53 protein-coding genes, 1 tRNA gene and 2 pseudogenes (2 of these 56 only partly in view) are annotated in these 57671 nt (G+C 59.9%); 36 read left to right on the top strand and 20 right to left on the bottom strand.

Annotated elements, in window-relative coordinates:
- Positions 1-752: the 3' portion of an AsmA family protein gene (locus BN32_RS11720; RefSeq protein WP_051488457.1), read on the top strand. 2953 nt of this gene lie to the left of the window's left edge; only the last 752 of its 3705 coding nucleotides appear in the window; the start codon falls outside the window, past its left edge; its stop codon occupies positions 750-752.
- Here BN32_RS11720 and BN32_RS11715 read toward each other — a convergent pair.
- The 5 genes from BN32_RS11715 to BN32_RS11695 all read right to left on the bottom strand — a co-directional run bounded on the left by BN32_RS11715 (position 709) and on the right by BN32_RS11695 (position 4052).
- Complete coding sequence (locus BN32_RS11715) at positions 709-1044, bottom strand: ribbon-helix-helix domain-containing protein (RefSeq protein ID WP_040426342.1); 336 nt, start codon at positions 1042-1044, stop codon at positions 709-711. The genes BN32_RS11720 and BN32_RS11715 overlap by 44 nt on opposite strands.
- 232 nt (positions 1045-1276) lie before the next feature.
- Entirely contained in the window at positions 1277-1549 is a 273-nt protein-coding gene (locus BN32_RS11710; protein WP_019198385.1) for a ribbon-helix-helix domain-containing protein, read from the bottom strand.
- Positions 1546-1734: a DUF4169 family protein gene (locus BN32_RS11705; RefSeq protein WP_019198384.1), complete on the bottom strand. Its 189-nt coding sequence runs from the start codon at positions 1732-1734 to the stop codon at positions 1546-1548. Before BN32_RS11705 ends, BN32_RS11710 begins: the two co-directional genes overlap by 4 nt.
- Before the next feature lie 275 nt (positions 1735-2009).
- A complete protein-coding gene (gene fumC, locus BN32_RS11700; RefSeq protein ID WP_019198383.1) occupies positions 2010-3413 on the bottom strand; it encodes a class II fumarate hydratase in 1404 nt (467 codons plus the stop codon).
- Positions 3414-3551: 138 nt separating this feature from the next.
- A complete protein-coding gene (locus BN32_RS11695; protein WP_040426340.1) occupies positions 3552-4052 on the bottom strand; it encodes an SspB family protein in 501 nt (166 codons plus the stop codon).
- A 534-nt stretch (positions 4053-4586) separates the two neighbouring features.
- On the opposite strand from BN32_RS11695, the pseudogene BN32_RS11690 reads away from it, so the two are divergent.
- The 10 genes and pseudogenes from BN32_RS11690 to BN32_RS11645 all read left to right on the top strand — a co-directional run.
- Positions 4587-4986, top strand: a pseudogene (locus BN32_RS11690) (chromate transporter); the annotation flags it as partial.
- 92 nt (positions 4987-5078) lie between these two features.
- Positions 5079-5573 (top strand): tripartite tricarboxylate transporter TctB family protein, encoded by a 495-nt coding sequence (locus BN32_RS11685; RefSeq protein WP_040426338.1) that lies wholly within the window; start codon positions 5079-5081, stop codon positions 5571-5573.
- A gap of 7 nt (positions 5574-5580) precedes the next feature.
- Entirely contained in the window at positions 5581-7095 is a 1515-nt protein-coding gene (locus tag BN32_RS11680; protein WP_019198379.1) for a tripartite tricarboxylate transporter permease, read from the top strand.
- Between the two features lie 141 nt (positions 7096-7236).
- Positions 7237-8223: a tripartite tricarboxylate transporter substrate binding protein BugD gene (locus BN32_RS11675; protein ID WP_019198378.1), complete on the top strand. Its 987-nt coding sequence runs from the start codon at positions 7237-7239 to the stop codon at positions 8221-8223.
- 142 nt (positions 8224-8365) lie between these two features.
- The gene (locus BN32_RS11670) at positions 8366-9160 is read left to right on the top strand and encodes a thymidylate synthase (RefSeq protein ID WP_019198377.1); all 795 of its coding nucleotides are present in this window, start codon (positions 8366-8368) and stop codon (positions 9158-9160) included.
- Positions 9157-9693 (top strand): dihydrofolate reductase, encoded by a 537-nt coding sequence (locus BN32_RS11665; protein WP_019198376.1) that lies wholly within the window; start codon positions 9157-9159, stop codon positions 9691-9693. The genes BN32_RS11670 and BN32_RS11665 overlap by 4 nt, the downstream gene beginning before the upstream one ends.
- A gap of 182 nt (positions 9694-9875) precedes the next feature.
- Positions 9876-11012, top strand: a complete 1137-nt coding sequence (hflK, locus tag BN32_RS11660) for an FtsH protease activity modulator HflK (RefSeq protein WP_040425661.1) — start codon at positions 9876-9878, stop codon at positions 11010-11012.
- Entirely contained in the window at positions 11009-11905 is an 897-nt protein-coding gene (gene hflC / locus BN32_RS11655; protein ID WP_019198374.1) for a protease modulator HflC, read from the top strand. The genes hflK and hflC overlap by 4 nt, the downstream gene beginning before the upstream one ends.
- A 42-nt stretch (positions 11906-11947) precedes the next feature.
- Positions 11948-12148: a DUF2065 domain-containing protein gene (locus BN32_RS11650; protein WP_019198373.1), complete on the top strand. Its 201-nt coding sequence runs from the start codon at positions 11948-11950 to the stop codon at positions 12146-12148.
- Between the two features lie 157 nt (positions 12149-12305).
- The gene (locus BN32_RS11645) at positions 12306-13826 is read left to right on the top strand and encodes a DegQ family serine endoprotease (protein WP_040425660.1); all 1521 of its coding nucleotides are present in this window, start codon (positions 12306-12308) and stop codon (positions 13824-13826) included.
- A 124-nt stretch (positions 13827-13950) separates the two neighbouring features.
- On the opposite strand, the gene serB is transcribed toward BN32_RS11645, so the two are convergent.
- Complete coding sequence (gene serB, locus BN32_RS11640; RefSeq protein ID WP_019198371.1) at positions 13951-14844, bottom strand: phosphoserine phosphatase SerB; 894 nt, start codon at positions 14842-14844, stop codon at positions 13951-13953.
- Positions 14845-14853: 9 nt separating this feature from the next.
- Here serB and miaA point away from each other — a divergent pair, with 9 nt between their 5' ends.
- From miaA to BN32_RS11600, 8 genes are all read left to right on the top strand, one after another.
- Complete coding sequence (miaA, locus tag BN32_RS11635; protein WP_019198370.1) at positions 14854-15843, top strand: tRNA (adenosine(37)-N6)-dimethylallyltransferase MiaA; 990 nt, start codon at positions 14854-14856, stop codon at positions 15841-15843.
- A 275-nt stretch (positions 15844-16118) separates the two neighbouring features.
- Positions 16119-17897, top strand: coding sequence for an acetolactate synthase 3 large subunit (locus BN32_RS11630; RefSeq protein ID WP_019198369.1), 1779 nt, complete (start codon positions 16119-16121; stop codon positions 17895-17897).
- Positions 17898-17914: 17 nt separating this feature from the next.
- A complete protein-coding gene (ilvN, locus tag BN32_RS11625) occupies positions 17915-18457 on the top strand; it encodes an acetolactate synthase small subunit (RefSeq protein ID WP_040426335.1) in 543 nt (180 codons plus the stop codon).
- Between the two features lie 18 nt (positions 18458-18475).
- Positions 18476-19348, top strand: coding sequence for an EamA family transporter (locus BN32_RS11620; protein ID WP_019198367.1), 873 nt, complete (start codon positions 18476-18478; stop codon positions 19346-19348).
- A 4-nt stretch (positions 19349-19352) separates the two neighbouring features.
- Complete coding sequence (locus BN32_RS11615; protein WP_019198366.1) at positions 19353-19958, top strand: LysE family translocator; 606 nt, start codon at positions 19353-19355, stop codon at positions 19956-19958.
- Between the two features lie 141 nt (positions 19959-20099).
- Positions 20100-21119: a ketol-acid reductoisomerase gene (gene ilvC, locus BN32_RS11610; protein ID WP_019198365.1), complete on the top strand. Its 1020-nt coding sequence runs from the start codon at positions 20100-20102 to the stop codon at positions 21117-21119.
- 295 nt (positions 21120-21414) lie between these two features.
- A complete protein-coding gene (locus BN32_RS11605; protein ID WP_040425659.1) occupies positions 21415-23136 on the top strand; it encodes a sulfatase-like hydrolase/transferase in 1722 nt (573 codons plus the stop codon).
- Between the two features lie 18 nt (positions 23137-23154).
- Entirely contained in the window at positions 23155-24891 is a 1737-nt protein-coding gene (locus BN32_RS11600) for an LTA synthase family protein (RefSeq protein ID WP_019198363.1), read from the top strand.
- On the opposite strand, the gene BN32_RS11595 is transcribed toward BN32_RS11600, so the two are convergent.
- Both BN32_RS11595 and BN32_RS11590 read right to left on the bottom strand, forming a co-directional pair.
- Positions 24888-26450, bottom strand: coding sequence for an ABC transporter permease/substrate-binding protein (locus BN32_RS11595; protein ID WP_019198362.1), 1563 nt, complete (start codon positions 26448-26450; stop codon positions 24888-24890). The two genes, BN32_RS11600 and BN32_RS11595, sit on opposite strands and share 4 nt — an antisense overlap.
- Complete coding sequence (locus BN32_RS11590) at positions 26447-27232, bottom strand: ATP-binding cassette domain-containing protein (protein WP_040426333.1); 786 nt, start codon at positions 27230-27232, stop codon at positions 26447-26449. Before BN32_RS11590 ends, BN32_RS11595 begins: the two co-directional genes overlap by 4 nt.
- Positions 27233-27336: 104 nt before the next feature.
- Here BN32_RS11590 and BN32_RS11585 point away from each other — a divergent pair, with 104 nt between their 5' ends.
- The 8 genes and pseudogenes from BN32_RS11585 (at position 27337) to BN32_RS11550 (ending at position 35131) form a co-directional block, all read left to right on the top strand.
- A complete protein-coding gene (locus BN32_RS11585; protein WP_040425658.1) occupies positions 27337-28290 on the top strand; it encodes a polyphosphate kinase 2 family protein in 954 nt (317 codons plus the stop codon).
- A gap of 123 nt (positions 28291-28413) precedes the next feature.
- The gene (locus BN32_RS11580; protein ID WP_040426331.1) at positions 28414-29022 is read left to right on the top strand and encodes a hypothetical protein; all 609 of its coding nucleotides are present in this window, start codon (positions 28414-28416) and stop codon (positions 29020-29022) included.
- 382 nt (positions 29023-29404) lie between these two features.
- The gene (locus BN32_RS11575) at positions 29405-30970 is read left to right on the top strand and encodes a 2-isopropylmalate synthase (RefSeq protein WP_019198358.1); all 1566 of its coding nucleotides are present in this window, start codon (positions 29405-29407) and stop codon (positions 30968-30970) included.
- A 188-nt stretch (positions 30971-31158) separates the two neighbouring features.
- Entirely contained in the window at positions 31159-32160 is a 1002-nt protein-coding gene (locus BN32_RS11570) for a TRAP transporter substrate-binding protein (RefSeq protein ID WP_019198357.1), read from the top strand.
- Positions 32161-32289: 129 nt separating this feature from the next.
- A complete protein-coding gene (locus tag BN32_RS11565; protein WP_019198356.1) occupies positions 32290-32880 on the top strand; it encodes a TRAP transporter small permease in 591 nt (196 codons plus the stop codon).
- The gene (locus BN32_RS11560) at positions 32877-34205 is read left to right on the top strand and encodes a TRAP transporter large permease (RefSeq protein WP_019198355.1); all 1329 of its coding nucleotides are present in this window, start codon (positions 32877-32879) and stop codon (positions 34203-34205) included. The genes BN32_RS11565 and BN32_RS11560 overlap by 4 nt, the downstream gene beginning before the upstream one ends.
- Before the next feature lie 104 nt (positions 34206-34309).
- Positions 34310-34878: pseudogene (locus BN32_RS11555) on the top strand (Spy/CpxP family protein refolding chaperone).
- Positions 34879-35055: 177 nt separating this feature from the next.
- Positions 35056-35131 (top strand) — tRNA-Lys (locus BN32_RS11550).
- A gap of 61 nt (positions 35132-35192) precedes the next feature.
- On the opposite strand, the gene BN32_RS11545 is transcribed toward BN32_RS11550, so the two are convergent.
- Entirely contained in the window at positions 35193-35396 is a 204-nt protein-coding gene (locus tag BN32_RS11545) for a hypothetical protein (protein ID WP_019198354.1), read from the bottom strand.
- Between the two features lie 357 nt (positions 35397-35753).
- The gene (locus tag BN32_RS11540) at positions 35754-36794 is read right to left on the bottom strand and encodes a LacI family DNA-binding transcriptional regulator (protein WP_019198352.1); all 1041 of its coding nucleotides are present in this window, start codon (positions 36792-36794) and stop codon (positions 35754-35756) included.
- 103 nt (positions 36795-36897) lie between these two features.
- Here BN32_RS11540 and hisD point away from each other — a divergent pair, with 103 nt between their 5' ends.
- The 7 genes from hisD (at position 36898) to BN32_RS11505 (ending at position 44327) form a co-directional block, all read left to right on the top strand.
- Positions 36898-38193 carry a histidinol dehydrogenase gene (hisD, locus tag BN32_RS11535; protein WP_019198351.1) on the top strand — a complete coding sequence of 432 codons (1296 nt, stop codon included), beginning with the start codon at positions 36898-36900 and terminating at the stop codon, positions 38191-38193.
- A 53-nt stretch (positions 38194-38246) separates the two neighbouring features.
- On the top strand, positions 38247-39512 hold the full coding sequence (locus BN32_RS11530) for an NAD(P)-dependent malic enzyme (protein WP_202962519.1): 1266 nt from the start codon (positions 38247-38249) through the stop codon (positions 39510-39512).
- A 169-nt stretch (positions 39513-39681) separates the two neighbouring features.
- The gene (locus BN32_RS11525; RefSeq protein ID WP_162161309.1) at positions 39682-40932 is read left to right on the top strand and encodes an ABC transporter substrate-binding protein; all 1251 of its coding nucleotides are present in this window, start codon (positions 39682-39684) and stop codon (positions 40930-40932) included.
- Positions 40933-40986: 54 nt separating this feature from the next.
- The gene (locus BN32_RS11520) at positions 40987-41889 is read left to right on the top strand and encodes a carbohydrate ABC transporter permease (RefSeq protein WP_019198348.1); all 903 of its coding nucleotides are present in this window, start codon (positions 40987-40989) and stop codon (positions 41887-41889) included.
- Positions 41886-42785 carry a carbohydrate ABC transporter permease gene (locus BN32_RS11515; protein ID WP_019198347.1) on the top strand — a complete coding sequence of 300 codons (900 nt, stop codon included), beginning with the start codon at positions 41886-41888 and terminating at the stop codon, positions 42783-42785. The genes BN32_RS11520 and BN32_RS11515 overlap by 4 nt, the downstream gene beginning before the upstream one ends.
- A 21-nt stretch (positions 42786-42806) precedes the next feature.
- Positions 42807-43892, top strand: a complete 1086-nt coding sequence (locus BN32_RS11510; protein ID WP_019198346.1) for an ABC transporter ATP-binding protein — start codon at positions 42807-42809, stop codon at positions 43890-43892.
- Positions 43893-44036: 144 nt separating this feature from the next.
- Positions 44037-44327 (top strand): hypothetical protein, encoded by a 291-nt coding sequence (locus BN32_RS11505; protein WP_061979724.1) that lies wholly within the window; start codon positions 44037-44039, stop codon positions 44325-44327.
- Here BN32_RS11505 and BN32_RS11500 read toward each other — a convergent pair.
- The 4 genes from BN32_RS11500 to BN32_RS11485 form a co-directional block, all read right to left on the bottom strand.
- A complete protein-coding gene (locus tag BN32_RS11500) occupies positions 44306-45565 on the bottom strand; it encodes an MFS transporter (RefSeq protein WP_019198344.1) in 1260 nt (419 codons plus the stop codon). The two genes, BN32_RS11505 and BN32_RS11500, sit on opposite strands and share 22 nt — an antisense overlap.
- A 179-nt stretch (positions 45566-45744) precedes the next feature.
- Positions 45745-47400 carry a gamma-glutamyltransferase gene (gene ggt, locus BN32_RS11495; RefSeq protein WP_040425657.1) on the bottom strand — a complete coding sequence of 552 codons (1656 nt, stop codon included), beginning with the start codon at positions 47398-47400 and terminating at the stop codon, positions 45745-45747.
- Positions 47401-47419: 19 nt separating this feature from the next.
- The gene (locus BN32_RS11490) at positions 47420-47647 is read right to left on the bottom strand and encodes a hypothetical protein (protein WP_019198342.1); all 228 of its coding nucleotides are present in this window, start codon (positions 47645-47647) and stop codon (positions 47420-47422) included.
- 12 nt (positions 47648-47659) lie between these two features.
- Positions 47660-49291, bottom strand: coding sequence for an L-lactate permease (locus BN32_RS11485; protein WP_019198341.1), 1632 nt, complete (start codon positions 49289-49291; stop codon positions 47660-47662).
- 253 nt (positions 49292-49544) lie between these two features.
- On the opposite strand from BN32_RS11485, the gene BN32_RS25600 reads away from it, so the two are divergent.
- Entirely contained in the window at positions 49545-50312 is a 768-nt protein-coding gene (locus tag BN32_RS25600) for a TetR/AcrR family transcriptional regulator (protein ID WP_162161308.1), read from the top strand.
- A 95-nt stretch (positions 50313-50407) separates the two neighbouring features.
- Here the strand turns inward: BN32_RS25600 and BN32_RS11475 are convergent, their stop codons facing one another.
- The 4 genes from BN32_RS11475 to BN32_RS11460 are packed head-to-tail and all read right to left on the bottom strand — an operon-like array spanning position 50408 to position 54140.
- Positions 50408-50806, bottom strand: a complete 399-nt coding sequence (locus BN32_RS11475; protein WP_244438133.1) for a hypothetical protein — start codon at positions 50804-50806, stop codon at positions 50408-50410.
- Positions 50807-50820: 14 nt separating this feature from the next.
- A complete protein-coding gene (locus BN32_RS11470; protein ID WP_019198338.1) occupies positions 50821-52059 on the bottom strand; it encodes a glycosyltransferase family 4 protein in 1239 nt (412 codons plus the stop codon).
- Positions 52060-52071: 12 nt separating this feature from the next.
- The gene (locus tag BN32_RS11465; protein WP_019198337.1) at positions 52072-53349 is read right to left on the bottom strand and encodes a glycosyltransferase family 4 protein; all 1278 of its coding nucleotides are present in this window, start codon (positions 53347-53349) and stop codon (positions 52072-52074) included.
- Positions 53346-54140 (bottom strand): WecB/TagA/CpsF family glycosyltransferase, encoded by a 795-nt coding sequence (locus BN32_RS11460; protein ID WP_019198336.1) that lies wholly within the window; start codon positions 54138-54140, stop codon positions 53346-53348. Before BN32_RS11460 ends, BN32_RS11465 begins: the two co-directional genes overlap by 4 nt.
- A gap of 82 nt (positions 54141-54222) precedes the next feature.
- Here BN32_RS11460 and BN32_RS11455 point away from each other — a divergent pair, with 82 nt between their 5' ends.
- Positions 54223-55446, top strand: a complete 1224-nt coding sequence (locus BN32_RS11455; protein WP_019198335.1) for an endo-1,4-beta-xylanase — start codon at positions 54223-54225, stop codon at positions 55444-55446.
- 14 nt (positions 55447-55460) lie between these two features.
- On the opposite strand, the gene BN32_RS11450 is transcribed toward BN32_RS11455, so the two are convergent.
- A complete protein-coding gene (locus tag BN32_RS11450; protein ID WP_040425656.1) occupies positions 55461-56900 on the bottom strand; it encodes a lipopolysaccharide biosynthesis protein in 1440 nt (479 codons plus the stop codon).
- A 2-nt stretch (positions 56901-56902) separates the two neighbouring features.
- A protein-coding gene (locus BN32_RS11445) for an acyltransferase family protein (protein WP_347334726.1) crosses the window boundary here: on the bottom strand, positions 56903-57671 show its 3' portion. The gene runs 278 nt beyond the window's last position; the window shows 769 of its 1047 coding nt (coding positions 279-1047); the start codon falls outside the window, past its right edge; its stop codon occupies positions 56903-56905.

Here is a 57671-nt window from a genome sequence, read left to right as displayed (position 1 = left end):
GGGCCAGCGACGGTGGGCAGGCGACCGACGATATCAAGCTGCGGGAGATCGTTGAGCCTGTTCTGGCCAGCGGCGCGCTGACCGTGCCGTCGGCGCGAGTTCCGTTCAGCATCAAGGACGGACGGTTGCGGGTAGAGGCAGCGACACTCGACGCCAAGCGCGCGCGCGTTGCGATTGCGGGTGGTTATGACCTGCTGGCAGATCAGGCCGATCTGCGGGCCATCATGTCGCCGGTGACCACCAGGCCGATCAACGGACGTCCCGAGATTCGTATCGACCTGAATGGATCACCCGACGGGATGTCGCGGGCGGTCGATGTTGCGGCGTTGTCGTCGTGGCTCGGAATGCGCGCCATCGATCGTGAGACGCGGCGGCTCGATCAGCTTGAGCGTGGGGTGGCGCCGGGTCCGGAGACGGACGAACTGTGGGACGAAGAACTTCCGGCGGCCGAACCCATTCCGCCGGCTGAAGTGAAGCTTCCGAGCCGCGATCCACGGCGGAAAAATCCGGCAGCGAAGACGGCGGCGCCAAGCGCACCTGCCGTGCCGCGTCCGCCTGCAGCGGTGAGCCCGCCGCCAAATCCGCCTGCGCCAAGTCCGCCGAGCGGTGGCGCGCTGGTGCAGCCGTTGCCGCCGCCCATCGACATCAGACCGGCCCGGGGGCCATGCGGGTACCGAAGTCGCGACCCGCCGCGCCGGCTGGAACCTTCTAGACGGGTACTGCGCTGGGCGAGGGCTGCCGTTCACCGATGAACACCGACGTGATGGCGCGGGTGCGAAAGTAATCCAGCACGAACAGCCTGATCGCGGACGACAGGTTCGCGGTCTTTCGCGCGCGATCGATGGCATCGATTTGGGTCGAGAGCGGCAGGCCACGTCGCGTGGCAATGTCCTTCAGGCTGGTCCAGAAGGCGTCTTCGAGGCTGACGCTGGTCTTGTGGCCGCCGACGACGACGGAGCGCTTGACCACTGCGAATCCCCTCACGTTGCGCGTGAGGCCGCCGTCGGTCCGGTCCATGTTCTGTATGATGGTGTCGTTCTGCATCAAAGGATCCCCCGTTTGGTCGAGCGCGGCGAGACGCGATCTCGCCAATGAGGATTGGCCCATTGGCGCGATGTCTGATCAGGCCGCATGGATCAGGATACAGCCACCCCGCAGCCGGTCTCGAAACGATGAGTTTCGAGACGCGGGTACATAGTAACTGAAACCAGCTAGCGCCGGTATTCGTGCGAAAACCTACAGTGGAGTCAGGATCGTAACTGTCCGATGCGGAGAATTACGGATGCGGACTTTCTGCCTGCAGACGGCTGCTGCCGTTTCCAGCCTGATGTGTCGAGCGTGAACGGAAATAGTCCAGTACAAACAGGCGGATAGCCGAGGACAAATTGCCCTGCTGGCGGCCGCCATCAATCTCGCCCACCAGTTCGGACAAGGTGAGGCTTCTCACCGATGCGATTTCCTTCATGCCATTCCAGAAGGCTTCCTCGAGGCTGACGCTGGTCTTGTGTCCGGCGACGACGATCGATCGCTTAACGACAGGCGATTTCATGCTGGCGTCCGATCGTCGATGTGGTGCTGATCGAGTGTGTCGCTGGCGCGCTTCGCCTGGAGCTGATCACGGTTTCGTTCGCTTTTGGTGCGGCCGAAGCGGGCGCGATTGGTCTCGGACTGCTTCGCCGCTTCGTCGCGCGCGATGCGCTTCCTGACCTGCTTCAGGTTGACCAGATCGCCCATGACCCCTCCTCATTGATAGGACAAATTGTAACGAGTGATGCGGCACATGATTAACGCCGGCTTCGTTTCGTCCTGTTGGGGACTCGTCAGAGCGAGTTGCTCATGCAAGTCCGTTTCAAAATGTCAGTCGTTCTCGATGCGCTGATGCGGCGCGGCAGATGTGAAAAGCTAGCATGCGTTGCGGCGTGGAGGGTAGCCAATAGGCCCATGACTTTGGGCGGTGCGACGACATGTCCGAAACGTTACAACGAGTTAATGTGTGCGAATGGCTCGCACTAACCGGGATGCGTCATTTTCTCCGGCTTCACGAGCCGATCGAATTCGGTGGCAGAGACGAGGCCGAGACGGACTGCCTCTTCCTTCAATGTCGTGCCGCGCGCGTGAGCGGTTTTTGCGACCTTCGCGGCATTGTCGTAACCAATCTTGGGCGCCAGCGCCGTTACGAGCATCAGCGAGCGCCGCATTAACTCATCGATCCGCTTTTCGTCGGCGCGGATACCGACGATGCAGTGTTCGGTAAGCGAACGCGTCGCGTCGGCCATCAGCTGGATCGATTGCAGCATGCAGTGCGCCAACACCGGCTTGTAAACGTTGAGCTCGAAATGCCCCTGGCTGCCGGCGATGGTGATTGCGGTGTGATTGCCGAAAATCTGGCAGCACACCATGGTCATGGCTTCGCACTGGGTCGGATTGACCTTGCCGGGCATGATCGACGAGCCCGGCTCGTTTTCCGGCAGAATCAGTTCGCCGAGACCGGAGCGGGGACCCGAGCCGAGCAGGCGGATATCGTTGGCGATCTTGAACAGGCCGGTTGCAACGGAGTTGATCGCGCCGTGCACGAAGACATAGGCGTCGTTCGACGCCAGCGCCTCGAACTTGTTCGGCGCGCTGGTGAACGGCAGCTTGGTGAGTGCGGCGACCTGTTTGGCGAACAGCCTGGCAAATCGCGGCTTGGAGTTGAGGCCGGTGCCGACCGCCGTGCCGCCCTGCGCCAGCGGATAGAGGTCCTTCGCCGCGGTGCGCACCCGTACGATCCCGCTCTCGACCTGCGCAGCGTAACCGGAGAATTCCTGGCCGAGCGTGAGCGGCGTCGCGTCCTGCGTATGGGTGCGGCCGATCTTGACGATTTTGGCGAAGGCCTTCTCCTTTTGCCGCAACGCTTTCAACAGGCCGGTCAGCGCGGGCAGCAGGTCGTGGGCGATGTGCTCGGCAGCAGCGATATGCATCGCGGTTGGAAACGAGTCGTTGGACGACTGGCTCATATTGACGTGATCGTTTGGATGTACCGGTTTCTTGGTGCCGGGCTCGCCGCCGAGCAGTTCGCTGGCGCGGTTGGCGATCACTTCGTTGAGGTTCATGTTGGACTGTGTGCCCGAGCCGGTCTGCCAGACCACCAGCGGGAAGTTGTCGTCGAGCTTGCCGTCGATGACTTCGCGGGCCGCACGCACGATCGCGCGGGTACGGCGCTGATCGAGCAGGCCGAGTTCAAGGTTGGTTTGTGCTGCGGCGAGCTTGACGATGGCGAGCGCGCGGACGATCGGCATCGGCATCCGCTCGTTACCGATCTTGAAGTTATGTATCGAGCGTTCGGTTTGCGCGCCCCAGTAGCGATCCCCCGGCACTTCGATCGGTCCGAACGTGTCGGTTTCGGTGCGCGTTGTTTTCTTCTGAGCGGCCATAGTGCTTTCCGATGCTTCGCGGGGACACTGAAGTTTATGACTTCACAGCCGATGCACGCAACCGCCGCGCGCTCTCGCATCGGCGGAAACGCGTGTCAGAACTTAGAAAAGCTTCAAGATGAGGGAGCGAAAGGCTGATTACTTTTTGCGAAAGCGATCAAGCCGCACGACTTCGGCGCCTTCGCCCTGCTTGACCGGCTCGTCGCCGGCTTCGGCTGGAGTTTCCGGTGCAGCCGTAACCGGCAGTGTTTCAACCGGCGCTTCGGCTTCGGCGGTTGGTTCGTCGACCGGCTCGAACTGCAGCCCGAACTGCACCGACGGATCGAAGAAGCTCTTGATCGCGCTGAAGGGAATCACGAGACGCTCGGGAATCCCGTTGAACGACAGTCCGACCTCGAAGCGGTCATCCGTGACGACCAGATCCCAGAACTGGTGCTGGAGAATGACGGTCATTTCCTGCGGATACTGCGACAGCAGGCGCGGGGAGATCTTCACGCCTTCGGCCTTGGACAGGAACGTGATGTAGAAATGATGCTCGCCGGGAAGTCCGTGCTCGGCGGCATCCGCGAGCACATGCTTCAGCACGCCGCGCAGCGCGTCGCGCGCGAGGACATCGTAACGAATGTGATCGGTCGCCATCATGTGGTCCTGTAAAAGGTGGCCAGTCGAATTCGAACTGGAGTGACCAGACTCGAACGTACCGACTCGCAGTTTGATCCATGCTATCCGGTCATGACCCGCAGGTCAGCATCCGCACGGCGCAGATCGCAGATATTCTCACGGGCCGCAACGCATGCGACTGACAAATTCAATGCAGTCCAATGAGAGTGAAGTGGAGGCTGCTGTTGCCAGGTGCCTCCGAACCCTGCCTAGAGGGGCCATAGCAGGCGAACCGCCACCCTCCATATATGGTGCGAAACCTGATGGCAAAAGGCTGTGTTCCGCCTTGTGGAGAGAGTCCCGTGCCGCCTTTTCGGTTTGGTGGGGAACGTCCCGATTTGCGTCCAGCGCATGCGCGCCGCATCGGAATATCGGTTGGCCATTTCCGGGGGGCCATTCTAAATCGGGCCATTCGTCCTGACAGCGCTTCAGCGATCCCCCAGTCCTCTGATGCAGCAGCGCCCGTACGGCCGGGGCTGATTGAACTGTTTGTGGCGTTCGCCAAGATGTCGCTCGGATGCGCAGTTCGCGGATATGTTCGCGATTGCACAATTGTCGCCGGGACCAAATGTATTGATCGTGACGCTAATCGGATCATGTGGCCGGCATCGCGGGTGCGCTGGTTGCGACATTCGCCATGTGCGGTCCGTCCGCGGTCCTTGCCTATTTCGTTAGCAACATGCTGACGCGATCAAGCCAATCTATCTGGCCAGCGATCCTTCAGGCCGCGCTGGTTCCAGTTTCGATCGGGCTGATGTGCGCCAGCGGTTTCATCCTCGCATTAACGACCGGTGGCACATGGGCCGCAGTGGTCCCTATTGTCGGCGTAGCCGCGCTTGCATTGGCGACCCGGCTCAACCCGCTGTGGATGCTCATTGTGGGCGGCATCCTCGGTTTTGCTGGCGTCGTCTGACGAAAATAGATAAGCAAAGGGTGTAGGGGTGGAACCCTGCGCCACAAGAATAGACCGGGCTAAAGCTCGTGACTTGAGGGGGGATGATGACGATGAGTGAAGCGCCAGACAGCGCTGCGGGAAAACCCGCGCGCGGGTTTATCAAGGGACCGCAGGACTTTTACGGCGGCCTGGCCCTGATGGGGATCGCGCTGTTCGCTCTGTGGGCGTCCAGCGATCTTCAAGGCATGCGAGGGTTCTCGTTCGGTCCGGGCACTGCGCCGCGGATGTTCGCCTATCTTCTTCTGGCGCTCGGTGCCGGCGTTGTCCTCACAGGTGTTCTTGCCGAGGGGCCGCCGCTGCAGCGTTACGGCATTCGCGGTCCTGTCTTTGTAACGCTGTCGATCCTGGCCTTCGCGGTTGCGATCCGTCCTCTCGGTCTGGTCGTTTCGGCATTCGTGAGCTTCATGATTGCCGCGATGGGAAGCGATGAGACGAAATGGAAAGAAGCCGTCATCGTCGGGATCTGCCTGACGATCGGATGTGCGCTCCTGTTCCCGTATGCGCTCGGGCTGCCGCTCGATCTTTTCCCACGCGTTTTGCGCTGAGGGCATCATGGATATTTTTGCAAATCTTGCCCTCGGCTTCGGCGTCGCGTTTTCGCCCGTCAATCTTGGTCTCTGTCTGATCGGCGCGCTGGTCGGCACGCTGGTCGGCGTGCTGCCCGGCATCGGCACCATCGCGACCGTCGCCATGTTGCTGCCGATCACATTCGGATTGCCGCCGGTCGGCGCGCTCATCATGCTCGCCGGTATCTATTATGGTGCGCAGTACGGCGGCTCGACCACCTCGATTCTGGTCAACATTCCGGGTGAAGCGGGCTCGGTGGTCACCGCACTCGACGGCTTCCAGATGGCCAAGCAGGGCCGCGCCGGACCTGCGCTGGCCATCGCTGCGATTGGCTCGTTCTTTGCGGGCTGCGTCGCCACCGTCCTGATTGCGCTGCTGGGCGCGCCACTGACCAAACTCGCGCTGGCGTTCGGCCCCGCCGAATATTTTTCTCTGATGGTGCTTGGCCTGATCTTCGCCGTCGTTCTGGCGAAAGGCTCGGTGCTCAAGGCGATCGCGATGATTGCCTTTGGCGTGCTGCTGTCGATGGTCGGGTCCGACATTGAAACCGGCGCGTCGCGCATGTCGTTCAACGTTCCGGAACTCGCCGACGGTCTCGGCTTCGCGACCGTGGCGATGGGGTTGTTCGGTTTCGCCGAAATTATTCGCAATCTGGACCATGGCGCAGCAATGGAGCGCACGCTGGTTCAGCAGAAGATCTCCGGATTGATGCCGACGAAGAAGGATCTGAAAGATTCGGCTCCAGCGGTTTTGCGCGGCACGGTGCTTGGTTCGATTCTCGGCATTCTGCCCGGCGGCGGCGCGGTGATCGCGTCGTTTGCAGCCTACACCTTCGAGAAGAAAATCTCGAAGCATCCGGAACGCTTCGGCCGAGGCGCCATCGAAGGCGTTGCTGCTCCCGAAAGCGCCAACAACGCCGCGGCGCAGACCTCGTTCATTCCGCTGCTCACGCTCGGCATTCCGCCCAACGCGGTGATGGCGCTGATGGTCGGCGCAATGACCATTCACGGCATCGTGCCGGGACCGCAGGTGATGCAGAAGCAGCCCGAACTGGTCTGGGGCATGATCGCCTCAATGTGGATCGGCAACCTGATGCTGCTGGTCATCAACCTGCCACTGGTCGGCATCTGGGTGCGGCTGCTGCGGGTGCCGTACCGGCTGCTGTTCCCGTGCATCGTCGTGTTCTGTGCCATCGGCATCTATTCGGTGAACAACGCGCCGATGGACGTGGTCCTGACCGCGGCCTTCGGTCTCGTCGGCTACTGGCTGGTGAAGCATGATTTCGAGCCGGCCCCGATGCTGCTCGGCATGGTGCTTGGTCCGCTGATGGAAGAAAATCTCCGCCGCGCGCTGCTGATCTCGCGTGGCGACTGGACGGTGTTCCTGACCCGGCCGCTGTCCGCGACCTTGATGGCGATTGCAGCATTTTTGCTGATCCTGGCGCTGCTGCCATCGCTTCGCAAAAAGCGCGACGAGGTCTTCGTCGAGTCCGAAAACTAGGAGAGGTGGTGCGGCGTTGCGCCGCGCCGCGCAGTCCGGGTCTATCCGCAAGTCGGATGGACTCGGCTGACCCGGTCATGCTGACACTGCCGGACGGAATAGCCCGTTCGTAATTAGAAGAGTTTATCTGGGAGAAACCTCATGAATTTGCTCAAGCGCATGCTGGCGTCCTGCGGGATTGCTGCACTTGCTGCTACCGGCGCGGTCACCGGGCCGGCTCAGGCGCAGGATTATCCGACGCGCAACATCACGATGATCGTGCCGTTCGCGGCCGGCGGCCCGACCGACGTCATCGCGCGCATCGTGACGGGTCACATGCAGCAGACTCTCGGCCAGACGATCATCATCGAAAACGTGGTCGGCGCCGGTGGCACCACGGCATCGACGCGCGCCTCGAAGGCCGCACCCGATGGCTATACGCTCATCACCGGCCACATGGGCACGCACGCGGCATCCGTTCCGCTCTATCCGAAACTCGCCTATCATCCCTCCAAGGATTTCGAGGCCGTCGGTCTGATCGCCGGCACGCCGATCCTGATCCTCGCGCGCAAGGATTTCCCGCCGAAGGATCTCAAGGAGTTCATCACATACGTGAAGGCTAACACCGATAAGCTCAATGCGGCTCACGCGGGCGTCGGCTCGGTATCCTATTCATCGTGTGAGCTGTTGAATTCGGTGCTCAAGATCAACCCGACTGGCGTTCCGTTCAACGGTACCGGCCCTGCGATGAATGCGCTGGTCGGCGGCCAGGTCGATTACATGTGCGACCAGATCGTCAACGCCGTTCCGCAGGTTAAGGGCGGCACCATCAAGGCCTATGCGGTGGCAACGCCGGAACGCAACCCGTCGCTGCCGGACGTGCCGACCACGGCTGAAGCCGGCTTGCCAGAATATCAGGCGCAGGCCTGGAACGCGATTTTTGCGCCGAAGGGCACACCTGCGCCAATCGTCGCCAAGCTCAACGCCGCGCTGGTCAAGGCGCTGGACGACGAAGGCGTCCGCAAGCGGCTGCTCGATCTCGGCAGCGTGATTCCGAAGCCTGCCGAGCGTACACCGGAATCGCTGAAGAAGCTGGTCGACAGCGAGATCACCAAATGGTCGGCGGTGCTGAAGCCGCTCTCAAACTGAGATTCTGCTGACACAACCTGAGTTTGCCGGGGGCGGGACGCGAGTTCCGCCCCTTGCTGTTGGGCGATCCGATCCTCATTTTTCGGGGTATAGTTGCCTGAACTAAATCGAGTCGCGGCGTGCGGCAGGCTAAACAGGCCCCATGAACCAGTATCACGATCTGCTTGAACGAATTCTCGGCGACGGCGCGGAAAAGACCGACCGCACCGGGACCGGAACGCTGTCCGTGTTCGGCCATCAGATGCGGTTTAATCTGGCGTCGGGTTTCCCGATGCTGACCACCAAGAAGCTTCATCTGAAATCGATCGTCCATGAACTGCTGTGGTTTCTGGCGGGCGACACCAATATCAAGTACTTGAACGACAACGGCGTCCGCATCTGGGATGAGTGGGCGGACGAAAACGGCAATCTCGGCCCCGTTTACGGATCGCAGTGGCGCTCATGGCCCGCTCAGGACGGCGGCACAATCGATCAGATTTCCAACCTGATCGAGATGATCCGCAAAAATCCGGACTCGCGACGCCTGATTGTGAGCGCCTGGAATCCGGCCGAAGTCGACAAGATGGCGCTGCCGCCCTGCCATTGCTTGTTTCAGTTTTATGTCGCCAAGGGCAAGCTGTCCTGCCAGCTCTACCAGCGTTCAGCGGATGTCTTCCTCGGCGTGCCGTTCAACATCGCGTCCTATGCGCTGCTGACAATGATGGTGGCGCAGGTCACCGGCCTGAAGCCCGGCGATTTCGTGCATTCGCTTGGCGATGCGCATCTTTATTCAAACCACCTCGACCAGGCGCGGCTGCAACTCACGCGACCCACGCGTCCGTTGCCGACCATGAAGATCAATCCCGACGTGAAGGATATCTTCTCGTTCCGCTACGAAGACTTCACGCTCGAGAACTACGACCCGCATCCGCACATCAAGGCTGAGGTCGCAGTGTGACCGCGTCGGTGCTGACGGTTTCAAATCCGCAAATCGTTTTTGTCGTGGCTGTCGCTGAAAACGGCGTCATCGGCCGCGACAACGCGATGCCGTGGCATCTCAAATCCGATCTCAAGCGCTTCAAGGCGATCACGCTGAACCGGCCGGTCATCATGGGCCGCAAGACGTTCGCCTCAATTGGCCGTCCGCTGCCGGGCCGCACCAACATCGTCGTGACGCGTGACAAGGCTTTTCAGGTGCCGGGAATTGTCGTCGCAACGTCGCTCGATGCTGCGCACGACATCGCACGGGGCGATGCGCTGCGGCGTTTCGTCACTGAGATCATGGTGATCGGCGGCGCCGAGATTTTTGCGCAATGGTTGAAAAAGGCTGACCGGCTGGAGATCACCGAAGTTCACGCCAGGCCTGAAGGCGACACGTTTCTGCAGCCGGTTGATGCGGTGGAATGGGAACAAGTGGGGCGTACAGCTCATGCCAAATCCGATGGCGATACGGCCGATTTTTCCTACGTGACATATAAGCGTCATGGCTAATACCCGTGTCTCATAGTGCCGCAGATCGCGCCATTAACCGCGATCGTGATGTTTGCATTGACAAATTTGCCGCGCACCATAGCTCTCCAGAGCTGGCGTCCTGCGTTGTAAGGACTGGGCGCGTCCCCTATAAGGCCTGCTGAGTTTGCGGAGCGCGAGCTTTCGCGCGGAGGAGACTAACGATGCCGTGGAAGAATCAAGGCGGAGGCCCCTGGGGCTCTGGTCCGAAAGGTCCCTGGGGCTCCGGACCGCAATCGCCGGGACCGAGACCGCCAGATCTTGAGGATCTTCTGCGCCGTGGGCAGGACAAGCTGCAGACCATGCTGCCGGGAGGAAACTTCAGCGGGATGGGCATCGCGCTCGTTCTGGTCGCCGCATTGGCGATCTGGGGGCTGTCGGGCTTCTTCCGCGTGCAGTCCGAAGAACTCGGTGTCGTGCTGCGTTTCGGCAAGCATGTCCGCACAGTTCAGCCGGGCCTGAACTACCATCTGCCTTACCCGATCGAAACCGTGCTGCTGCCCAAGGCGCTGCGTGTTTCGACGCTGAGCATCGGCATGCGGGTGGTTGACGATTCGCGCCGTGGCGGTGGCACCACCATTCGCGACGTTCCCGAAGAAAGCCTGATGCTGACCGGCGACGAGAATATCGTCGATGTGGATTTCACCGTGCTGTGGCGCATCAAGCCTGACGGCGTCGGCAACTTCCTGTTCAACATCCAGAATCCGGAAGGTACCGTGAAGGCGGTTGCCGAAAGCGCGATGCGCGATCTGATCGGCCGCTCCACCATTCAGCCGATCCTCACCGGCGCGCGTACCACGATCGAGGCGGCTGTGCTCGAACTGATGCAGAAGACGCTCGACAGCTACGGCTCCGGTATCCTGATTCAGCAGGTGCAAATGCAGAAGGTCGATCCGCCGTCGCAGGTGATCGATTCGTTCCGCGACGTGCAGGCAGCCCGCGCCGACCTCGAGCGCTTGCAGAACGAAGCTCAGACCTACGCCAACCGCGTTGTTCCCGACGCGCGCGGTCGCGCGGCGCAGATTCTCCAGGTTGCGGAAGGCTACCGCGAGCAGGTCGTCGCCGAAGCCAAGGGCCAAAGCTCGCGCTTTCTCAGCGTCTATGAAGCCTACAAGAAGGCGCCTAACGTGACACGCGAGCGCATCTATCTTGAAACGATGGAAAAGATCCTCGGCGGAGCCGACAAGCTCGTGCTCGATCAGGGCGCAAACGGATCGGGTGTGGTTCCCTATCTGCCATTAAGTGAAATCGGACGCCGCACTCCGCCAGCTGCGCCACAACAGGGCGGGAGCACCCGATGAAAAACGGCATCGCAGGTATCGTTGCTCTTTTCGTTGTGCTGGTCGCCATCGTTGTCGGCTACAGCTCACTGTTCACTGTGAGCGAGACACAGCAGGTTCTGCTTGTGCGTCTCGGCGAGCCGGTGCGCGTGGTCACTGCGCCAGGTCTGAACTTCAAGGTGCCGTTCATCGATTCCGTTATCAGCATCGACAAGCGGATCCTCGACCTTGAGAACCCCTCACAGGAAGTCATCGCGTCGGACCAGAAGCGTCTCGTGGTCGATGCGTTCGCGCGCTATCGGATCAAGGACCCGCTCCGGTTCTACCAAACCCTTGGCTCGATCCAGGCGGCCAACATTCAGCTCACCACGCTGCTCAATTCGGCGTTGCGGCGTGTGCTGGGCGAGGTGCCGTTTATCCAGGTTGTCCGGGATGAGCGCGATGTCCTGATGGCAAGAATTCGCGACCAGCTCGATCGTGAGGCCACAAGCTACGGCATCGCGGTGGTCGATGTGCGAATCCGCCGTGCCGATCTGCCGGAGCAGAACAGCCAGGCCGTCTATCAACGCATGCAGACCGAGCGTCAGCGAGAGGCAGCGGAGTTCCGCGCACGGGGCGGCCAGCGGGCACAGGAAATCCGCTCCAAGGCCGACCGTGAAGCAACGGTCATCGTCGCCGAGGCCAATTCGGAATCCGAGAAAATTCGGGGCGAGGGCGACGGCGAACGCAACCGACTGTTTGCCGAGGCTTACGGCCAGGACGCGGATTTCTTTACGTTCTACCGTTCGATGTCGGCCTATGAAAACAGTTTGAAGCACAACGACACCCGCTTCCTGCTGCGGCCGGACTCGGAATTCTTCCGCTATTTTGCTAATCCGACAGGCAAGCTCCCTGCTACGGGTTCCGCGCGTTAAGATGCGGCGTGAGGAACACGATCAGGCAGGAGTCGTCGCCGGATGAGGTCGATTGGATACGGTGATCTCCTGGTCGGGGTCGGGATCATGCTGGTTCTGGAGGGCTTGCTGTTTACGGCGCTCCCGAGCTGGATGCGTTCGGCGATGAAAAGCGCGCTGTCCTCGCCGGACAATATCCTGCGCGCCGTCGGGCTCGTCTCGGCGGTTGTGGGCCTGATCCTGATCTGGCTGGTGCGGCAGTAGGGCATCCAAGCCCGCGTTGTGAGCGCAAAGCCGGCTTTTCGCCGCAATCCGCCGGTTGATCGCTGGAATCCCACCGAATGGTGGTGCTTGCGCACCCATCGTGTTCAGGCGCAATCTGATACAAATGATCCGGCCCTTTTCAGGAGACTTTTCGACCATGTCCGATGCGTTTCAAGCATTGAGCCGCCGCGTATTGCCGCTTGCCGCGGCTGTCGGTTTCGCCATCGTTGCGACGCCTGCGCTGGCCCGCGGACCGGACGGCATCGCCGACGTCGCGGAGAAGGTGATCGACGCGGTCGTCAACATTTCGACGTCGCAGACTGTCGACGCCAAAAACAACGATGGCGACAAGGGCAGCGACGAGCGCGGCAACAACAGGCGGGGCGCCAATCCGCAACTTCCGCCGGATTCGCCGTTCAGCGAATTCTTCGATGAGTTCTTCAAGAACCGCCGCGGCGGTCCGGACTCCAAGGGCGGTTCGCCGCGCAAGGTGAATTCACTGGGTTCCGGCTTCATCATCGACACCGATGGCACCGTGGTGACCAACAACCACGTCATCGCCGACGCCGACGAGATCAATGTCATTCTTAACGACGGCACCAAGATCAAGGCAGAGTTGATCGGCAAGGACAAGAAGAGCGATCTGGCGGTCCTGAAATTCACGCCGCCGGAGAAGAAGATCACCGCGGTGAAGTTCGGAAATTCCGACACCCTGCGCCTCGGCGAGTGGGTGATCGCGATCGGCAATCCGTTCAGCCTCGGTGGCACGGTCACCGCCGGCATCGTCTCGGCACGCAACCGTGACATCAATTCTGGTCCCTATGACAACTACATTCAGACCGACGCGGCGATCAACCGCGGCAACTCCGGCGGCCCGCTGTTCAACCTCGACGGCGAAGTCATCGGCGTGAACACCGCGATCATCTCGCCGTCGGGCGGCTCGATCGGCATCGGCTTCGCCGTGCCGTCGAAGACCGTGGTGGCGGTGGTGGACCAACTGCGCCAGTTCAAGGAAGTGCGCCGCGGCTGGCTGGGCGTCCGCATTCAGCAGGTGACCGATGAAATCGCCGAGAGCCTCAGCATCAAGCCGGCGCGCGGCGCGCTGATCGCCGGCGTCGACGATAAGGGCCCGGCTAAGCCCGCCGGCATCGAGCCGGGCGACGTCGTCATCAAGTTCGACGGCAAGGACATCAAGGAAATGAAGGATCTTCCGCGCGCCGTGGCCGACTCGCCGGTCGGTAAGGCCGTGGACGTCGTCATCATCCGCAAGGGCAAGGAAGAAACCCGGAAGGTCACGCTCGGCCGTCTCGACGATGGCGAGAAGCCGGTCGAAGCCTCCGCCAAGACCACCAGCCCGGTCGAAGCCGAAAAGCCCGTTACGCAGAAGGCGCTCGGCCTCGATCTCGCCGGTCTCAGCAAGGATCTGCGCACGAAGTACAAGATCAAAGACAGCGTCAAGGGCGTGATCGTGACCGGCGTCGACAGCGGGTCCGATGCGGCCGAGAAGCGCCTCAGCGCCGGCGACGTGATCGTCGAAGTTGCGCAGGAAGCCGTGACCAATGCCGTAGATGTGAAAAAGCGTATCGACCAGCTGAAGAAGGACGGCAAGAAGTCCGTGCTGCTTCTGGTATCGAACGGCTCCGGCGAGCTGCGCTTCGTCGCGCTGGCGGTGAAGTAAGACGGCATTCCGGGCGTGCTTTGGGCGCGCCGGAGTTCGAAAGAAAACTCGTCATGCCCGGCCTTGTGCCGGGCATTGCGTTTTTGTCTGCCAAAATTCGGGGAGCCAGGCGCGCCGACGCCGGTTAGCCTGTCACGAACTCGTTGCGCTTGTAGCCCTGCATGTAGAGCAGCGCGGTGAGATCGCCGTGATCAATCCGCGCCCCGGCCGCCGCCCCAACTGCGGGCTTGGCGTGGTAGGCGACGCCGACCCCAGCCCGTTCAATCATGGCGAGATCGTTGGCGCCGTCGCCGACCACCATCGTGTCCAGGTCGTCGAGATCGAAGGACTCGAGCAGGTCCATCAGCGTCGCGAGCTTTGCTTCGCGTCCCAAAATCGGCTCGGCGACCAGTCCGGTCAGTTTGCCGTTCTCGGTCAACAGCTCGTTGGCGCGGTTTTCCTGAAATCCGATCAGTTCGGCGACACGTTTGGTGAACAGCGTGAAGCCGCCCGAGACGAGGCAGGTATAGGCGCCGTGCGCGCGCATGGTGCGGACCAGTTCGACCGCGCCCGGCGTCAGCGTGATGCGGCTCTTGAGCACTTCATCGACCACCGTGACCGGAAGATCCTTCAGCAGCGCCACGCGCTCGCGGAGCGCCGGCTCGAATTCGATTTCGCCGCGCATGGCGCGCTCGGTGATGGCGGCGACGTGCGTCTTGAGACCGGCGAAGTCGGCGAGTTCGTCGATACACTCCTGGCCGATCATGGTTGAATCCATGTCCGCCAGCAGGAGCTTCTTTCGCCGGTCGAGCTGCGGCTGCACCACGACATCGGCGCGGATGCCATTCAGGGCCTCGCGCAAGCGGCCTGAAATTGTGCGAATGTCGTCGGTGCTGCTAAAGCGGATGTCGGCGGCGACGCCCTCGAACAGCCAGTCGCCACGTTCGGGCGAGGGCAGCGCGGAGCGCGCGGCATCAATCGCGGTCGAGTCGAGCTCGGGCTCGGCGGGATTGCAGATCAGCGTGACGACGAGAGACATGACGGCTCGATGTTGACAGATGGCGTAGAGGGGAAGGGCGGCACCAAGGCCGTGCTTATCGCAGGGCCGACGGCCAGCGGCAAGTCGGCGCTGGCGCTTGCTCTTGCCGAAGCGACGGGCGGCATCGTCATCAACACCGATTCCATGCAGGTTTATCGGGACTTGCGGATCATCACGGCGCGGCCGACGCCGGAAGAAGAGGCGCGTGTTCCGCACCGGCTGTATGGCTATTGCGATGCTGCGGTGAACTGCTCGGCGGGGTCATGGGTGACCGATGCTGCAGCGGTGCTGGCTGAGGCGCGGGCCGACAATCGCCTCCCGATCTTCATCGGGGGTACCGGATTGTATTTCAAGGCGCTGACACGAGGACTGTCTGCCGTGCCGCCGATCCCGCAGGAGGTGCGCGACAGCGTGCGCGCACGCATGGAACGGGACGGCGTCGAGACGCTGCATGCGGAACTGGCGCGGCGTGATCCGGTTTCGGGCGACAAGCTCAAGCCGCGCGACAGCGCACGCATCGCGCGCGCGCTGGAAGTGATCGAAGCCACCGGCCGCGCGCTGCCAGACTGGCATAGCGAGGGACTGCCGCCCTTGTTGCCGACTGAGGGGACCGTGGCTGTTTTTCTCGCGCCGGATCGCAACGAACTCTACGCGCGTATCGATCGTCGTTTCACGATGATGTTCGATGGCGGCGCGCTGGACGAGGTTGCGGCGCTGGCTGAGCGCAAGCTCGATCCGATCCTGCCGGCGATGAAGGCGCACGGCGTGCCGGCCATGATCCGGTATCTCGCGGGGGATCTTACGCGCGAGAAGGCCATCGAGATTGGTCAGACAGACACCCGACACTACGCCAAGCGGCAGTTCACATGGTTCAGGCACCAATTGCCGGAATTTGGATGGGTCGCCCCCGATGCGGCCCGCGAATGGCTCACCCGTGCACTTTCGCTATCGCGGAATGCTCTGGAACCGGCTAGTCTTTCCAAGCCGGTGCGGGCTTGACTTTCGCCATTTGGATCGTATAACCCGCGCAACCTTTGGAAACTCGAAGACGATAATGCGCAATAAAGTTACCAGTCTCCTTATTATCGTCGTACCCTGGCGCACCGCTGGGGGTAGCTGACGGCTACCCACGACAAGGCGGTGTGTGAAGGGTCCTCTCGGGCCCTTTTTTATTTCGGGCATGACCCTGAAAAGTGTGAAGCGGTTTTCAGATCAGGTCATGCGTTAAGGAAAGCCTCGACCAAATCTGCGCGACAAGCGCCCCGGAGCGAACCATGAGTGACAGCAAGGCACACGATCCCAACCAGATGACCGGCGCGGCGATGATCGTTCGCGCGCTCAAGGATCACGGGGTCAAGCACATCTTCGGCTACCCCGGTGGCGCGGTGCTTCCGATCTACGACGAGATCTTCCAGCAGAGCGATGTCGAGCACATTCTGGTGCGGCACGAGCAGGGCGCAGGCCATGCAGCGGAGGGCTACGCCCGTTCCACGGGTTTGCCGGGCGTTGCACTGGTGACATCTGGTCCGGGCGCGACCAACATGGTGACGCCGCTGACCGACGCGCTGATGGACTCGATTCCGCTGGTCTGCATCACCGGACAGGTTCCCACGCATCTGATTGGCAACGACGCGTTCCAGGAATGCGACACCGTCGGCATCACGCGGCCCTGTACCAAGCACAACTGGCTGGTGCGCCGGATCGAGGATTTGCCGCAGGTGCTGCATGAAGCGTTCTACGTCGCGACCACGGGCCGTCCCGGCCCGGTGGTGGTGGACGTGCCGAAAGACGTGCAGTTCGCGACCGGCACCTATCATCCGCCGCGCAAATCGGACGTGCATATTTCCTACAATCCGCGCGTGAAGGGCGATGCCGCGCAGATCCGCAAGGCCGTCGCGCTGCTCGCTTCGGCACGGCGTCCGGTGATCTATTCCGGCGGCGGCGTTATCAATTCCGGCCGGGAAGCCTCCAAGCTGTTGCGCGAACTGGTCGAGGTCACCGGCTTTCCGATCACCTCGACGTTGATGGGCCTCGGCGCGTACCCGGCGTCGGGCAAGAACTGGCTCGGCATGCTGGGCATGCACGGCACCTACGAAGCCAACATGGCGATGCACGATTGCGATGTGATGTTGTGCGTGGGTGCGCGTTTCGATGACCGCATCACCGGTCGCACTGACGCGTTCTCGCCGAACTCGAAGAAGATCCATATCGACATCGATCCATCGTCGATCAACAAGAACATCCGCGTTGATGTGCCGATCATCGGTGATGTGGCCAATGTGCTGGGCGACATCCTGACGGTGTTCAAGGCCGAAGCACAAAGGCCGAAGATCGACCCTTGGTGGTTCGAGATTGGACGCTGGCGCGCGCGCAATTCGCTGGCCTACAAGAAAAACGACGACATCATCCTGCCGCAGTATGCGATCCAGCGGCTGTTTGAGCTGACCAAAAATCACGACACCTACATCACGACGGAAGTCGGTCAGCATCAGATGTGGGCAGCGCAGTTCTTCGGTTTTGAGGAGCCGCACCGCTGGATGACCTCCGGCGGTCTCGGCACCATGGGCTACGGTCTGCCGGCGGCGCTGGGCGTGCAGGTGGCGCATCCCGACAGCCTTGTGATCGACATCGCGGGCGATGCCTCGGTGCAGATGACGATGCAGGAGATGTCGAGCGCGGTTCAGTACGAACTGCCGATCAAGATCTTCATCCTCAACAACCAGTACATGGGCATGGTGCGCCAGTGGCAGCAACTGCTGCATGGCAACCGGCTGTCGCATTCCTACTCGGAAGCGTTGCCGGACTTCGTCAAGCTGGCCGATGCCTTCGGTTGTGTCGGGCTTCAGGTGATCAAGCCCGGTGATCTCGACGGCGCGATCAACGAGATGATCAAGGTCAAGAAGCCGGTGCTGTTCGACTGCCGCGTCGCGGCGCTCGAAAACTGCTTCCCGATGATTCCGTCGGGCAAGGCCCATAACGAGATGTTGCTTCCCGCGGAAGCAAACGAGGAAGCAACCGCGGCGGCGTTCGCCGGCGGCAAGGCGCTGGTGTGATCATGAAAGCAGAGACAATGGAACAGCCCGCATCCGCCTACTTCATGGAGGATCGGCACGATCCGAACGAGACGCATACGCTGTCGGTGCTCGTGCAGAATGAGCCGGGCGTGCTTGCGCGCGTGATCGGTCTGTTTTCCGGCCGCGGCTACAACATCGACAGTCTCACGGTGTCCGAAACCGAGCACGCCAAACACATGTCGCTCATCACCATCGTCACCACCGGCACGCCGATGGTGATCCAGCAGATCAAGCACCAGCTCGATCGCATGATCCCGGTCTACCGTGTGGTCGATATGACGCTCACCGGCCGCGCCATTGAACGCGAACTGGCGATGGTGAAGGTCAAGGGCACCGGCGATCTGCGAATGGAGGCGCTCCGGCTGTCGGAGGCGTTCCGCGCGCGCGTGATCGATGCGACGACCGAGAGCTTCGTGTTTGAGATCACCGGCGGGACCGCCAAGATCGATCAGTTCATCAACCTGATGATCCCGCTCGGTCTGGTCGAGGTGTCGCGTACCGGCGTTGCCGCCATCGCCCGTGGACCGGACGCAACGTAGTCACACCCGTCCTGTCCCATGAAACCGATCGATATCGCATTGGCCATCGCCGTGGCCGTGATTTGGGGAGTTGGCTTCGTGCTGACCCGGATTGCGGTCGATGAGATGTCGGCGACGCTGCTGACGGCGCTGCGCTTCGGCATCACGGCGCTGCCGTGCCTATTTCTGCCGCCTCCCAAATTGTCATGGGGGCTGATCGTTGCGATCAGCTGGCTGCTGGTCGCGCAGTTCCTCGCACAGACCTATGGTCTGGCCCATGGCGTGCCGGCCGGATTGACGGCTGTCATCGTGCAGAGTCAGGCGCTGTTCACGGTGGCTTTCGCGGCCATCTTCCTGCGCGAGCTGCCGACGCGGCTTCAGGTGCTTGGGATCGCGATCGCGATGTGCGGATTGCTGCTGATCTGCTTCACCGTTGGCTACGATTTTAGTGTCTGGGCGTTTTCGATGGCGATGACCGCGCCGGTCAGCTTTGCAATTTCCAACCTGCTGCTGCGCCGCGCGCAGGGCGTGTCGATGCTCAATCTGTTTGCGTGGATAGGCTTGCTGGCGATGCTGCCGTTGCTTGTGATCCTGCTGACTATCGAGGGGCCCGCCGTCACCTGGCACGCGTTGACGCATATGTCGCTTCTGGCGGCGTCGTGTGTGCTGGCGCTGGCGCTGCTCGGGACGACGCTGGGCTACTGGATCTGGGGCCGGCTGCTGGGCAGATACTCCGCCGCGCAGGTGGTGCCATTCGCGCTCCTAGTGCCCTTCTTCGGTGCAGGTACATCCAGTATCGTGTTCGGCGAGACGTTCGGTCCCTTGCGCCTGACCGGCATGATCGTCGTGGTGCTGGGTATCGCCGTCATGTTGCTTTCGCGCCGTCCGCCGCCCCTCGTTGAAGTGGCCTGATGTCATGATCTCGCAGCAGCTCGTCATTGCGTTTATCGCTTTCGCCGCAGCAGCCCTGTTCACGCCAGGGCCGAACAACATCATGCTGATGGCGTCCGGTTTGAACTATGGATTTCGCCGCACGCTGCCGCATGTCGCGGGCGTCACCATCGGCTTCTCGTTTCTGGTCGCCGTCATCGGGCTCGGCCTCGGCGCGGTGTTCGCGGCCTATCCGGTGCTGCATACCGTCCTGAAATATGCAGGCGCGGCTTACCTGACTTACCTCGCCATCGCGATTGCGCTGTCCGGTCCTGCGGATACCGGCGGAGCCGGGGAGGGCAAGCCGATGACGTTCCTCGGCGCTGCGATGTTCCAGTGGGTTAACGTCAAGGGCTGGGTGATCGCGGTGGGCGCGATTACCGCCTACGCCGCCATCGCGGCCTATCCGCTGAACATCGCCGCGCTCTCGATCCTGCTGTTCCTGATCGGGCTGGGCTCGTCTCTGACCTGGGTGCTTCTCGGTACCTCGCTGCAGGCACTGGTGAAGTCCCCCCGTGCGGTCCGTATTTTCAACGTCGTTATGGCCTTGCTTCTGCTGGCCTCGCTCTACCCCGTTCTGAAGGAGCCTTGATTTAGTTGCACTGCAGAAATGGGGCCCGCGGGCTTGTCTCGCGGCACCAGCCGCCCTACACAACGGCGGCAATTCATCCGGGCCTCAAGGGCCCGACCCATCCGAAAATCGCGTGATTTGGCCAATCGAAGGAAAACGAAGATGCGTGTTTATTACGATCGCGACGCCGACCTGAACCTGATCAAGGGCAAGAAAGTGGTCATCGTCGGCTACGGCAGCCAGGGCCATGCCCACGCGCTGAACCTGAAGGACTCCGGCGTCAAGGACGTGGCCATTGCGCTGCGCAAGGGCTCCGCCACCGCAAAAAAGGCAGAGGCTGCCGGCTTCAAGGTGATGGAAGTTGCCGAGGCTGCGAAGTGGGCTGACGTCATGATGATGCTGACGCCGGACGAACTGCAGGGCGACATCTACCGCGATCACCTGCACGACAACATGAAGCAGGGCGCAGCGCTGCTGTTCGCGCACGGCCTCAACGTCCACTTCAACCTGATCGATCCGCGCGCCGACCTCGACGTTCTGATGGTGGCACCGAAGGGCCCGGGCCACACCGTGCGCTCCGAGTATCAGCGCGGCGGCGGCGTGCCCTGCCTGATCGCGATCAGCAAGGACTCCTCGGGCAATGCCCACGACCTCGGATTGTCGTACGCGTCCGCGATCGGCGGCGGTCGTGCTGGCATCATCGAAACCACCTTCAAGGAAGAGTGCGAGACCGATCTGTTCGGCGAGCAGGCCGTTCTTTGCGGCGGCACGGTCGAACTGATCCGCGCCGGCTACGAGACGCTGGTGGAAGCCGGCTACGCGCCGGAAATGGCGTACTTCGAGTGCCTGCACGAATTGAAGCTGATCGTCGACCTGATCTATGAAGGCGGCATCGCCAACATGAACTACTCGATCTCCAACACCGCGGAATACGGCGAATACGTCACCGGTCCTCGCATCATCACCGCCGAGACCAAGGCCGAGATGAAGCGCGTGCTGGCCGACATTCAGTCCGGCAAGTTCACCCGCGATTGGATGCTGGAGAACAAGGTCAACCAGGCCTCGTTCAAGGCGACCCGCGCCCGCGCCAACGAGCACGACATCGAAGCGGTCGGCGCCAAGCTCCGCGACATGATGCCGTGGATCAAGAAGGGCGCGCTGGTCGACAAGACCAAGAACTGATCGTCCGCTTCCCCCCCCCCAAACGGGAACGCAAGCACTCGTCAATGGGGCCGCCTTCGCGGCCCCATTTTCGTTGTGCAGTGCCGGGGCAAATCCCAGCTCCAGTACGTCTCCGGGGGCTGAACAGGTGCTGAACAGCGCCGGTAAACCCCTGCGGCTAAAGATCAAGTTGCGCGTCTATGACGGTTCTACTACGATTTTGTGACACGTCGCGGTTACCGGCCGCACGGTTTGCCTCCTGGCCGCCGCCAGTAAAGGCGTCAGGACAGTGCCGGGTGTAGTTCGCGTCAAAGGCATGTTGCCCCCGCCGACCTCAGTACCGCCTACGCTGCCTCCCGCAAGCGCGGTCACGGGCGCTCTTGCACCTGTCGGGTATTGGCGGCTTCTCGCGGTGGCGATGCCGCATCTCGCGGCCCTTGGCATTTTGCTGCAAACCGAAACGGATTTCGGCTCGCGTCTCGTCTTCCTGCTGTGCTGGGGAGCGTTGAATTTTTCGTGGATCGCGTTGCTGCGGCGGCCTGCGCTGTCAGGCGCGCTGTCGCTGACGATGATTGTTGTGCTGGTGCTGCTGTCGCGCCTCAAGCACGACATCGTGCAGATGACCGTCAACTTCGTCGATCTCATGATGATCGACCGCGATAGCATCGCGTTCCTGTTCACGATCTTCCCGAACCTGCGCTGGTCCGCGGTGATTTCAGCGTTGCTGATCGTTCCCTTGATGATTGCCCTGTGGCGGCTCGACCCATTTCGCATCCGCCGGTTGCCGGCGGCGGTCACGGCGCTCGTCTGTATTGCGGGACTCGCGGGCTTCTCGCTGACCTGGCCGCAGGAAGACTGGCGCGGATATTACGCAGACAACTACATCTCAAAGTTCGCGCGCTCCGGCGTGATAGCGGTGTCCGATTTCGCTAATGGCGGGTTTATGGAATCCGACGCGGCCGCGCTCGAGCGCCTGAAGCTTCCCTTGGAAGAAGCGTGCCATCCGGCAGGGCGGCGTCCGCATATCATCATGATCCATGATGAATCGAGCTACGACATCCGCTCGGCGCCGCAGATCAAGGTGCCTGCCGGTTACGGCAGGCATTTCACGTCTGGCGACGGCAAGACGCGAAAGTTTCTCGCTGAAAGCAACGGCGGCTCGAGTTGGCTGACGGAATACAACGTGCTAACCGGTCTTTCGTCGCGCTCGTTCGGGCGGTTCTCGTATTTCGTGACCCGCATCGCATCCGGCCGGGTCGAGCGCGGTCTGCCGCTGGCGTTGCGCCGCTGTGGCTACAGCACTGTATCGCTCTATCCCGCCTACGGCGCGTTCATGAGCGCGCGAACTTTCCAGACCACCACCGGCATCCAGAAATTCTACGACGCACGCGATCTCGGCGCGAAAGGTATCGAGACCGACGGCTTCTTCTATGACAACGCAGTCCGGCTGCTGTCGCAGGAGAAGCAGGGCACGCCGGTCTTCATGTATGTCTATCTCGGCGCCAATCACTTCCCTTGGGTGTCCACTTTCCGCCCGGAGCAGACGCCGGCTTGGCGCACCCTTGGTAACGAGCCGAAGATTGATGAATACCTGCGCCGCCAGACCATGAGCGCGCAGGACTACAACGCGTTTGTTACGAAGCTGAAGAAGCAGTTTCCAACTGAACCGTTTTTGATCGTGCGTTATGGCGATCACCAGCCGGAATTCTCGTCGCTCATCATCGAGCCAAATCTGACCGAGGATGACATTGCCAAGCGGCTGATGGTCTATGATCCGCGATATTACGCGACCTACTACGCCATCGACTCGGTCAACTTCAAACCGGTTGGCAGCCCGACTGCGATGGAAACCATCGACGCGGCCTATTTGCCGCTGGTGGTTCAGGATGCCGCCGGTATTCCGCTCGATCCGTCTTTCGAGGAGCAGAAGAAGATCATGCTCCGCTGCAAGGGGCTGTTTTACTCCTGCAAGGACGGGGCTGAGGCGCGGCGCTTCAATCGCTTGCTGATTGACGCCGGGTTCATCAAGAACCTTTAGCCGCAACGGAACCGCTTCATGTCAAACGTCACGACATCGATCCTTTCCGGCAGACTTCAGCTTCTGTTGAAGCGGTTCGGGGAGCACGGATGGCTCTGGAGTCTGCGCGTTGCGCTGATCGCCGCGATGCATCTGGTTGCCGTGTATCTTTTGGCATCGGTCGAATACGGGCCGTTCGCGATGACGCTGGCGCTGCTGACATGGGCGCTGCTGAACTTCCTGTCGCTGATCGCGCTGCGCAGGCCCGGCGTGTCGGCCGCCCTGTCGCTGGCTCTGGTTGCGGTCCTGATTGCGCTGTCGCAATTCAAATACGGGATCACGCAGCTCACGCTGACGTTCCTGGATTTTCTCATCATCGACCGCGATACGGTCTCCTTCCTGCATTCGATCTTCCCGCAGCTCAAGACGCAATCCTTTGTACTTGCGGCTATCGCAGTGCCGGCGATGTGGCTGATCTGGCGGGCGGACCCGTTCCGTATTCGTCGGGCGGTGTCCGCGGTTGGCGCGGTTGCGTGTATTGCGTTGATCGCAGGACTGTCGATCATCTATCCAGAGCAGCCGTGGGAGCCATTCCAGGGCGTCAATCACATCTCAAATCTGGCGCGATCCGGCGTTGTGTCGGTATCGCATCTGACATCGACGGGCTGGATCGAGGCCGACCCGCCGAACATGATCGGGTCCGCGCGCGCTGCGCCGCCTGAGACGGAATGTGTGCCGGGCGCCAAGCGGCCGAACATCGTCATGGTGCTCGATGAGTCAAGCTTCGACATCAGCGCCGCACCAGGCATCAAGGTGCCGGAAAATTACCACGACTTTTTCAAGTCGGCTGATGGACGGCAGCGAACGTTCGTTGCGGAATCCGCCGGTGGCCCGACCTGGTACACGGAGTTCAACGTTCTGACCGGGCTGTCGGCACGGTCGTTTGGCAAGCTCAAGTTCTATGTCACGAGAATCGCGGCGGGCAAGATTTCGCGCGGCCTGCCGCAGGCCTTGCAGCGCTGCGGCTACCGCACATTCTCGTTGTACCCGACCTACGGGGATTTTCTCAGCGCGCGCAGCTTTCAGACGTCTGCCGGGATCGACAAATTTATCGACATGGCCGAGATGGGCGTCAGTGAGGATATGCAACCGGACAGGTTCTACTTCGATCAGGCGTTGCACTTGATCGCGCGTGAGCGGAAGGCCAACCAGCCGATGTTCGTGCTGGTGTACCTCACAGCCAATCATTTCCCCTGGACGACGAGCTACCGGCCGGATCTGACGCCTGCTGGATGGACAGCGCCGGGTAACACCGCCGAAGTGGACGAGTACATCCGCCGTCAGGCCATGACCGCCTCGGATTACGCAAGTTTTGTTGAGCGCCTTAAAACCGATCATCCAAATGAACCGTTCCTGCTGGTGCGCTTCGGCGATCATCAGCCGGCGATCTCGCAGAAGCTGTTGGAGCCAAAGCTGCCTCAGGCCAAGCTGGCTGATCGCATCATGAACCATGATCCGCGCTACTACAAAACCTACTATGCAATCGATGCGCTCAACTACAAGCCCGATATGTCATCGGCGCTGGAGACGCTGGACGCGGTCTATCTGCCGCTCGCGGTTCAGGAGGCGGCGGGTGTTCCGCTCGATTCAACATTCATCGAGCAGAAAAAGATCATGCTTCGCTGCCGGGGTCTGTTCTATTCGTGCCGGGAGGGTACGGAAGCCAAACGCTTCAATCGCCTGCTGATCGATGCTGGGTTCGTCAAGAACCTCTAGCGCTTCGCAATCTTCTCCCATAGCCATCGCGCAACGGCGTCCGGCGAGCTGTTGCTGTCGCCGCCCGCAGCGCGCAGGTTCGCTTCGCGTATCGTAGCAATATCGATTTTTCCGAGAAGCGGCCGTAGTGCGTTGCGAAGTGCCTGGTCTCCGGCGCGCTTCGGCGAAATGAGCACGATGGCGTCATAGGGCGGGATCGAGGATTTCGGGTCCCCCAAGACGACGAGATCGTACTTCGCAATCAACCCGTCGCTGGTGTAGCCCGCGATCACATCGACCTCACCGGACGCCACCGCCGCATACATGAAGTCCGGCTGCATCTGCCGCTGCTGGCGGAACGACAGGTTGTAGCTCTGCCGCAGGGCCGCCCATTCCGGCCGCGAGAAGAATTCGTAGTCGCCTGCGATCGACAGCGGTGACGCGCGGGGCGCGAGATCGGCGATGGTGCGGATACCGAGTTCCTCGGCGCGCTTGCGCGGTAGCACCAGTGCATAGGCATTCTCAAAGCCGAGCTCGCCGAGCACGGTGATGCCGTACTTGTCCTTGAGCGTGGTCGTCAGATCGCTCAGTAACTCCTTGCGGGATTTGATCTCGGTGCGCTTGAGCTGATTGGCCCAGAGGGTGCCGGAATAGTCGACATAGATGTCTATGTCGCCGGACGCGAGCGCCTCGAAGATCACGTTGGAGCCGAGGCCTTCGCGCGGGCTCGCCGGCAATCCCGCCACCTGCAGGCGCTGTGCGATCAGCGCCGACAGCACGTACTGTTCTGTGAATGTCTTGGCGCCGACCACATAGTTTGTCTTCGCCCGCGCCATTGACGGCATCAGCGTCACTACGATCAGCGCCATCAGGCCGAGGCAACCGAAAATGATGCGCTTGCGGCTGTGCAACCGTACGCCGCCTTCGATCAGCGCCAGCAGTTGATCGACCGCCAGCGCCAGGGCTGCGGCTGCAACGCAGCCGAATAGCACGAACACCCAGTTCTGGGTCTGCAATCCGGCGAAGATATAATTGCCAAGGCTTGTCTGACCGATCGGCGTGGAGAGCGTCGCGGTGCCGATCACCCAGACAGCGGCCGTCCTGATACCTGCCATGATCACCGGCAGCGCGAGTGGTAGCTCGACCATGGTCAGCGATTGCCGTCGCGTCATGCCGACGCCTTCCGCAGCCTCGATGATCGCCGGATCGATGCCCTGCAATCCCGTGATGGTGTTTCGCAGCACCGGCAACATGCTGTACAGCGCGAGCGCCAGCACCGAGGGCAAGAATCCGAATGCTGAAAAGCCTTGCCCGAACCATTGCAGCGACAGGCCCGCCAGCGCCAGCAGCAGCGGATAGAACAGCGCGAGCAGGGCGAGGCCGGGTACGGTCTGCACAATGCTGGCAACGCCGAGCACGATGTCGCGCAGCACCGGCTGCCGCCGCACGATCAGGGCTAGCGGGAAACTGATCGCGAGGCCGAGCGCCAGGGCGGCAAGGCTGACGCGGACATGGCTGCCGAGATAGTCCGGCAGCCGAGTCAGCGCATCGCTCCAGCGTGGATCGGACAAGAAATTCATGCCCGGTCCTTCGGCAGCAATTCCTGCAGTCGCTCCGCCTGTCGCCGCGGTGTGTTGAGCAATTCACCGACATAGGCGTCCGTACTTCCCGACAAATCCAGCGCCGTGCCTTGCGCAACCAGTCGTCCGGCGCGCATCACTGCGACGCGATCCGCAAGCAGCAGGGCTTCCGTCATGTCGTGGGTGATCATAACCGTGGTCAGACCGAGGCTGCGATGAAGTGCGCGATAGTCCTCGCCGAGGGCGTCGCGAGTAAGAGGATCGAGCGCGCCGAACGGCTCGTCCATCAGCACGATGGCTGGCTTCGCCGCCAAGGCGCGGGCGACACCGACGCGCTGCCGTTGCCCGCCGGAAAGCTCATGTGGAAACCGGTCGCGGTGTGGGCGTTCGAGCTGCACCAGATCGATCAGTTCATCGACGCGTGTCGAAATCTCTTGGGCAGGCGTTCCCAGCAACCGCGGTGTGATGCCAATATTGCCGCCGACGGTCATATGCGGAAACAGCCCGTCGCTCTGGAACACGTATCCAATGCTCCGGCGTAGCGCGATCGGATCGACGCCGCGCACGTCTTTGCCTTGCACATGCACCGTGCCGCTGTCGGGAGCGATCAGCCGGTTGGCCAGCCGCAGCAGCGTGGTCTTTCCGGAGCCGGAGCCGCCGACAATGGCTAGAAAATCTCCGGTAGCCACATTGAGCGAGACATCGTCAACGGCCCTTGTGCGGCCCTGCTCGAAACTCTTGCCGACGTTCTCGTAGGCGATGGCGGGCGCGGCGTTGATCATGCCGTCATGATGGACCATCGGTATCAGCCTGTCGACGGCCCGGTACTGGCGGACGGGTCCTCTGCCGTGTAGCGTCGTCGCGACCAAACGGAGCATGTCTCGTCATGGCCAAAAATGGCAGGTCCCTACAACCAGGCGCCAAGCAGTTGAAGTCCTACGTGGACCCGTTCCGGGTCGACGGTTCGCAGGAATTTCATCTCAAGTCGCACAAGCCCGGCGAGAAGGGTGGTCTCGACAAGGAGGCGGCGCGCGAACTCGTTGACGCCAACCGCGGGCGGATGCGCGAATTGCAGGAAAAGCTCTATGCGCAGGATCGCTGGTCGGTGCTGCTGATCTTTCAGGGCATGGATGCGGCGGGCAAGGACAGCGCGATCGAAAACGTGATGTCGGGTATCAATCCGCAGGGCTGTCAGGTCTATTCGTTCAAGCAGCCGTCCACGAAAGAACTCGACCACGATTTCATGTGGCGCACATCGAAGTGCACCCCTGAACGCGGTCGTATCGGCATCTTCAACCGCTCTTATTACGAAGAATTGCTGGTGGTCCGCGTCCATCCGGAAATTCTGGCGGAGCAGCGAATTCCGCAGGAACTCGTGACCAAGAACATCTGGAGCGAACGCTTCGAAGATATTTCGGCGTTCGAGAAGTATCTCGCGCGCAACGGCACGCTGATGCTGAAGTTCTTTCTCAACATCTCGAAGGAGGAGCAGCGCCAGCGGTTTCTCGATCGTCTCGAAGATCCGGCCAAGAACTGGAAATTCTCGCTGGGGGATGTGGCCGAGCGCAAGCTATGGGACAAGTATCAGGCCGCCTATCAGGATCTGATCCACCATACATCGGCGAAACATGCGCCGTGGATTGTCGTGCCTGCTGACCATAAATGGTTCGCTCGCGTCGTGATCAGCTCGGCCATTGTGACCGCGATGGAAAAACTGAACCTGAAATTTCCTGAAGTGGACAAGAGCGACGCTGGTGAACTGAAAAAGATGAGGGGCGCGCTTGAACGAGAGGGACGGGCCCCGGTTCGTGTGTCGAAAGCCAAGGCCGCGGGAACCTGAAGGGGAACTGCCTAACCGGAATACGACCCATATTTGCCCACCCCCGCAATTCACAGCGCACACATCGCATATTGCAGAGGAAGCCCGCTGGAAATATTATGCAGACGGGTGAGGATTCCTTTGGTGGCCAATCTGCGCACGTTTGTATTGTTGGTCCTCTTGACCGGCCTCGGCGTTGCGTCGAGCCCGATGCGGGCGCATGCCGAGTGGTGGAGACTTTACACGCCGAAAGACTTCGAGGAGTGCTCCCAAAGCGCGCAGCAACCCGGTCTGTCGAAGGACGCCCACGCAAAAATCATTTCGGAATGCGATTCAAGATTTGCGGGCCGCCGCAAGGCTGGCGGCGGCTATACCTATTTTGATTTCATGCAGAATCGTCACTTCGACATCGCCGGTCCTAATCCAACGCAGCAAGAACTCAAGCGGATGGATCAGGAATATCTGGCCTATCTCGAAACGAACCGGGAAACTCCCGAAGCTGTAGATCCCGGGCAGGCAATTGCTGCGATCAACAACCAGATCAGGCCAATCAGCTATCAGAAATCAGCACTGCCAAAGGTCACTGCGAAGCAAACCGCTCCCGTCAGCCGGGCACGCGTTCGCAAGGATGTCTGCAAGGTCGATGCCCTGTCATGCGGCTGGGCAAAGATCACAACGACCGTGAAGGGTCTGCGGCATGCTTTACTTGGCACGGATACCAGGCGAGAGGCTTCCGCCCAGCGGGGGCTCTAGTCCCTGGGTAAACGTCGGCGGCAGATAGGGCAGCTTTCCTGACTAATATTTGGCGTTGCGGGACCTTGCCTTTCTCGTCTAGAAACGGCCCCATCAGACGCTTCGGCAACCATCCATCAACGGTTTTGGGCCGATTATGCGTTTTTCGGGGACCGAATTGATGATTCGCGGCGGCACTCAGGGACGGCAAGGAACGGCGGCAATTGCTGCTGGTCCGAACGCGCGTCCTGCTGCTTCGTTCTCGTCCCTTCTTGGCGGGCTTCTGCTTCTTATCTGCCCCTGAGGGCCGTCTGGGCGTTTGCGCCTGGGCACTCAGGGGTTCGAAGACAGCACCGAAACCCGAGCGTCCTGAAGTGGCGCATCTGACCAAAGGATTTTTCCTATGACCACCGCGAACAAGTCCGACAAGGACCGCGTCGTTATTTTCGACACTACGTTGCGTGACGGCGAGCAATGCCCCGGCGCGACCATGACCTTCGAGGAAAAGCTCGAAGTCGCGGATCTGCTCGACTCCATGGGCGTAGATATTATCGAGGCCGGTTTTCCGATCGCCTCCGATGGTGATTTCGAAGCCGTACGCGAAATCGCCAAGCGTACGAAGAATGCGGTGGTTTGCGGTCTCTCCCGCGCGGCCCACAAGGACATCGACCGCTGTGCCGAAGCGATCCGCCCGGCGCGCCGCGGTCGCATCCACACGTTCCTGTCCACCTCACCGGTGCACATGAAGTACAAGCTGCAAATGGAGCCGGCAGACGTGCATGAGCTGGTGATCTCGCAGGTCACCCGAGCGCGCAATCACACCGATGACGTCGAGTGGTCGTCTGAAGACGGCACCCGCACGGAGTTCGACTTCCTGTGCCGCTGCGTGGAATCGGCGATCAAAGCCGGTGCGACCACCATCAACATCCCGGACACCGTCGGCTATAGCGTGCCGGAGGAGTACTACGACCTGTTCAAGCGCGTGCGCGAGACGGTGCCGAATTCCGACAAGGCGGTGTTCTCGGTGCACTGCCATAACGACCTCGGCATGGCGGTGGCGAATTCGCTGGCCGGCGTGCGTGCAGGTGCGCGGCAGATCGAATGCACCATCAACGGCATCGGCGAGCGTGCGGGCAACGCCGCGCTCGAGGAAGTCGTGATGGCGATGCGCGTGCGTAATGACAAGTTGCCATACTGGAACAACATCGACACGACGATGCTGACACGAGCATCAAAGTCCGTGGCTGCGGCGACGTCGTTCCCGGTGCAGTACAACAAGGCCATCGTCGGGCGTAATGCCTTCGCGCACGAGAGCGGCATCCATCAGGACGGCATGCTCAAGAACGCGCAGACCTACGAGATCATGCTGCCGGAAACGGTCGGCGTGAAACAGACCTCGCTGGTGATGGGCAAGCATTCCGGCCGCCATGCCTTCATCCACAAGCTGGAGGAGATGGGCTACAAACTCGCCAGCAACCAGTTGGAAGATGCCTTCGTGCGCTTCAAGGCGCTGGCCGACCGCAAGAAGGACATCTACGACGAGGATATCGAGGCGTTGGTCGATCAGGAGATCGCTCATTCGCACGATCGGATTCATCTCGTGTCATTGACAGTGATTGCCGGTACGCACGGACCGCAACGGGCGACCATGAAACTCGACATCGAAGGTCAAATCAAAATCGAGGAGGCCGAGGGCAACGGTCCGGTGGATGCGACGTTCAACTGCATCAAGTCGCTGGTACCGAATGAAGCGAAGCTGGAGCTCTATCAGGTCCATGCGGTGACCGCCGGCACCGATGCGCAGGCCGAGGTCTCGGTGCGGCTGTCGCAAGACGGACGTTCCGTGACGGCACGCGCTGCGGATCCTGATACGCTGGTGGCTTCGGCGAAGGCTTATCTCAGCGCCTTGAACAAGATCGTCATGAAGAAGCAGCGTGACATGCCTGCGGTGGCTGCCGCGGGGCACTGACAGCCAGATTATCTGCAGACATTCCGAGAAGGCGGCGCATTGAACGATGCACCGCCTTTTGCGTTGCAGCACGGCGTAGGTCCCTTCTAAGGGGCAATAGTCTTGACCTGCTCCATCTGAGATGGTCGGGTCGTGAGGGATTCAGAGCCGCGGTGAAATCAGCGGTTCAGCCGTTACTCGGAGGAAACATGAAAAAATTCATTCTGGCTGCGGCCTCAGTCGCGACGCTTGTGCTCGCCGGACCCGCCACGGCGCAATCGCCGATCGTGATCAAGTTTAGTCACGTCGTTACGCCCAATACGCCAAAGGGGCAGGGTGCAGAGAGATTCAAGGAACTCGCCGAGAGATACACCAACGGCAAGGTGAAGGTTGAGGTCTACCCGAACTCGCAGCTCTACAAGGACAAGGAAGAGGTCGAAGCGCTTCAGCTCGGCGCGGTGCAAATGCTGGCGCCATCGCTGGCGAAGTTCGGGCCGCTCGGTGTGAAGGAATTCGAGGTCTTCGATCTCCCCTACATCCTGCCGGACAAGGCTGCGCTGGGCCGCATCACCAAGGGGCCGATCGGAAAAAACCTTCTGGCCAAGCTGGAGCCGAAGGGCATCACCGGTCTCGCTTACTGGGACAACGGCTTCAAGATCATGACGGCGAACAAGCCGATGCATAAGGTCGCAGACTTTCGCGGGCTGAAAATGCGGATCCAGTCGTCCAAGGTGCTGGAAGCGCAAATGCGCGCGCTTGGTGCCATTCCGCAGGTCATGGCTTTCTCCGAAGTCTATCAGGCGATGCAATCGGGCGTGGTCGACGGCAACGAGAATGTGCCGTCGAATGTCTATACCCAGAAAATGCACGAGGTTCAGAAGCACATCACGGTCTCGAACCATGGCTACATCGGCTATGTGGTGATCGTGAACAAGAAGTTCTGGGACGGATTGCCCGCCGACGTGAAGCCGCAGCTCGAAAAGGCCGTGGCGGAGGCGACCGAGTTCTCCAATGCGATCGCGCAGAAAGAGAACGACGATGCGATCGAGGCGATGAAAAAGGCTGGCACCACGACCTTTCATGAACCGACGCCCGCCGAGCGTGCCGAATGGATGAAGGCCCTTGAGCCGGTGACGACCGATATGGCGTCGCGGGTCGGCAAGGACCTGATCGACGCATTTCAGAAGGAAGCCAACGCCAAGACCAACTAAAACGGGTCGTCACGACACGATGAGAATGGGCCGGGACGGCGGTCCATTTTTCCATCTGCCGCAACGATGCGGGGCGATGGCTGAAGACCAGAACGCAAAAAAAGCGGCTGGTGCGGGTAGGGGCAAGCCTTGAAATTATTTCTGCGCATCCTCGATCGTTTCGAGGAAATCCTGATCGCCACGCTCATCGCGGCAGCGACGATTGTCATTTTCCTGGCCGTCGTCCATCGTTACGGAACCGGCATATCGTTTCTGTATCCGTATCTGATCCAGATTCATTTCTCGTGGGCGCAGGAACTGTGCATCTACATGTTCGTGTGGATGGCAAAGTTCGGCGCGGCCTATGGCGTTCGCACAGGCATCCATGTCGGCGTCGACGTGCTGGTCCTGATGCTCAAGCCGGCCTACAAAAAAGCCACCATTCTTTTCGGGCTTATGGGTGGCGCCTTCTTCACGTTCGTCGTGGGAACGATGGGCCTGAAGTTTGTGCTCGGTCTGGCGCAGACCGATCAGACATCGCCCGATCTCGAAATTCCGAGCTGGATTGTTTATCTCTGCGTGCCGCTCGGATCATACCTGATGTGTTTTCGCTTCCTGCAGGTGGCTTACAGTTTCTGGCACACCGGCGAATTGCCGCATCACAACGAGAGCGAAGTGGAAGGCCTCGAGGCGCTCGAAGTTAGAGCTACCGGCGGCGGCGAACTGGGTGTTCGCCAATGAGCAGCTTGGTGATCTTCGGGCTTCTGATCGCCCTCATGCTGACTGGCATGCCGATTTCCATCGCGCTTGGCCTCACAGTGCTGTCCTTCCTGTTCTTCATGACCTCGGTGCCGATTGAATCCGTGGCGCTGAAGCTGTTCACGGGGATTGAGAAGTTCGAGATCATGGCGATTCCGTTCTTCATCCTGGCGGGTAATTTCCTGACTCATGGCGGCGTCGCAAGACGCATGATCGAGTTCGCGAGGACCATGATAGGCCACTGGGCCGGCGGATTAGGCATCGCCGGAACGATGGCTGCCGCGCTGTTCTCCGCCGTATCAGGATCGTCTCCGGCCACGGTAGTGGCGATCGGTTCGATCATGCTGCCGGCGATGCTTGCGATCGGCTATCCGAAACGTTTTGGCGCCGGCATTATTGTAACCGGCGGCGCGTTGGGAAACCTTATTCCGCCTTCGATCATCATGGTGATCTACGCGGTATCGACGAGCGGAGCGACCTACTTCGGTCCGAATGGCGAGCGGGTTGCTTCCGCATCGGTGGGCCAGTTATTCATGGCCGGAATGGTGCCGGGACTCATTCTCGCGGTTATGTTGTCGGCCACGACCTGGTATCGCGCCTGGAAGAACAATTATCCCAGAATCCCGAAAGCGACGTGGGGCGAACGCTGGCGCGCGTTCGTGGATTCGTCCTGGGGAATTTTTCTTATCGTCGTTGTTCTGGGTGGCATTTACCTCGGCTGGTTCACGCCGACGGAAGCCGCTGCGATGAGCGCAGTCTATGCCTTTCTGATCGAGATGTTCATCTACAAGGATCTGAACTGGAAGGCCGTGCCAAAGGTGCTGCTAGCGTCTGCGAACATGAGCGCGATGATTCTTTACATCGTTACCAACGCGGTGCTGTTCTCATTTCTGATGACGAGCGAACAGATCCCGCAGACGATGGCCGCGTGGATCACCGGAAGCGGCATCAACTGGATCACATTCCTGCTTCTCGTCAATCTGTTGCTTCTTCTCGCGGGCAACGTGATGGAGCCATCGTCAATCGTTCTGATTATGGCGCCCATTCTTTTTCCAATTGCAGTCAAGCTTGGTATCGACCCGGTGCATTTCGGTATCATTATCGTCGTCAATATGGAAATCGGGATGTGCCATCCGCCGGTTGGGCTGAATCTCTATGTTGCATCCGGCATCGCAAAAATGGGGATCACCGAGCTTTCAATCGCTGTCTTGCCCTGGCTCATCACGTTGCTGATTTTTCTGGTCATGATCACCTACATTCCAGAGATTTCGCTGTGGCTGCCGCGCACACTTGGAATGTTGCGTTAGCACGGGCTGCTGCATTAATGGGCGTTCACCTAGGTGTCCAAAGCTTAAGTTGAAAGCGGAACTGTTGCTGCCATCTTCGAGGGAGTTTCACTCGGAGATGACCCATGAAAAAAGTTATCCTCGCCGGCGTCGCAGCAGTTGCGATCATCGGCTCGACCGCCGTCTATGCGCAGCATCGCCACCATCATCACCGTATGAGCATCGAAGACCGCGCGGCCTTCGTTGATGCGAAGATTGCTGCCGTGAAGGCCGGGCTGAAACTCAGCCCTGAGCAGGAAAAGATGTGGCCGCCGGTCGAAGCGGCGGTGCGCGATTTCGCCAAGCAGCGCATGGCGCTGGCTAACGCGAGGCCCGCCGCGCGGAGCAGGATCAGAAGAGCTCGCAGGACGGCAAGTCGGCTGCCGCCGATCAGACCCGCGATCCGATGGCGCGGCTGCGCGACCGGGCCGACAGAATGGCGGAGACCGCCGCTGGCCTGAAGAAGATCGCCGACGCCGCCGATCCGCTCTACAAGAGCCTCGACGACGGCCAGAAGCGGCGCCTGTCCATGCTGACCCGCATGGGCGGGGATCGCGGCTGGCGCGGACGCGGCTTCGAGCGTGGGCTGGACGGTGATCGATTCGACCGGGATCGCGGCCCTGGCCGGGACCGAGGTGCCGGAGAGCGCCTCTAAGGCGGCCCTCCAGACCCTTTCCGGACGACAGAAACCGCCGAAATCCGGCGGTTTTTGCTGTCTGGAACTGATCTGATCCAGAGTTATCCAGAGCGGGAAAAACCTGTCAGCCTTGCTGGACATGGCCGGTTCGCTTTGCTAAACGACGCCGTCCTCAACGGACATCCGGTTGGATCCGGGCGCATAGCTCAGTTGGTAGAGCAGCTGACTCTTAATCAGCGGGTCCCAGGTTCGAGCCCTGGTGCGCCCACCAAGCAAATCAAGCATTTAGCTGATTTGGCCGCCGCAGAAATCACTGCGGTTTACAGCACGGTTTACAGTTTTGTTCTCGCTTCGAGCTTGATCACCGCTGCTTCGGCAAGCTTCACCTCGCGACCGAGGTAGTGGGCATCAAGGATCGCTTCGACGTCCTTCAGGCTGGGGCCAGTAAAGGTCGCGATCTGCGGCACCGTCGCCTCAGCCAAGGCCAGCTGAACCACCGCAGAGCCTCTCAGGTCGTAAAACGTCAGGCCAGTCACGCCAGCCCTTTCGCAGACCCGTCCCCACGATGCCCAAATGCCGCGATTCTGTCGATCGCCAACACGGCGGAATTTTTGACAATCGTTTCGATGGCCGCGCTCGGCCTCGGCGTGGATACAACGCTCATTGGCCGCATCGGTGGAAGAGTTGTCGCGGCAGTAACGCGGTCCCTGGTCGTCCTTATTCTGGTCAGCCTGGCTCCTGTTCGCCTGCTTTGATCCAACACATCGTAGTTAGCGATGCCCGGCGGCTAGCTGATCATCGAGCGTTGTTTAGAAGGATGTCGAACATGCGATCTATAATAGATTTGTTCAGTGAGATTGATCGGCTCCGAGTTAATTTTGCCAAAGGTCGTTCTACCGGTCCCTGGTTCGCGCACGGGCAGCGGGCATTGTGCTGCCTCGCATGACTAGCTCTGTGCCGATAATCTGGCTCCTCACCGGAATGCTCTTGCGTGCCGCGTCGATCAGCGCATCAGCCGCGGCATGACCCATGCGCTTGGCGGGCACATGCACGCTTGAGAGCGGGGGCGTCACGACCCTCGTGATTGGAAGGTCGTCGAACCCGATAATGGAAATATCCTTTGGCACGCGAATATTCAGTCGCTGGCAAGCAAACAGTGCTCCGAGTGCCTGAATATCGTTTGCGCAGAACAGGGCGGTTGGTGGATTGGTCCGTGTGATCAGCCGCGTTGCCGCGTCCGCCGAGACCTCGATTTCAAAAGGCTGCTCCGACACGAGTTCTGCATCGAATGGAATTTTGTAACGCAAGAGCACAGAACGATAGGCTTCGAGCCGTTGCGCGGCCCGATCGTTTATGCTGGTCATCCCGCAGATCAATCCGATGCGCCGATGCCCAAGCTTGATAAGCATCTCGGTGGCTTCGGCTGCCGCCAAGCGGTTGTCGAAAGAGATCGAAGGGATCGACGCCTTGGGGCTCGTCGACCACGTTACAACGAACGGAATGCGATAGTGGCGCAACAGATCATAGAGCGCCGCATCGCGCGCGTATCCGGTCAGAATGACGCCTTCGACGCGGCTTTCAATCAACTTGAGGATGATATCGCGTTCAATTTGCGCCGAATAATTAGCATTCGCAATTAGCAGACTCAGGTCGGCGGCTTGGAGCCGGCTCTGGATCGCTTCGGTGAATTCCGCATAGATCGAGTTCGAAATCGTCGGAACGATCAGGCCGATAACACCGGTGCGTTTCGATGAGAAGGTTGCGGCGCGTCCGTCGGGGACAAACTGATGTCGATTGACCAGCTTAAGGATTCGCTCGCGCGTTTGCGGTGCAACAGTGTCGGGATGGCGGAGCGCCCGGCTTACAGTTGCTACCGAGACGCCCGCCTGATGAGCAAGCCAGCGGATCGTTCCTGATTTTGGTGTGTCTTTCATTTGCGCAACTGAAAGCAAAGACCGGATGTTGACAAGGGCTATCAGACGCGGTTTGATGTAACCGGTTACATTTCAGAGGCCGTTTACGTTGAGGCATGAATTGATGGTCCACTACCTAAAGCGTGCAGAGCAGCAGTCCCGGCAGGACAACCGCGATCTGGTCGATCGTGTGCGGACTATGATCGCCGACATCGAACAGGGTGGCGATGATGCGGTTCGCCGCTACGCCCGGGATCTCGACGGATGGCAGAATCCCGATTTCCGCGTGTCTGATGACGAGATTGCTTCAGCCCGCAAGGCGATGAGCTCCACCTTCAAGGACGATTTTGCCTTTTGCAAAAAGCAGGTGACGGATTTTGCCAAGCGTCAGCGGGACTCGCTTTCGGAGTTCGAGGCGCAGTTCGGTAGCGGGATCACGCTGGGTCAGAAGATCATTCCGGTCGATGTCGTTGGCTGCTATATCCCCGGTGGCAAATATCCGCTGATCTCGGCCGCGATCATGAGTGTCGCGACTGCAAAGGTAGCGGGTGTCAACCACGTTATCGGCGCGGCGCCGCCACGGGAAGGGCAGGGTATTTTCCCGCCGACGCTCTATGCGCTCGCCGAGTCGGGGGCTACCGAGATCTATTCGATCGGAGGTGTGCAGGCGCTCGCAGCGATGGCTTTTGGTCGCGTGGGAATGCGTCCGGTCGATATGATCACCGGGCCAGGAAATGCGTATGTGGCCGAGGCCAAGCGTCAGCTGTTCGGGCTTGTGGGCATCGATCTTCCGGCCGGTCCCACCGAAATCCTTGTGATTGCCGATGACGGCGCCGATCCGGCGCTGGTTGCGACAGATCTGCTCGGGCAGGCGGAGCACGGGCCGGACAGCCCTGCGTGGCTGATCACGACATCCGCGAAGTTGGGGCGCGAGGTGATCGCGGAGATCGAACGGCAATTGCTGACCTTGCCGACAGCCGCCATTGCGGCTGCTGCCTGGCAGCGCTGGGGCGAGGTCGCTGTTGTCGATAGCGACGACGCTGCCATCGCGCTCAGCGATCAGTACGCGCCGGAGCATCTTGAAGTGCTGACACAGCGTAACGACTACTACCTTGAGAATCTCAAGAACTATGGCAGCCTTTTCGTCGGCGAAGAGAGCACAGTCGCTTACGGCGACAAGGGCGTAGGCACCAACCATACCCTTCCGACCGGCCGTGCTGCGCGTTACACCGGCGGTCTATGGGTCGGTAAGTTTCTGAAAACCGTAACCTACCAGCGACTGACACCTGAAGCGAGCGAGCGCATCGCTCCGATCATGGGCCGTATGTGCGCAAGCGAGGGAATGTTGGCGCATGAAATTACGGCGACCGTTCGCCAGCAGCGATATGCGCAGCGTCGTCGCGACAGGAGTGCTTCCTGATGTCTAGCCGCGACACCAAATGGAAAGTTACGCCGGAAGCCGCGGTAGCCGCCGTGCGCGATGTTTTCTCCGGGCATGGCAAGCTGGAGGTGGTACCTAAAGTTCACGTCGGGTCACTGCGCGATGTTGCCACGCTCTATACGCCGGGCGTTGGAACGCTAGTCCAGCGAATCGTCGCGGATCCGGAGCAAGCGGATATTTTGACCAATCGTGCGAATACGATTGCCGTGGTGACCGACGGAACCGCTGTGCTGGGCTTCGGACGAACCGGCCCACTTGCTGCAATGCCGGTCATGGAAGGCAAAGCAATTATGTTCAAGTTGCTTGCCGGTCTTGACGCGGTGCCGATCTGTCTGGATGTGAGGGATCCTGCAAAGCTCGTTGACCATATCGCCGCACTGGAGCCCTCGTTTGCCGGGTTCAATCTGGAGGACGTCGCTGCTCCCCACTGTTTCGCAACTGTCGAAGAGTTGACTCGCCGTTTGTCGGTGCCGGTTTTCCATGACGATCAATACGGAACGGCCACCGTGATCGTTGCTGGCCTGATGAACGCGCTGAGGGTTACCGGCAAAAGGAAAGAGGACGTTCGTATTGTGGTGAACGGTGCGGGAGCTGCCGGTACTGCTGCGGCAAGGCTTTGTCTCGCGTGGGGTGCCGGCGATGTCGTTGTGTGTGACCGCCATGGCATTCTTTGCGAGGGCGAAACGCAGCCCTCGCCGCATATGACAGCTCTCGCGTCCATGACAAACCGATCGCGGATCAAGGGTGCTCTTGCCGACGCGCTTAAAGGCGCGGACGCCTTTATCGGATTGAGCACTGGTCCTCTGCTCGATGCCCGACATATTCAGTCGATGGCTAAATCTGCGATCGTCTTCGCTTGCGCTAACCCCGAGCCAGAGATCATGCCCCACGAGGCGATTGCGGCGGGGGCGGCGATTGCCGGAAGCGGTCGCTTCGACGCGCCAAATCAATGCAACAACGTGCTCGCATTCCCTGGGATCATGCGTGGCGCGGTCGATGTGTCCGTCAGAAGCATCACGGAAACGATGTGTCTCGCGGCGTCGCGGGTAATCGCGGAACACGTGACGGGGGCTGAACTTGGACCTGAGAATGTGTTGCCCAATCCACTCGATCCTGAGCTCTGTCCGGCGGTGGCTGAAGCCGTAGCTGCGCAGGCCGCCGCGGAAGGACTTGCGAGAAAACCTTATGTACGAGGCTCCATCGCGGCGCGCGTTCGGGCACTAAACTATGCTTCTGGTTGTCAGCAGGAGTTTCTGCGGGCGCTCAAGGAAAGAACTTCCGAAACAACGGAAGTGTAACGGGTGTTGGAAATCTAGGGAGGACTTGATGACAAATATGGATCGGACGCCATCCCAGCTGTTGCTTGATCGGCGAGGTTTTCTTGGCGGAGCTGCTGCGGTTGGTATCGGTGCGGGGAACCTGTTCAGCGCTGGAAGCGCATCCGCTCAGAGCACAAAGACCGGGACAGTGCGCGTCTGGGGTGAACCTGGACCTTATGGCGGCGCGGGTGTTGCTGCGATGAATGAATGGGCGCAGAAGAATGCGCCTGGTTTGAAATTCGAAATTGAAACCATTCCGTGGGACGGCGTCTACGTTAAACTGATGACCGACCTTGCCGCCCGCCGGCCGCCCTCGCTGATTAGTGTTGAGTCACCGATCGCGATGCAGATGATGGCGGAAGGCTTGCTCCTTCCGGTCGATGATATGGTCGACAAAATCGGACGCGATCGTCTCGTCGAGGGCGTGAGGTGGGATTACTGGGGTAGCTGGAAGGGCAAGCAGTACGTCATCCCGGCGCATCACCAGCCTCACCTGTTGCTTGTTCGGATGGACATTGTGAAGGAGCTCGGTCTGAAAGATCCCGATACGTGGGATTGGAACGATCTCCTGAACGCTGCAAAGACCATTACGCAGAAGAAGCAGAACATGGCGGGATTCTGCATGGCGCTCGGTCGGAACCTCTGTACGGATTATCACTTCGCGGCCCTGCTGCATGCGGCCGGTGGTCGGATGTTCGATGCGTCAAACAAGTTCGAAGTTGTATTCGATAGCCCGGAAACCGTTGAAGCGCTGACCTTCGTGAAGGAAATGCAGCCCTACATGCCGAAGGGGGCGGTCGAATACAGCTTCCTCCAGGTGGTGGATGCACATGTTACTGGCCAGACAGCAATGAGCTTCTATTGGGGCCGCACGCTGGGGCGAGCTGCGGAGGAGGCCAAGCCTATCTTTGAAGCAACCGAGGCGTTCAATCACGCGCGCAATCCTCGAACCAGTCGACGCAGCAACTGGAATGACTTCCAGGGCTGGTGCATTCCGGCGCAGAACAATCCCTATATTGAGGAAGTCAAGCAGGCGCTCCTTTATCAGCAGACGAGCAAGGAGTGGCTCGTGAAATATTGCCATTCGCTGATGCCGAACGTGGCGCCGACCTATAAAGACATCGCCAACTCAGAAGAGCTGAGGAACCATCCGTTCTACAAGTCAAAGCCGAAGACGGTTGATACTTACTTCAAGAGCTCGCTCGCGAATTCCAGCAGCACAGCCAACGAGCTCTTGCAGGGCGTGAATCCTCTTGCGGGATATGTTCACGGCCGCTCTATCCTGGCGCAGACGGTTCAGAAGGTCGTTATCGACAATCAGACGCCCCAGCAAGCCGCTAAGTGGGGCGCGCGGGAACTGGAAGCCATTCGCCGCGAGAATGTCCGGTTGCTCGGATGAATAGTCTAGCTGGGCAGCGCTGGCTGCCCAGCACTATCTTGGAACGGAAAGACAATGCGTCGTCTCGATTTCCTGCAATCCGATCGGTTCGTGGGGTTGCTCTTCATAGCACCATTCGTCGTCACGGCCATTGTGTTTATGGTGTACCCGATCGCCGAAGCGGTTCGGATGGCGTTCTTCAGCTATAATCCACTGCGTCCGGATCTCGTTTCCTATGTCGGGCTGAACAATTTCGAGTTTATCTTTTCAGATCCGCTGTTCTGGAGTTCGTTCAGTCAAGGAACGATCTGGACACTGCTCTCGATCCTGTTTCAGACGATCTTCGGCGTCGGCATTGCGCTGCTGCTTCATCGCAAGCTGTTCGGCATGGCGATCTTTCGCGGTCTGCTGCTGTTTCCCTATATCGTACCGACCGTTGTTATTGCGCTGATCTGGCGATGGATATTCAACCCTGAAATTGGGGTCATCAACTACAGCCTCCAGTCGGTCGGCCTGATCAGTGAACCGATTTACTGGTTGTCCACGCCAACTATGGCGATGGCCTCCACAATCATGCTGAATGTGTGGAAGTATACGCCTTTCGTTGTCATCTGCGTGCTGGCCAGGCTGCAGGCGGTGCCTCTGGAGCTCTATGACGCTGCCAAGGTGGATGGCGCAGGTGCGTTCCGACGGTTTTTGGATGTCACGCTACCTCAACTTCGTGAGGTTCTGATTGTCGTCATTGTGTTCCGCACGATCTGGACCTTCAACAAGTTTGAAGAAATCTACCTCCTGACAAAGGGCGGGCCTGGAACATCGACGTTCAACCTCGCGGTTTATTCATTTGAACAATCGATGGCGAGCCTCAGGCTGGGCGTTGGCGCGGCAACCGGCGTCGTGATGATGATTATGCTCATGATCGGGAGCGTCGTGTACTTGCGCGTTGCAGGCTTCGGCAACGAGGAGAAATCAACGTGATCACCGACAAATTCTGGCCCGCCATGAAGATGGCAGCCCTTTATCTGCTTCTCTGCATCGTTACATTTGCGGTGTGCTTCCCGCTGATTTGGGCATTATCCACGTCGCTGAAGCCGAAATCGGAAATCTTCGCTACTCCGCCGACGCTGATTCCGCATTCGACGACATTCGAGAATTACGAAGCTTTGCTGAGCGGCCGGCAGCAGTACTATCAGTCTGGCGGAGCGGGTCAGGCGACCGGACCAACACCGGCCCAATTCTTTACGCGATGGTTTGTCAACAGCGTGATCGTGACATTGGGGTCCACGCTCATCAGCATCGTCGTGTCCACGTTGGCGGCCTATAGCCTGACGCGTTTCAGATATTGGGGCCGAAGCGCGATCCCTTACTTCAGCTTGCTCGGTTACATGGTGCCGTCGATCATCTTTGTCTTTCCGCTATTCCTGATGATGGTCCGGCTGGAACTCACGGACAACTTGCTCAGCCTTGTCTTTGGTTACGTTTGCATCACGTTGCCTTTCTGTATGTGGCTGATGTGGGCCTTCATGCGTTCGATTCCGATCGAGATCGAAGAGGCAGCTCTCATTGACGGTGCATCCCGATATCAGGTTTTCGCCAACGTCGTCCTGCCCACTGCGCTGCCCGGGATTATCGCCGCATCGATCTTCTCGATGATCGTGTCCTGGAACGATTACCTGTTTGGTCGTGTCTTCATCAACTCGTTGGACAATTTGACCCTTACTGTGGGCGTCATGCTGTTTTTTGAGGGCACGCATGTCGATTGGGGCTTGTTGATGGCCGCCTCCGTGCTGATGACGGTGCCGATGGCGATCCTGTTCATGGCTCTACAACGTCACCTTGTCGCTGGCTTTGGCGCCGGCGCGGTCAAAGGCTGACCCAGCGAAAGATTGATTGAAATGGACGTCAAGTTGCAACGCATCAATAAGAGCTTCGGCAATGTCTCGATTCTCAAGGATGTGGATCTCGTCTTTCCGAGCCGCAAGTTTGTCACCCTTTTGGGGCCGTCGGGCTGCGGAAAGACAACACTGCTGCGCATGATTGCGGGTCTGGAGGATATCTCTGCCGGAAGCATTCATTTCGGCGATCGTGAAGTGAACAAGCTTGCGCCGCGAGACCGAAATATTGCGATGGTATTTCAATCCTACGCGCTTTACCCGCAGATGACGGTCCGAAGAAATCTCGGCTATGGGTTGCGGGTTCGTAAAACGCCGGAAGCGGAAATCGATGGTGCGGTCGTGCGTGTCGCCCGCATTCTCGAGATTGATCACCTTCTCGACAGGAAGCCTGCGCAATTGTCCGGTGGCCAGCGGCAGCGCGTGGCGCTCGGTCGCGCCATGGTGCGCAAGCCAGATATCTTTCTCATGGATGAGCCGCTCTCGAATCTTGATGCGAAACTGCGTGTGACCATGCGCGGGGAGCTGCGGCGGTTTCATCTCGATCTCAACGCGACAACCGTATACGTCACCCATGATCAGCTCGAAGCGATGACCATGTCGGATTTGATCGCCGTCATGCATAAAGGGGTCGTGCAACAGTTCGGAACGCCTGAGGAGGTCTACGGAAGGCCGGCCAATCTCTTCGTCGCAGGGTTCATCGGCAGCCCGCCGATGAACTTTCTTGAAGGAACGATCGATTCTGGGCGGTTCAGGATTGGTGAGGCGGCGCTGCCACTTCCCCCGCTGGCTGACGGGATTGCTCACGGACTCGATGCCGTGATTGGGGTCCGCCCACAGGATTTGAATTTAGTAGCATCGGCCGGCCCCAATGCGCTGGCGGGGAGAGTTTCGCTTGTAGAGCTATTGGGCTCGGAGAAGCTCGTTGAAGTGATGGTATCGGACCGAACGCGGATTAGCGTGCAAGTTCGCGCGGAATCACAAGTAGGTCTTGGCGAGAATGTCCATGTCGGGTTCGATGCGCAAAGTGTCCATGTCTTTGACAAGCGGACCGAGCAATCATTGTTGGCAGAAGCTACAAAAGCCTAGGCATTCCCCAGATCCGAAAGTACCCAAGCGCAACCTGCCGAGAACGAAACCGATCGGGTCGGTTTCAAACGTGACATGGCAGCCTGCCAGATTCGGATTGCGGGTGAAGGAAAAGCTGGTCGGTCGTGAGCCAGCGGAATTGCGTTGTTGGGCATCAACGGGCTCGGTGCGGCGCTTGCCAAGGGAGCGGACGCGAATCGCAATACCATTTCGGCCGGTAATTGTGTGGGGCTGTTGCGGCGCAATCGGCTCCCGGCCAAATGCGAGTCTATCGACTGGACCCGCACCAACATGGCCGACCTCAACACGGTGATTTCAGAAAGGAAACGGCGCGACACAGCCGTGGCGGCACCGCAGAATCTGACAGTTCGCGATCCAGTTGCGCGTTCCCGGATTTCCGGGCCGGACGAAGATCAGAGACGATCGGTTCTTTGATTTGCAGGTGCGCCAGCAGCGCCCAAGCCGGATGACGGAGGTTGCGTTTCTCGTAATGGCATTTCGGACCGGAACAGAGCGAAGGACACCAAGGCAAGGCTCAGCTCGATGACCCCGAACACTGCGAATGCTGTCTCAAAATCAAAGCGGAGCAGCGAGCCGAAGATGAGGCTTCCCAGTCCGAAGCCAACGAAGAGCGTGAAGACATTCAAGCCCATCGCTTGCCCCGCACGCTTTCCGCCGAGCGAGCTGACGATGCCCGCGAAGAGCGGCTGGGTCATGTCGTAGCCCAAGGACAGGATCATCGCGATGACGGGGGCGAAGACCACGGGGAAGTCGAACATCAGCAGTGCTGCCGCGGCGGCACTTAGAAGTAGGCCGATCGGAATCAATCGTGCCCGGCCCCAGCGATCCGCTACCCGGCCGATCAGCGGTCCCAACAGCAAGCCGGGGATGCCATAGCCGAGGAGAGCGAGGCCGATTCCCACAGGTCCCAGGCCGAATTGTCGCTCGAGATACACGCCGAGCCAGGTGAATACGCCGGAATGGAACATCGAATTGACGAGGACAAAGCCGTAGGTGCGCTGCCCGCGCGGCGCGCCAAGCAGGTCCTTGTAGGCGCGCAACAAATCTCGGAGGGTGCCAGACACCGGCTGAACCGTCGCAGCGATCACGGAACGATAGGGAAGGAGGACGAGAAGGAGCACTCCGCCCGCTGCGCCGACAACTACGAACAGGCCTTGCCAGTCAATGAACGGCACAAGCATCGCGCCGAGCGGCGAACCGAATGCCATGCCGCCGGCCATTGCGCCGAACAGCCAGCCAAGCGGTCGACCGCGTTGCTCGTAAGGGTACAGTCGGCCGACCAATGCCAATGCCAGCGGCACCACGCCACTTGCGCCAATCCCGGTTGCGATTCGCCAGAGGGCAAGCTGTTCGATGGACTGCGCGGTTGCGGAGAGAACGGTGAGCACCACGAACGCCGCAAGGGAGATGAACATCACGCGCTGGATGCCGAGCCGATCCGCCAGCAGGCCATAAGCGAGGGTCGCGACGCCGTATGGGATCAAATAAGCCGGCACAATAAGTCCGACCGTCTCGGCTGACGTTCCAAAGACAATTGAGAGCGCCGGTATGATAGGCGCCACCATGTAAGCCTGAAAGAAGATGATGAACGTGGCCCCCGCCATCAGCTTAAGGAGGCGCTCGCGCTCGCGATCGTTGATCACACCCTGCATCGTTTGCTGAACTCCAGTCATATCATTCAGACACGCCTGGTATAGCCAGGGCGTCTGACGTGATGCGTCCAAGAAAGAAGAACAGTCGCCAAGCCTTAGCTGGCGTCTGAGAGGCGTGCGGGCTACGCATCAGTGACGGCAGCGCCGCTTTTGCAGCACTACCGTCAGAGGTCGGCGTGTTAGTAGCCCATTGCTGCACCATCGCCGCGCGGATCGGCACCGCCTTCGAACAGTCCGTTCTTGCGGTCGATGCGGATCGCCTGGGCATGCCCAAGCGTGCCGTCCCATTGGCCGACGATCTTGACCGGCTGTCCGCGCAGTCGCAGTTCCCGCGCAGTTTCGTCAGAGATTCTGGATTCGAGCCAGAGGTCGCGCGATTCCATGCCCCAGGTGCGACCCATCAGCCAGCGCGGTGCTTCGATCGCCTGCTGCGCGTCGTAGCCGAAATCGATCAACCGTGTCAGCATGGCGGCCTGCGTTTGCGGCTGGCCTTCGCCACCCATGGTGCCGTAAGCCAGAACCGGCTCCCCATCCTTGAGCATCATTGCAGGAATGATGGTGTGGAACGTGCGTTTTCCGGGCTCAAGCCGGTTCGGGTGATTGTCGTCCAGCGAGAAGAAACTTCCGCGGTTCTGCATGATGATGCCGGTGTCGCCGCCCATGACGGCTGCACCGAAGTCGTGATAGATCGACTGGATCTTGGAAACGACAAGCCCGCTTGCGTCACTGGCGCAGAAATACACGGTGTCGCCATCGGGTCTGCGATGATCGAATGTCGTGCCGTAGCGCAGGCCGGGTTCGACCCCGGCAAGCGCCTGCTTCGGGTTGATCAGCTTGCGGCGAGCGGCCGCATAGTCCTTGGACAGCAGTTGCTCGAGCGGAATGTTGACGAATGCGGGATCCGTCAGCCACTCGTCGCGGTCGGCGAAAGCGACTTTCACCGCCTCCACCATGTGATGGTAGTAGTCGGCGGTGCCATCGCCCCAGGCTGCAACGTCGAAGCCTTCGAGCAGATTCAGAATTTGCAAAGCCGCGAAGCCCTGCGTGCTCGGAGGCATCTGAACCACGTCGTATCCGCGATAGGTGGTCGAAATCGGCTTGACCCATCGCGCGTGATAGTCGGCGAAGTCATCCGGACCGAGCGGTGAGCCCGCAGGAGCGAGCGCTTTGCAGATGCGTTGCGCGATCGGTCCCTCATAGAAAGCCGCGCGGGCGCCAGATGCCGCCAACTGTTCGAACGTGTTGGCCAGCTCGGTCTGTACCAGACGAGCGCCTTCCCGCTGCGCTTTGCCCTTGGGTAGGTAGATGCGCGCGGTGTCCGGAAATTGCCGAAGGATTGATTCGTCTGCGGCCAGCCAATCCGCGAGCGAACGGGTAATGGCGATTCCGTTGCGCGCATATTCGATAGCATCGGCGAACAGGCTATCCCATGGAAGTCGGCCATGGCGCTCGTGCGCTGCACGCCACCCGTCAACGACGCCTGGCGTTGTGAGCGCAGCCAGCGGACCGCGAGCCGGAATCTGATCGGTGCAGCCGTGTTTCCGGTAGTACTGGCGCGTCGCCTTCCGGGCTGCGGGTCCACTGGCGTCCAGCGCCTGAACGCCGCCGGTGCCGGGACCGGCAATAAGCCAGAACCCATCCCCGCCCAGACCGGCCATGTGCGGATATACGACGCACAGCGTTGCATTTGCGGCAATCGCGGCATCAACCGCGCTGCCTCCGCTTCGCAACGCTTGGAGGCCGGATGCGGAGGCAAGATAGTGCGGCGTGCTCACCATACCGCGCGGGGCAACGACAGGAGGGCGTCCGGTACGGGGGCCGTTCGGATGACTCATAGCTAACCTTCTTTCCGTTTCAGTTCGCACTCTCGTTGTCGGGCTTTGCAGCAGGCGGTTGCTTGGGTGCGAAAAGCAGCCGCTGTACGGGCGGAATGAGACCGCCGACGCAGAGCGCGACGAGGCCAATCCACAGGAGGAGGCGGGGGCCGCTGGTCGTTCCAATGCTGATGAGCGGAAGCGCCATCAAGAACAGGACGAACGACGTGCTGAGGTAGGCCAGCGGGTTTTTTAGCAAGGCAATCATGGTAGACTCCTGTTACTTCGCGAGGAGCACGAGCAGGACGGTTGCCGCGCCGGTCAGGAGAAATGCGGCAAGCGTCCAGGGTAACGTCTTGCGAAGAATGGCGCCTTCCTGCCCGCTGATGCCGGCCGTGCTGGCTCCCATCACCACGTTGGCCGGCGCAATGGCGTTGCCGATCGCCCCGCCGGCGCTTTGCGCGGCGAGAATGGTTGCTTCGGGGAGCCCCTTCAGCCGCGCCAGCGTGACCTGCAGGTCGGAGAACAACACGTTGGACGAGGTGCTGCTCGAGGTCGTGAAGGCGCCGATGACACCAATGCCGTTTGACAGGAACGCGAAGGCGTAGGCGGGGGCAATGGCGGAAATTCCAAGCGCCAGCGTTTCGTTCTGACCCGAATGATTCATCAGTCCCGCCATGACGAGAAAGGCGAGAATCGGGACAGATGCAGGAACGGCGCTTTCGAACAATCCCCGCAAAACGCCCTTTTGCTTTGCCTTGGCTGTTATGGCCCAGGCATTGTAGTAACCGCGTGCCTTATAGAGGCCCCACGTCACGAGAGCCGTGACGATGAGGCTGGCGCCGGGATGTGTCAGCGGCGCGAGCGCCGAGTATGGCGTGGCTGCAGCATTGGTGATGCCATAACCGGTCGTGACTTTCGGAAAGGGAAAGCCGAAGGTGAAGCTGCCGAGTGCATTCTTGATCGGATCAATCATTGAAGTGCCCAAGGCCAAGACGGTCAGCAGGATGTACGGAAAGAACGACATACCCAGACCCATTGGCGGGGCCTTATCGGCATAGTCTCCGGCATGACTTGCAAGCATTGCCGGACGATCGACGATATCGTTCGCCGGATTCGCGTACCGCGGCCAGCGCGACAGCGGATAAAGCGCGAGCATCGCCGCTGTGGCGGGGATGAAGGCCGCCAACACCGGATCCATCAACGCGACGATTATCTGACCGACGCCCTGGATAGCGGCGATGATCAGCACCAGCGGCCAGGCGTGACGGATGGCGGGCCAGCGTCCGTACAGCCAGACGACGGTGAAACCGCCCAGGACGGCCTGAATGATGATGAGCAGTCCCGATTGGTAAGCAGTGGCGATAGTCGTGGCTTCGTCCAGGTCGACAACCTGCAAGGTGGCGAGCCAGCCGACGCCAAGTGTTCCAAAGAATTTCGCCCAGATATGCGCGATGATCGGGATAGCCACCGCGTAGATCGGCCGTACGCCAAAAGCGACAAGTAATGGTGCGACGACAGCAATCGGCGTTCCAAACCCGTCGATGCCCTGAAGGAACGAAGCAAAGACCCAGCCGAGGGCAACAATGATGAACAGCTCGTTGCGGCTCATGCGGGTGATGCCTTGGCGCAACGCGTCGTAGCCGCCGGCTTGATTCATGATCTGATAAAGCAGAAGGGCGGGCCAGATGACTAGAAGAATGAACATCGCATCCCACACACCTTTCGCGCCGGCGACGGCAAGCGTCTCCAGCGGTGCCTTGAAGATGAAGAAGGCGACGGCGGCAGCGATAAAGATTCCTGCTGCACCAGCCTGTTGAGCGGTCCAGCGCAGTTGAATCAGCAGGAATGCCAAGGCAACAATCGGCAGGAACGCCAGAAACCAATGCAGGAAGTCGACGGGTATTTGCATATCTTTCGCTTCTTCTTTCGAGTGTGAAGATTTGTTTTTTCTTGGCGATCTCGCAGAGCTCGGAACACCCGTCTTCAAGCGACGCCACCTACACCTGCGTAAACCAGCGTGCCGCGCTGCACGGGTTGATTCAAATCAAGAGTGATTGATTCTCTGCCATGCGCAAAAAAATCTCTGCAGATTGTTGTGACACGCATCGGCGATGATTAGATCGCGGCAGCATCAACTGCGCGATGCACGGAGCGGGCAGTCCATGAGCCGGGCAGGGATGAAGCGTACTCGAACAGGAGCCCGAGTCCCGCAGGACGCGGCCGCTCTCAGCTACCTTGGCCAAGCTATCGACGAAGGAACGATCGTCGAACGGCAGGAGGCGTCGGTCGGCCGGATGCGGGGGCAGATACTCCTGACGGCTATCGCGTTGTTTGCCGAGCGAGGCTACGAAACCTGCAGCATGCGAACGATTGCAAGCGCGGTCGGCCTGAAGGCGCCCACTCTCTACAATTACTATTCTTCAAAGGAGGCCTTGCTCGTTGAGGCGATTGAGTTCGGAATGAACGATTTCTTCTCGTATGTTTTGCGAGAGATCGATTCAACGCCCCGCCGCGAACGTCTGATTGAAATTGCGCGACGTCATGTGGACTACAAGATACGCCACAGGGTTATCGCCCGGGCAAACGATCGTCTGATCGATCCGAAGTTTGGCAGAATGTTTCTTCCTGAAAAGGAGCGAAAGCATTTTGACAAGCGGCTCGACGATTATCGCTACAGGATTCATGATCTTGTGAGTGAGATCGTCGGTTCGGGTGACATCGTCGATCCCATGTTTGTGACGCTGTCCGTCATGAATCAATGGGATAGAGCTGCCTATTGGTACAATCCCGAAGGAAAGCGAACTCCGGAAGAGGCGGTCGATCAGATGCTGGTGTTGACGGCCCGCCTGCTGGGGCTTGCCGAAATGCCGCGCGACGCGGGAAAGAAGGGAGAACAGAAGCTGGCAGCGAAGCATCGGACGAAGTCTTGACGCTGCGGCCGAAGGTGTTGGTCTGAGTCAACGGGCTCCCTGTTCGGTGCGATTCCTTGGCCCGGGGAGAACGATCGGGGATTGACCCGAACCTCTCAAGACAATGAGTTGCCCTTTATTTTGCGGCATGGCGTCGCCGATGTGGACGACATCCTTACGATGTGGGCGACGGAATTCGCTTGGAGTAAATCCTTCCGGCTGAGAAACCGAAGCGTGCCGCGCGGATATGCATCGCAGAATGTCGAGAGCGTCGCGGCCGTCGCCGCCACATTATCCTGTTTCGGGATGACCGCGATCCCGCCATCCCTGAGGACGAAGGCATCCTTGACGTTCGACATGGAGATGGTCGCCAGACAAATCTTGAACAGTCCCTGATAGGCCTGCGGCTGCTGCATGAGGTCGCCGCCAAGACCGCTAAGCAGATGATCGCGGCTTTTGGTGCAACTCTCGGCCTGCGCAGAACTCCCTGCCATCAACGTCAAAAGGACCCCCACGGCGAAGGCTCTCATCATCTACGGCCCGCGGTCGCTGCGCGCTGTACGACATCGCCGGGGTTCGCCTGATCCCGTGCTGGAGAATTGTCCACGGTCTTGGCACTCTTTCGTTCGCTGGCCCGCGGCAGGCGGTAGGTCTCCGCAGCACATCGTTCCCACGATAGCGCGCGAGCATGCGCGGCGGCGCCCGCTGCCAGAATCGATCGCGTATTGCTGTCTTCGACGATTTCCGTGATGGCTTGCGCAATAGCTTTAACATCAGGCTCAACGAGCAAGCCGGTCTCGTCGGCCAGAACGGCATCGGGAACTCCGCCCACGGCCGTCGCGACGCTGGGGAGGCCGCCTGCTCCAGCTTCGAGATAGACCAGACCAAAGCCTTCCACGCGTCCCGACGATTCCGGGATGCCGGTCAGACAGAAGAAATCGCTGGCTCCGTAAATATCGCGGATTTGTTCATTCGGCAGTGATCCGAGCAGATGAATTTCGCAATCGGTCGTATCGACCATATCGCGAAACTCTTCGACGAAATCGGCCTCGCCGTTAGGGCCGATCACAAGCCATGCGATTCGTTTGCGCAGTTCATCCGGTAGGATCGCTAACGCCGCGAGTGTCTTCAGATGTCCCTTCCGCCGGGTGAGGCGGGCAACGGTGACCATCACGATCTTGTCCGCATCGACGCCGTAGGCTCTTCGCGTCGCCTTGCGGCTCTTTCGTGGACCAAACCAGAAATCCGATACGCCGAGCGGGATTGCGACAACGCGTTCGCTTTCAATCGAGAAGCGTTCGCGGAAAAGCTCGCGTGTAAACCGGCTGTTGGCGGCAACCTCGACGCGTGGGCCGAAGACGCCGGCGGCCTGGATCGCAAGTCTCTTGAGCGGTGTCTGGGTTTCGTTGATCTCCGTGCCGTGAACCGTCATCAGCAGGCGCGCCTGAGTCCGGTGACGCGACAACGCCAGTGGAATAAAAAACGGCCAATCGGCCGCATGGATGACATCGTAGTCCTCGACCCGGACCTGACTGCGCGCGAGAAGAATCTTTGAGGGGAGATCCCGCATGGAATGAAGTCCGCCGTGAAATCGATGAAGCTGAAATGGAAGCGATTTGTCTTCATCGAGAGAGCTTGCGGAGTAGTCGGGGGCGACAACGGTAACACGTGCGCCAAGATCGGTGGCAGCTATCGCGATTTCCTTCGCATAGGTACCGATGCCGCCGGTCGCAGGTGCAAATTCGCTTGTCAGCATGAGAATGTTCATGGCGGCGCGTCCTCAATGGGAGAGCGGGTTGATTATCAGGCCGCGTGTGTTCTGGATTTCCTGGTGATAGCGGAAGACACGCGCGAGTTGGGTGCCTGGCGTGAACATCTGGATACTGACCGCGATCCGTGATGGATCCAAATCGCCGTGGGCGATTGCATCGCGAACATTGATGAACCGATGCACCAGTCGCTCCACCATGTCGGCTCTCGAATCGCTCCGCGGAACCAGATATCCAGATTCGCCGTCCCGAACGACGGCTTCGAGCTGCGGCAGGTGCGTGGCGACAACAGGGCGTCCGACCGCCAGTGTCTCGAGGACAAACCGAGGCATCCCTTCGAACTCAGATGTCAGGATGCCGGCGTGAGCAGATCCCAGGGTTTCGGCCATTCCAACCGCGTCCTTGAATCCGTGACGGACCGTAATTGCCTCGATCGCCGCGAATTCAGAGTACCGGTGCGGATCGCTGGTCCCGATGTAGTGAAATTCCACCTTGTCCTGCATCAACTGACGCAAACGGTGGATCGTCTGAAACATCAGGGGCGGGTCCTTGAATTCGTCGAGACGTCCCGCAAAAACGATTCGGAATGGCGCGGTGTCGCGGGACAGGGCGCGCGGCTGGAAAATCTCGGTGTTGACCCAGGTCCACAGAGTATCGATCTTGTCTCTTTGCCGAGGATACTCCTTCTGAAGCCGTTCGGTGATGTACGGGTTCACGCAAAGAAATTTTGCACTGGTTGCCATGGCGAAGCGTTCGCCCGCGTTGTGAACAAACGAGTATCTGCGCAGCAGAGAGTCCATCTGCAGTTTCGGGACGCCTTCGCCGTGAAGCATCTGAATAAACGGGAGGCGAAGGATAGCCGGCAGCCACGAAAATTCTACCCGGCGCAAGTCAATTGAACACCGCCTTGAGCGAATCTGTTTCGACACCAGACCGAAGTTGCGCAGGAGGGCTACGAAAAATTGCCCGGTGAGAGATGCGCCAATGGAGCGTGCCGCTTCGCGTGCCTGGCTATCCGAATAGCGCAGGATCGGAAGGAAATCGAACGTCCGGCCCCTGAAGCTGAGTTTATGAATCTCGCCGAGTTCAAGATCTCCGACTGAATCGACGCCAATGAAAAGGAGATCGGTATCGGTGGGGTGGAATGTGATGAAATCTCGAATGTAGGTTTCGAGGCCGCCGACCTTCTCCCCGCGCGGATCAAACGGGTGAACCAGGCAGATCTGGTATCGTTGGGGTGCATGGTGAGCGTTGCGGGCGCGCTGAGCCAGTGTAACCGAGGATGTCATGCCGCTTTCCTTGTCCGGGCGTTTACGATCTGCGGGATGCTGCGCGCGACCAAGCGCGGAACAATTGACATGCAACGCGCATAGCGGGGGGCCAGTCGGCGCGGATCGCGCAGCATTCGCCATGCCCACTCAAGGCCAATCTTCTGGGTGATGAGTGGTGCACGGTTCTGGGTATGGGCGATGAAATCCAGAGCAGCGCCGATGCAGAGCAGTCCGACGCCTGGAAGTCTGTCGAGACACCGGGCGGAAAAAATTTCCTGTCGGGGTGCGCCGAGGGCGACGAAGCAAAGTCTTGCGCCAGATTGGCGAATACTGTCAATCGCGCGGTCAGCCTCATCCGAGTACGGATCGAAGTTCCCGCCGGGCGCGTAATAACCGACGATCTGAAGTCCCTTGAACCGGCTCGTGAGACGTCTTGCCGTTCTGTGAAGCGTCAGGCGATTGGAACCGAGCAGATATACGGGAATATTCTTGCTTCCGGCCTGCTCGCAAAGAGGTTCAACCAGATCGGCCCCTGTCGTCCGTTTGATCTTCGTACCCGCGAGTCGTCCCAACGCAACGATCGGGAAGCCATCGGCAGTGACAAAGCGGGCGCGACGATAGGCAGCACGGAAGTCGGGGCGCTGTTGTAGCTGCGCAACATGATCGAGATTCAAAGTGCAAACGGTGAAGCTGTCGCCGGTTTGCGCCGCCGACACGATCGATGAGACAGCATCCGACATCGAGAGAATGTTGATGACGATGCCATCAACGGTCATATCGCGCGATTCGCGCGTCTGCGATTCCATCATGTCGATTCCCCAATGACGATGTGGTCGAGTAACACTTGACTAAACACTGACGTCATTTGCGACGCGACGGGAACTCCACGCCATGAAGTTTCTCGTTCTTGAACAGGACAGTCACGAAATCGCACCATTGCGTCGCAAGGATGGCGTCATGCTCACGACCTGCAATGAGAATGAAACAAAATCATTCTCGCAATGGAGATCTGCCATGCATGTGAAGATTTCGCGGCGACGGGTGATGTCGGTTCTTGCTGGCGCAGGAGTTGCAATGCGCGGCGTCACAGCATCTGCTGCCGGTGACGAGAGTCTCGGTGCAATTGCGGCTGCAAATGGATTCGTGTTCGGAGCCGCAGCAGGACCTGTAATCGACAAGGACCTTGCGTATCGCGAACTCTATACGAAACACACGCGGATCGTGACGACCGATGTCGCCATGAAAATGGGCACGATCGCGCCGCAGCCGGGTCCGAAACGATTCGAGAGTGCGGACCGTCTGCTCCAATTCTGTGCAAGCAATAGAATTCCGATGCGCGGTCACTGCCTCATTTGGAACGAGTGGGTTCCCGCGTGGGTGAAGAGCATGGATGCGACAGAGCGGCGGATGTTCTTCGATCGGTATATCGAAGAGGTCGTTGGCCGTTACGCCGGAAAACTCCAGTCATGGGATATCGTCAATGAGCCATTCTGGCCGGGGCACAAGGCGCCCGGAGGGTATCGGCTCGGTCCCTGGTATGATGCGTTCGGAACAGACTATGTCCGGAGGACATTCGAGCGCGCGGCTCTTGTGGACAAGAAGACTAAATTTGTTCTGAACGAAGCGCAGACGGAACGAGATGACGATGTCGGGAGGGCTGTTCGCGAAGGTCTGCTGCGTCTTGTCGACGAATTGAAGGACGCAGGCGTTCCGCTCCATGCAGTCGGGTTGCAGGGGCATCTTCAGCCGCGCTACCCGCATGATGCATCGCGCTTTGCCGATTTCGTGCATGCGCTGGCTGAGCGCAAGGTCGATATCTATATCACGGAATTTGACGTTCGCGACGACACGTTCCCGGATGATATCCCGACCCGAGATGCGATGATCGCGGAAACGGGCGAGAAGTTCCTCAATACTGTGTTGCGCATTCCCGCGGTGAAGATGGTGATCGCGTGGGAGCTCTCGGACAACTATTCCTTCTATACGGACGCAGCGAAGAAGAAAAATCCATTGGCCGAGCGGCTTCCCCGGCCATTGCCGTTTGATGATGCCAACCAAAGAAAACCGCTATGGTTTGCAATGGCGCGCGCATTCAGGAATGCGAAGAAGGCATAAGGACTCCTCCTTGTTCAAGAACTGGATCGTTGTGGCCGCGCGCGGAACATCTTGAATAGGGTCGGAGCGTAGAGCAGGGCAAGAACGGCGATGTACGAGGTTGCACCCGTCGCGATATGGGCAGCCATCGTGGCAATGTTCTTGGCTTCCGGCAGGAGCCGCAACAGGCAGCCCATTGCGATGGTCGCGATAGAGATGCGGAGGAGATGACCGAGCGGGAGCCGCAAGCCGAATTGCGAGAATCCAATTGTGAAGCTGGCAATCGCCGCCGCCGCCGCTGCGATGACGGTCGCAACGGCGCCGCCGACAATTCCCCAATACCAGATGAACGCAAAGCTCAGTGCCACGGTCACCGACGCGTCGATGCTCGCCACGGCGATCATCAGCCGTGTGCGGCTATGCAGGAGAAAGACCTGATCGCCGAAGTGGGCACGCAGGTTTCGGATCGCGCCTGTCAGAACGGCGAGCGGAAGGACAGCGAGCGTCACCTGCTGAAAGGGAGCTGCGATCAGAAGATGAACAATCTCTGCGCGCAGCATAAAGATACCGAGGATGCTCGGTGCGAGAACAGAAATCAGAAGTGCGCTGTTGTCGGAGAGTTGTTGCATCGCCGCGTTGCTGCCACTGTCCTCCATACGTTTCACGGCGATAGGGAAGGCCGCCGCGGTGACAAGCATGGCGGCCACGGCTGCGGCCCGCTGACCGAGGCCATAACCGACAGCGAACAGGCCTGCGGCGGCGACGCCCAGCACATCATTAATGACAAAGCGGGACGCATTGAGGCCGATCCAGCTGAGACCGCCCCCGATGATCAGCGGAATGCCGTAGCTCAGGGCGTGATTGACAATTTTGCGATCTATCGGCCAAAGCCTTCGCCCAAATCCGATCCTGGGCAGCACAACCAGCGTTGCAGCTAGCTGGGCAACGGCATAGCCAGCAAGCGGCCATTCCGGCCCCTGGCCGAGCCATCGGATCATGATCAGGCCGAGCAAAAAGCCAACGGCCGGTCCCACGATCTGCTGTATCGAGTAGACGCCGATCTGCTGCTGAACTCGGGCGCGTTCGCCGATGTAGAGATTGAGCGAGCGGGTGACGACATAGGCGACAGCCGCGATCAACAAGCCAGTGCTGGCGTCAGGTGAAATCACCAGGAACAGGATGCCGATGATGGCCAGACTCTGAATGACGACGGAGGTCAGCAGAATCACATTCTCTGTCCGGTAGAAACGGTGTGCTTCCTCGCCACTCTGGAAGCGCCCGAAGAAGCGCAACGCATACTGGGACCACCAGGCAAGAAATCCGATCTGGAGAAGTTCGTGCGTCGCTGTGACCAGCGTGATAACGCCAAGGGCGTGTTCATTGACGACATGGGTCCAGACAATCATTGCGATCAGCTGGAACAGGGGCCCGATGATTTGCGCGGGCATATAGAGTAGCGTGTGTCTCAAAAGCATGATCAGGCTCCCAGCCAGCGCAAGGTGCGGGAAGATGCGGTTCGCCGAATGGCCAGCAAGGCCGTGACGCTGACCATTGTTGTTATCGCGTATGTGGCCACGAAATCAGGAACCGCACCAAACCCGCGCAAGGGCGCATGGTCGCGCAGCGTCATGACGACGAAGATGTGCCAAAGGTAGATGAAATAGCTTCCCGATCCGATCGCTGCGAGAAGCGGGACGCGTGGATAGATGGCGAGGAGCAGGATAGTTAGCATTGCCGCGTAGCCGAAGAAGGCGACGGAGTCGTAGTCGGCAGAATCGCCGATGCCGAAGATCCTGACCGCGGCATAGATGAGATATGTGATGACGGTCGCACCCAGAATCGTTATGCGCATGTTGCGCAACGCGGGCTCAGCTCGAAATGCTCCGAACAGAGCTCCACATGCCGCAAAAGAAAACCAGAACGGAATGTTCCGCAGGCGTGCTTCTTGAATCAATGATTCAGCGAATCCTGCGCGCAACAAGAGCGGATCGAGATAGCTTCCGGCAATCAGTCCGAAGGCAATTGCAATGCCGAGGAGGATAGTGAGCTGCTGCGAGGTGTCCCGGGTGCTGTTATCGGCGTATCGAAAGATCAGCCACAAGCCGATCGTGCAGCCGACGTAGACGAAGACATAGTAGTAGACGAACACGTAGGCGAGCAGAAACCGTGCAACCGCCGTGGAGAGACGATGATCCATGGCCGGGTTGTGCCCTGCCATGTAGATGTAGGCGGCGGCGAAAGCGATG

This window comes from Afipia birgiae 34632, from assembly GCF_000308295.2.
GTDB lineage: Bacteria > Pseudomonadota > Alphaproteobacteria > Rhizobiales > Xanthobacteraceae > Afipia > Afipia birgiae.
This window is presented reverse-complemented; position numbering and strand designations above follow the sequence as displayed.

What these genes read in the sequence shown, in the direction of transcription:
- BN32_RS11620 (WP_019198367.1), top strand. Translation starts at nt 18,476, where the DNA reads ATGAAACCGATCGATATCGCATTGGCCATCGCCGTGGCCGTGATTTGG.
- BN32_RS11645 (WP_040425660.1), top strand. Translation starts at nt 12,306, where the DNA reads ATGTCCGATGCGTTTCAAGCATTGAGCCGCCGCGTATTGCCGCTTGCC.
- BN32_RS11595 (WP_019198362.1), bottom strand. Translation starts at nt 26,450, where the DNA reads ATGAATTTCTTGTCCGATCCACGCTGGAGCGATGCGCTGACTCGGCTG.
- hflC (WP_019198374.1), top strand. Translation starts at nt 11,009, where the DNA reads ATGAAAAACGGCATCGCAGGTATCGTTGCTCTTTTCGTTGTGCTGGTC.
- ggt (WP_040425657.1), bottom strand. Translation starts at nt 47,400, where the DNA reads ATGAGTCATCCGAACGGCCCCCGTACCGGACGCCCTCCTGTCGTTGCC.
- BN32_RS11680 (WP_019198379.1), top strand. Translation starts at nt 5,581, where the DNA reads ATGGATATTTTTGCAAATCTTGCCCTCGGCTTCGGCGTCGCGTTTTCG.
- BN32_RS11585 (WP_040425658.1), top strand. Translation starts at nt 27,337, where the DNA reads ATGGCCAAAAATGGCAGGTCCCTACAACCAGGCGCCAAGCAGTTGAAG.
- BN32_RS11455 (WP_019198335.1), top strand. Translation starts at nt 54,223, where the DNA reads ATGAAGTTTCTCGTTCTTGAACAGGACAGTCACGAAATCGCACCATTG.
- BN32_RS11650 (WP_019198373.1), top strand. Translation starts at nt 11,948, where the DNA reads ATGAGGTCGATTGGATACGGTGATCTCCTGGTCGGGGTCGGGATCATG.
- BN32_RS11590 (WP_040426333.1), bottom strand. Translation starts at nt 27,232, where the DNA reads ATGATCAACGCCGCGCCCGCCATCGCCTACGAGAACGTCGGCAAGAGT.
- BN32_RS11715 (WP_040426342.1), bottom strand. Translation starts at nt 1,044, where the DNA reads ATGCAGAACGACACCATCATACAGAACATGGACCGGACCGACGGCGGC.
- fumC (WP_019198383.1), bottom strand. Translation starts at nt 3,413, where the DNA reads ATGGCCGCTCAGAAGAAAACAACGCGCACCGAAACCGACACGTTCGGA.
- miaA (WP_019198370.1), top strand. Translation starts at nt 14,854, where the DNA reads ATGTTGACAGATGGCGTAGAGGGGAAGGGCGGCACCAAGGCCGTGCTT.
- BN32_RS11605 (WP_040425659.1), top strand. Translation starts at nt 21,415, where the DNA reads ATGTTGCCCCCGCCGACCTCAGTACCGCCTACGCTGCCTCCCGCAAGC.
- BN32_RS11600 (WP_019198363.1), top strand. Translation starts at nt 23,155, where the DNA reads ATGTCAAACGTCACGACATCGATCCTTTCCGGCAGACTTCAGCTTCTG.
- BN32_RS11510 (WP_019198346.1), top strand. Translation starts at nt 42,807, where the DNA reads ATGGACGTCAAGTTGCAACGCATCAATAAGAGCTTCGGCAATGTCTCG.
- BN32_RS11675 (WP_019198378.1), top strand. Translation starts at nt 7,237, where the DNA reads ATGAATTTGCTCAAGCGCATGCTGGCGTCCTGCGGGATTGCTGCACTT.
- BN32_RS11575 (WP_019198358.1), top strand. Translation starts at nt 29,405, where the DNA reads ATGACCACCGCGAACAAGTCCGACAAGGACCGCGTCGTTATTTTCGAC.
- BN32_RS25600 (WP_162161308.1), top strand. Translation starts at nt 49,545, where the DNA reads ATGAGCCGGGCAGGGATGAAGCGTACTCGAACAGGAGCCCGAGTCCCG.
- BN32_RS11705 (WP_019198384.1), bottom strand. Translation starts at nt 1,734, where the DNA reads ATGGGCGATCTGGTCAACCTGAAGCAGGTCAGGAAGCGCATCGCGCGC.
- BN32_RS11540 (WP_019198352.1), bottom strand. Translation starts at nt 36,794, where the DNA reads ATGAAAGACACACCAAAATCAGGAACGATCCGCTGGCTTGCTCATCAG.
- BN32_RS11470 (WP_019198338.1), bottom strand. Translation starts at nt 52,059, where the DNA reads ATGAACATTCTCATGCTGACAAGCGAATTTGCACCTGCGACCGGCGGC.
- BN32_RS11465 (WP_019198337.1), bottom strand. Translation starts at nt 53,349, where the DNA reads ATGACATCCTCGGTTACACTGGCTCAGCGCGCCCGCAACGCTCACCAT.
- BN32_RS11460 (WP_019198336.1), bottom strand. Translation starts at nt 54,140, where the DNA reads ATGATGGAATCGCAGACGCGCGAATCGCGCGATATGACCGTTGATGGC.
- ilvN (WP_040426335.1), top strand. Translation starts at nt 17,915, where the DNA reads ATGGAACAGCCCGCATCCGCCTACTTCATGGAGGATCGGCACGATCCG.
- ilvC (WP_019198365.1), top strand. Translation starts at nt 20,100, where the DNA reads ATGCGTGTTTATTACGATCGCGACGCCGACCTGAACCTGATCAAGGGC.
- hflK (WP_040425661.1), top strand. Translation starts at nt 9,876, where the DNA reads ATGCCGTGGAAGAATCAAGGCGGAGGCCCCTGGGGCTCTGGTCCGAAA.
- BN32_RS11490 (WP_019198342.1), bottom strand. Translation starts at nt 47,647, where the DNA reads ATGATTGCCTTGCTAAAAAACCCGCTGGCCTACCTCAGCACGTCGTTC.
- BN32_RS11615 (WP_019198366.1), top strand. Translation starts at nt 19,353, where the DNA reads ATGATCTCGCAGCAGCTCGTCATTGCGTTTATCGCTTTCGCCGCAGCA.
- BN32_RS11570 (WP_019198357.1), top strand. Translation starts at nt 31,159, where the DNA reads ATGAAAAAATTCATTCTGGCTGCGGCCTCAGTCGCGACGCTTGTGCTC.
- BN32_RS11500 (WP_019198344.1), bottom strand. Translation starts at nt 45,565, where the DNA reads ATGCAGGGTGTGATCAACGATCGCGAGCGCGAGCGCCTCCTTAAGCTG.
- BN32_RS11450 (WP_040425656.1), bottom strand. Translation starts at nt 56,900, where the DNA reads ATGCTTTTGAGACACACGCTACTCTATATGCCCGCGCAAATCATCGGG.
- hisD (WP_019198351.1), top strand. Translation starts at nt 36,898, where the DNA reads ATGGTCCACTACCTAAAGCGTGCAGAGCAGCAGTCCCGGCAGGACAAC.
- BN32_RS11630 (WP_019198369.1), top strand. Translation starts at nt 16,119, where the DNA reads ATGAGTGACAGCAAGGCACACGATCCCAACCAGATGACCGGCGCGGCG.
- BN32_RS11560 (WP_019198355.1), top strand. Translation starts at nt 32,877, where the DNA reads ATGAGCAGCTTGGTGATCTTCGGGCTTCTGATCGCCCTCATGCTGACT.
- BN32_RS11670 (WP_019198377.1), top strand. Translation starts at nt 8,366, where the DNA reads ATGAACCAGTATCACGATCTGCTTGAACGAATTCTCGGCGACGGCGCG.
- BN32_RS11710 (WP_019198385.1), bottom strand. Translation starts at nt 1,549, where the DNA reads ATGAAATCGCCTGTCGTTAAGCGATCGATCGTCGTCGCCGGACACAAG.
- BN32_RS11485 (WP_019198341.1), bottom strand. Translation starts at nt 49,291, where the DNA reads ATGCAAATACCCGTCGACTTCCTGCATTGGTTTCTGGCGTTCCTGCCG.
- BN32_RS11695 (WP_040426340.1), bottom strand. Translation starts at nt 4,052, where the DNA reads ATGGCGACCGATCACATTCGTTACGATGTCCTCGCGCGCGACGCGCTG.
- serB (WP_019198371.1), bottom strand. Translation starts at nt 14,844, where the DNA reads ATGTCTCTCGTCGTCACGCTGATCTGCAATCCCGCCGAGCCCGAGCTC.
- BN32_RS11520 (WP_019198348.1), top strand. Translation starts at nt 40,987, where the DNA reads ATGCGTCGTCTCGATTTCCTGCAATCCGATCGGTTCGTGGGGTTGCTC.
- BN32_RS11685 (WP_040426338.1), top strand. Translation starts at nt 5,079, where the DNA reads ATGAGTGAAGCGCCAGACAGCGCTGCGGGAAAACCCGCGCGCGGGTTT.